The organism is bacterium, from assembly GCA_035307765.1.
In the GTDB taxonomy this organism is placed as follows: Bacteria; Sysuimicrobiota; Sysuimicrobiia; order Sysuimicrobiales; family Segetimicrobiaceae; genus Segetimicrobium.
Window position 1 is genome coordinate 1 of record DATGHU010000031.1, and the last position, 56271, is coordinate 56271.

58 protein-coding genes and 1 tRNA gene (1 of these 59 only partly in view) are annotated in these 56271 nt (G+C 67.6%); 32 read left to right on the top strand and 27 right to left on the bottom strand.

The window, feature by feature from the left end; translation table 11 throughout:
- From VKV57_09495 to VKV57_09510, 4 genes are all read right to left on the bottom strand, one after another.
- Positions 1–949, bottom strand: a 949-nt coding sequence (locus VKV57_09495) for an IS481 family transposase (GenBank protein ID HLW60137.1), incomplete at its 3' end; no start/stop codon positions are given.
- Positions 950–1038: 89 nt separating this feature from the next.
- Positions 1039–1395, bottom strand: coding sequence for a YciI family protein (locus VKV57_09500; GenBank protein ID HLW60138.1), 357 nt, complete (start codon positions 1393–1395; stop codon positions 1039–1041).
- Positions 1396–1435: 40 nt separating this feature from the next.
- Positions 1436–1807, bottom strand: coding sequence for a DoxX family protein (locus VKV57_09505; protein ID HLW60139.1), 372 nt, complete (start codon positions 1805–1807; stop codon positions 1436–1438).
- Positions 1808–1992: 185 nt separating this feature from the next.
- A complete protein-coding gene (locus VKV57_09510) occupies positions 1993–2448 on the bottom strand; it encodes a DoxX family protein (protein ID HLW60140.1) in 456 nt (151 codons plus the stop codon).
- Between the two features lie 228 nt (positions 2449–2676).
- Between VKV57_09510 and VKV57_09515 the strand changes: the two genes are divergently transcribed.
- The 5 genes from VKV57_09515 (at position 2677) to VKV57_09535 (ending at position 6781) form a co-directional block, all read left to right on the top strand.
- Positions 2677–3051, top strand: coding sequence for a YciI family protein (locus VKV57_09515; GenBank protein ID HLW60141.1), 375 nt, complete (start codon positions 2677–2679; stop codon positions 3049–3051).
- Complete coding sequence (locus VKV57_09520; GenBank protein HLW60142.1) at positions 3051–4304, top strand: RNA polymerase sigma factor; 1254 nt, start codon at positions 3051–3053, stop codon at positions 4302–4304. The genes VKV57_09515 and VKV57_09520 overlap by 1 nt, the downstream gene beginning before the upstream one ends.
- Before the next feature lie 576 nt (positions 4305–4880).
- Positions 4881–5039, top strand: a complete 159-nt coding sequence (locus VKV57_09525) for a VOC family protein (protein ID HLW60143.1) — start codon at positions 4881–4883, stop codon at positions 5037–5039.
- 333 nt (positions 5040–5372) lie between these two features.
- Positions 5373–6488 (top strand): exo-alpha-sialidase, encoded by a 1116-nt coding sequence (locus VKV57_09530; GenBank protein HLW60144.1) that lies wholly within the window; start codon positions 5373–5375, stop codon positions 6486–6488.
- A complete protein-coding gene (locus VKV57_09535; protein ID HLW60145.1) occupies positions 6485–6781 on the top strand; it encodes a MoaD/ThiS family protein in 297 nt (98 codons plus the stop codon). The genes VKV57_09530 and VKV57_09535 overlap by 4 nt, the downstream gene beginning before the upstream one ends.
- Before the next feature lie 105 nt (positions 6782–6886).
- Here VKV57_09535 and VKV57_09540 read toward each other — a convergent pair whose 3' ends face one another.
- Positions 6887–7390 carry a pyridoxamine 5'-phosphate oxidase family protein gene (locus tag VKV57_09540; protein HLW60146.1) on the bottom strand — a complete coding sequence of 168 codons (504 nt, stop codon included), beginning with the start codon at positions 7388–7390 and terminating at the stop codon, positions 6887–6889.
- Between the two features lie 140 nt (positions 7391–7530).
- On the opposite strand from VKV57_09540, the gene VKV57_09545 reads away from it, so the two are divergent.
- Positions 7531–8550 carry a hypothetical protein gene (locus VKV57_09545; protein ID HLW60147.1) on the top strand — a complete coding sequence of 340 codons (1020 nt, stop codon included), beginning with the start codon at positions 7531–7533 and terminating at the stop codon, positions 8548–8550.
- On the opposite strand, the gene solA is transcribed toward VKV57_09545, so the two are convergent.
- Positions 8489–9685 (bottom strand): N-methyl-L-tryptophan oxidase, encoded by a 1197-nt coding sequence (gene solA, locus VKV57_09550; GenBank protein HLW60148.1) that lies wholly within the window; start codon positions 9683–9685, stop codon positions 8489–8491. The two genes, VKV57_09545 and solA, sit on opposite strands and share 62 nt — an antisense overlap.
- A gap of 105 nt (positions 9686–9790) precedes the next feature.
- Here solA and VKV57_09555 point away from each other — a divergent pair.
- The 12 genes from VKV57_09555 to VKV57_09610 all read left to right on the top strand — a co-directional run bounded on the left by VKV57_09555 (position 9791) and on the right by VKV57_09610 (position 19831).
- A tRNA-Glu gene (locus tag VKV57_09555) sits at positions 9791–9866 on the top strand.
- A 310-nt stretch (positions 9867–10176) separates the two neighbouring features.
- Positions 10177–11160 carry a Gfo/Idh/MocA family oxidoreductase gene (locus VKV57_09560; GenBank protein HLW60149.1) on the top strand — a complete coding sequence of 328 codons (984 nt, stop codon included), beginning with the start codon at positions 10177–10179 and terminating at the stop codon, positions 11158–11160.
- A gap of 104 nt (positions 11161–11264) precedes the next feature.
- Positions 11265–12503: an extracellular solute-binding protein gene (locus tag VKV57_09565; GenBank protein HLW60150.1), complete on the top strand. Its 1239-nt coding sequence runs from the start codon at positions 11265–11267 to the stop codon at positions 12501–12503.
- A 25-nt stretch (positions 12504–12528) separates the two neighbouring features.
- A complete protein-coding gene (locus VKV57_09570; GenBank protein HLW60151.1) occupies positions 12529–13554 on the top strand; it encodes an ABC transporter ATP-binding protein in 1026 nt (341 codons plus the stop codon).
- Positions 13555–13556: 2 nt separating this feature from the next.
- Positions 13557–14462 (top strand): ABC transporter permease subunit, encoded by a 906-nt coding sequence (locus tag VKV57_09575; protein ID HLW60152.1) that lies wholly within the window; start codon positions 13557–13559, stop codon positions 14460–14462.
- Positions 14459–15304, top strand: coding sequence for an ABC transporter permease (locus VKV57_09580; protein HLW60153.1), 846 nt, complete (start codon positions 14459–14461; stop codon positions 15302–15304). The genes VKV57_09575 and VKV57_09580 overlap by 4 nt, the downstream gene beginning before the upstream one ends.
- 8 nt (positions 15305–15312) lie before the next feature.
- A complete protein-coding gene (locus tag VKV57_09585) occupies positions 15313–16077 on the top strand; it encodes a glycerophosphodiester phosphodiesterase family protein (protein HLW60154.1) in 765 nt (254 codons plus the stop codon).
- A gap of 38 nt (positions 16078–16115) precedes the next feature.
- The gene (locus VKV57_09590; GenBank protein HLW60155.1) at positions 16116–16892 is read left to right on the top strand and encodes an inositol monophosphatase family protein; all 777 of its coding nucleotides are present in this window, start codon (positions 16116–16118) and stop codon (positions 16890–16892) included.
- On the top strand, positions 16882–17580 hold the full coding sequence (locus VKV57_09595; GenBank protein ID HLW60156.1) for a hypothetical protein: 699 nt from the start codon (positions 16882–16884) through the stop codon (positions 17578–17580). The genes VKV57_09590 and VKV57_09595 overlap by 11 nt, the downstream gene beginning before the upstream one ends.
- Positions 17577–18446, top strand: coding sequence for a sugar phosphate isomerase/epimerase family protein (locus VKV57_09600; GenBank protein ID HLW60157.1), 870 nt, complete (start codon positions 17577–17579; stop codon positions 18444–18446). Before VKV57_09595 ends, VKV57_09600 begins: the two co-directional genes overlap by 4 nt.
- 200 nt (positions 18447–18646) lie before the next feature.
- A complete protein-coding gene (locus VKV57_09605; protein ID HLW60158.1) occupies positions 18647–18970 on the top strand; it encodes a cupin domain-containing protein in 324 nt (107 codons plus the stop codon).
- 138 nt (positions 18971–19108) lie between these two features.
- Entirely contained in the window at positions 19109–19831 is a 723-nt protein-coding gene (locus tag VKV57_09610; GenBank protein ID HLW60159.1) for a cyclase family protein, read from the top strand.
- Between the two features lie 96 nt (positions 19832–19927).
- Here VKV57_09610 and mscL read toward each other — a convergent pair whose 3' ends face one another.
- Both mscL and VKV57_09620 read right to left on the bottom strand, forming a co-directional pair.
- Entirely contained in the window at positions 19928–20362 is a 435-nt protein-coding gene (gene mscL / locus VKV57_09615) for a large conductance mechanosensitive channel protein MscL (GenBank protein ID HLW60160.1), read from the bottom strand.
- Between the two features lie 14 nt (positions 20363–20376).
- A complete protein-coding gene (locus VKV57_09620) occupies positions 20377–21258 on the bottom strand; it encodes an alpha/beta hydrolase (GenBank protein ID HLW60161.1) in 882 nt (293 codons plus the stop codon).
- 494 nt (positions 21259–21752) lie between these two features.
- Here VKV57_09620 and VKV57_09625 point away from each other — a divergent pair, with 494 nt between their 5' ends.
- Complete coding sequence (locus VKV57_09625) at positions 21753–22691, top strand: M23 family metallopeptidase (GenBank protein HLW60162.1); 939 nt, start codon at positions 21753–21755, stop codon at positions 22689–22691.
- A gap of 57 nt (positions 22692–22748) precedes the next feature.
- Here VKV57_09625 and VKV57_09630 read toward each other — a convergent pair whose 3' ends face one another.
- A complete protein-coding gene (locus tag VKV57_09630; GenBank protein HLW60163.1) occupies positions 22749–24389 on the bottom strand; it encodes a thiamine pyrophosphate-binding protein in 1641 nt (546 codons plus the stop codon).
- A 7-nt stretch (positions 24390–24396) separates the two neighbouring features.
- Complete coding sequence (locus VKV57_09635) at positions 24397–25089, bottom strand: RraA family protein (protein ID HLW60164.1); 693 nt, start codon at positions 25087–25089, stop codon at positions 24397–24399.
- A 96-nt stretch (positions 25090–25185) separates the two neighbouring features.
- On the opposite strand from VKV57_09635, the gene VKV57_09640 reads away from it, so the two are divergent.
- Positions 25186–26391, top strand: coding sequence for an MFS transporter (locus VKV57_09640; protein ID HLW60165.1), 1206 nt, complete (start codon positions 25186–25188; stop codon positions 26389–26391).
- Positions 26392–26407: 16 nt separating this feature from the next.
- Here VKV57_09640 and VKV57_09645 read toward each other — a convergent pair whose 3' ends face one another.
- The 8 genes from VKV57_09645 to VKV57_09680 all read right to left on the bottom strand — a co-directional run bounded on the left by VKV57_09645 (position 26408) and on the right by VKV57_09680 (position 36033).
- Positions 26408–27388, bottom strand: coding sequence for an alpha-ketoacid dehydrogenase subunit beta (locus tag VKV57_09645; protein ID HLW60166.1), 981 nt, complete (start codon positions 27386–27388; stop codon positions 26408–26410).
- Positions 27389–27425: 37 nt separating this feature from the next.
- On the bottom strand, positions 27426–28421 hold the full coding sequence (locus VKV57_09650) for a thiamine pyrophosphate-dependent enzyme (GenBank protein ID HLW60167.1): 996 nt from the start codon (positions 28419–28421) through the stop codon (positions 27426–27428).
- 126 nt (positions 28422–28547) lie between these two features.
- Positions 28548–30326, bottom strand: a complete 1779-nt coding sequence (locus VKV57_09655) for a M28 family peptidase (protein ID HLW60168.1) — start codon at positions 30324–30326, stop codon at positions 28548–28550.
- A gap of 31 nt (positions 30327–30357) precedes the next feature.
- Positions 30358–31395 carry an oligopeptide/dipeptide ABC transporter ATP-binding protein gene (locus VKV57_09660; GenBank protein HLW60169.1) on the bottom strand — a complete coding sequence of 346 codons (1038 nt, stop codon included), beginning with the start codon at positions 31393–31395 and terminating at the stop codon, positions 30358–30360.
- On the bottom strand, positions 31374–32387 hold the full coding sequence (locus VKV57_09665; protein ID HLW60170.1) for an ABC transporter ATP-binding protein: 1014 nt from the start codon (positions 32385–32387) through the stop codon (positions 31374–31376). Before VKV57_09665 ends, VKV57_09660 begins: the two co-directional genes overlap by 22 nt.
- Positions 32387–33307 (bottom strand): ABC transporter permease, encoded by a 921-nt coding sequence (locus tag VKV57_09670; protein HLW60171.1) that lies wholly within the window; start codon positions 33305–33307, stop codon positions 32387–32389. Before VKV57_09670 ends, VKV57_09665 begins: the two co-directional genes overlap by 1 nt.
- A complete protein-coding gene (locus tag VKV57_09675) occupies positions 33294–34283 on the bottom strand; it encodes an ABC transporter permease (protein ID HLW60172.1) in 990 nt (329 codons plus the stop codon). The genes VKV57_09670 and VKV57_09675 overlap by 14 nt, the downstream gene beginning before the upstream one ends.
- A gap of 67 nt (positions 34284–34350) precedes the next feature.
- Positions 34351–36033, bottom strand: coding sequence for an ABC transporter substrate-binding protein (locus VKV57_09680; GenBank protein ID HLW60173.1), 1683 nt, complete (start codon positions 36031–36033; stop codon positions 34351–34353).
- 199 nt (positions 36034–36232) lie between these two features.
- Between VKV57_09680 and VKV57_09685 the strand changes: the two genes are divergently transcribed.
- On the top strand, positions 36233–37165 hold the full coding sequence (locus VKV57_09685; protein HLW60174.1) for an ABC transporter permease: 933 nt from the start codon (positions 36233–36235) through the stop codon (positions 37163–37165).
- Positions 37131–38027, top strand: a complete 897-nt coding sequence (locus VKV57_09690) for an ABC transporter permease (protein ID HLW60175.1) — start codon at positions 37131–37133, stop codon at positions 38025–38027. The genes VKV57_09685 and VKV57_09690 overlap by 35 nt, the downstream gene beginning before the upstream one ends.
- 32 nt (positions 38028–38059) lie before the next feature.
- Here the strand turns inward: VKV57_09690 and VKV57_09695 are convergent, their stop codons facing one another.
- The gene (locus tag VKV57_09695) at positions 38060–38653 is read right to left on the bottom strand and encodes a GNAT family protein (GenBank protein ID HLW60176.1); all 594 of its coding nucleotides are present in this window, start codon (positions 38651–38653) and stop codon (positions 38060–38062) included.
- A 183-nt stretch (positions 38654–38836) separates the two neighbouring features.
- Between VKV57_09695 and dinB the strand changes: the two genes are divergently transcribed.
- Positions 38837–40045, top strand: coding sequence for a DNA polymerase IV (dinB, locus tag VKV57_09700; protein HLW60177.1), 1209 nt, complete (start codon positions 38837–38839; stop codon positions 40043–40045).
- 43 nt (positions 40046–40088) lie between these two features.
- Here the strand turns inward: dinB and hpt are convergent, their stop codons facing one another.
- Both hpt and VKV57_09710 read right to left on the bottom strand, forming a co-directional pair.
- Positions 40089–40646 carry a hypoxanthine phosphoribosyltransferase gene (gene hpt / locus VKV57_09705; GenBank protein HLW60178.1) on the bottom strand — a complete coding sequence of 186 codons (558 nt, stop codon included), beginning with the start codon at positions 40644–40646 and terminating at the stop codon, positions 40089–40091.
- Positions 40643–41005, bottom strand: coding sequence for a hypothetical protein (locus VKV57_09710; GenBank protein HLW60179.1), 363 nt, complete (start codon positions 41003–41005; stop codon positions 40643–40645). The genes hpt and VKV57_09710 overlap by 4 nt, the downstream gene beginning before the upstream one ends.
- A gap of 227 nt (positions 41006–41232) precedes the next feature.
- Between VKV57_09710 and VKV57_09715 the strand changes: the two genes are divergently transcribed.
- The 9 genes from VKV57_09715 (at position 41233) to VKV57_09755 (ending at position 50659) form a co-directional block, all read left to right on the top strand.
- Positions 41233–42408 carry a HEAT repeat domain-containing protein gene (locus tag VKV57_09715; GenBank protein HLW60180.1) on the top strand — a complete coding sequence of 392 codons (1176 nt, stop codon included), beginning with the start codon at positions 41233–41235 and terminating at the stop codon, positions 42406–42408.
- Positions 42409–42469: 61 nt separating this feature from the next.
- On the top strand, positions 42470–43042 hold the full coding sequence (locus VKV57_09720; GenBank protein ID HLW60181.1) for a macro domain-containing protein: 573 nt from the start codon (positions 42470–42472) through the stop codon (positions 43040–43042).
- Entirely contained in the window at positions 43042–43812 is a 771-nt protein-coding gene (surE, locus tag VKV57_09725; protein ID HLW60182.1) for a 5'/3'-nucleotidase SurE, read from the top strand. The genes VKV57_09720 and surE overlap by 1 nt, the downstream gene beginning before the upstream one ends.
- Before the next feature lie 56 nt (positions 43813–43868).
- A complete protein-coding gene (ftsE, locus tag VKV57_09730) occupies positions 43869–44555 on the top strand; it encodes a cell division ATP-binding protein FtsE (protein ID HLW60183.1) in 687 nt (228 codons plus the stop codon).
- Positions 44539–45489: a permease-like cell division protein FtsX gene (ftsX, locus tag VKV57_09735; protein ID HLW60184.1), complete on the top strand. Its 951-nt coding sequence runs from the start codon at positions 44539–44541 to the stop codon at positions 45487–45489. Before ftsE ends, ftsX begins: the two co-directional genes overlap by 17 nt.
- Before the next feature lie 123 nt (positions 45490–45612).
- Complete coding sequence (locus tag VKV57_09740; protein HLW60185.1) at positions 45613–46848, top strand: S41 family peptidase; 1236 nt, start codon at positions 45613–45615, stop codon at positions 46846–46848.
- Positions 46849–46864: 16 nt separating this feature from the next.
- Positions 46865–48139 carry a Glu/Leu/Phe/Val dehydrogenase gene (locus VKV57_09745; GenBank protein ID HLW60186.1) on the top strand — a complete coding sequence of 425 codons (1275 nt, stop codon included), beginning with the start codon at positions 46865–46867 and terminating at the stop codon, positions 48137–48139.
- Between the two features lie 114 nt (positions 48140–48253).
- Positions 48254–49102, top strand: a complete 849-nt coding sequence (locus VKV57_09750) for a proline dehydrogenase family protein (protein ID HLW60187.1) — start codon at positions 48254–48256, stop codon at positions 49100–49102.
- 282 nt (positions 49103–49384) lie between these two features.
- Positions 49385–50659: an ArgE/DapE family deacylase gene (locus VKV57_09755; GenBank protein ID HLW60188.1), complete on the top strand. Its 1275-nt coding sequence runs from the start codon at positions 49385–49387 to the stop codon at positions 50657–50659.
- Positions 50660–50692: 33 nt separating this feature from the next.
- Here VKV57_09755 and VKV57_09760 read toward each other — a convergent pair whose 3' ends face one another.
- The 6 genes in view from VKV57_09760 to VKV57_09785 are tightly spaced (at most 7 nt apart) and all read right to left on the bottom strand, a layout consistent with a single transcriptional unit that may run on beyond the window.
- A complete protein-coding gene (locus VKV57_09760) occupies positions 50693–51454 on the bottom strand; it encodes a CoA-transferase (protein ID HLW60189.1) in 762 nt (253 codons plus the stop codon).
- A gap of 1 nt (position 51455) precedes the next feature.
- Positions 51456–52427 (bottom strand): CoA-transferase, encoded by a 972-nt coding sequence (locus tag VKV57_09765; protein ID HLW60190.1) that lies wholly within the window; start codon positions 52425–52427, stop codon positions 51456–51458.
- The gene (locus VKV57_09770; protein HLW60191.1) at positions 52424–53398 is read right to left on the bottom strand and encodes a TIGR03619 family F420-dependent LLM class oxidoreductase; all 975 of its coding nucleotides are present in this window, start codon (positions 53396–53398) and stop codon (positions 52424–52426) included. Before VKV57_09770 ends, VKV57_09765 begins: the two co-directional genes overlap by 4 nt.
- A complete protein-coding gene (locus tag VKV57_09775; GenBank protein ID HLW60192.1) occupies positions 53398–55698 on the bottom strand; it encodes a xanthine dehydrogenase family protein molybdopterin-binding subunit in 2301 nt (766 codons plus the stop codon). Before VKV57_09775 ends, VKV57_09770 begins: the two co-directional genes overlap by 1 nt.
- Before the next feature lies 1 nt (position 55699).
- Positions 55700–56209, bottom strand: a complete 510-nt coding sequence (locus tag VKV57_09780; GenBank protein HLW60193.1) for a (2Fe-2S)-binding protein — start codon at positions 56207–56209, stop codon at positions 55700–55702.
- Positions 56210–56216: 7 nt separating this feature from the next.
- A protein-coding gene (locus VKV57_09785; GenBank protein ID HLW60194.1) for a xanthine dehydrogenase family protein subunit M crosses the window boundary here: on the bottom strand, positions 56217–56271 show its 3' portion. Its footprint extends 830 nt past the window's final position; only the last 55 of its 885 coding nucleotides appear in the window; its start codon lies beyond the right edge, outside the window; its stop codon occupies positions 56217–56219.

The window sequence follows — 56271 nt, forward strand, 5'->3', positions numbered from 1 at the left end:
TGTGGTTCCCACAGACGTTGTTGACACTTGCGCTGGCCGGGACGTGGCCTCCAAGCGCAGTGTGAGGACGATGATGATTGTAGTAGTGGAGCCACTTCGGAAAAGTGCGGCGCCGGTCCTGGTTGCTCAGGTAGAGTCGAGCGTAAGCCCATTCCCGCAGCAGGGTCTGGACGAACCGTTCCGCCTTTCCGTTCGTTTGCGGGCGATACGGCCGTGTGATCTTATGGCGGATCCGCAGGTGGCGCACCACCTGTTGAAAGGTCCGCGAAATGGTGTAGCTGTACCCGCGGTCGGTCATGACGCGCTCGATCCGGATCCCTTGTTCGGCGAAGAAGGCGACGGCCTCAAGCAGAAACCGCGCGGCGGTGGGGCCTCGTCCATCCGGCAGGATCTGCGCAAACGCCAGTCGGGACGCATCATCGATCGCCACATGCACCACCTCGTAGCCCGCGCCTCGATGCTTCGTGGCAGGGGACCGGCCCAAGATCCGATGCCCGCCCCCCTGCGGGACCCGTGCCAGCGGCTTCATATCGAGATGCAGCAACTCCCCAGGATGGTCTCGGACATAACGGATAGGGACGCCTGTCGAGCGATCCAGATCCCGAAGACGAGAGAGTCCGTGGCGCCGGAGGACGGCATAGATCGTCGACCGTGGGGAGCCGACCAACGGCGCCAGCCGATGCGGTCCCCATTTCAGGCGACGCCGCAAGCGCAGGATGCGCCGTTCGACGGACGCGGCGAGCCGGCGCGGCGAGCGATGGGGCCGACTCGATCGGTTGTCCAGTCCTCGGTGGCCTTCTTGGTGCCACCGTCGCAGCCATCTATGCGCCGTTTCTCGAGAGATGCCCAGCGAAGCCGCGGCTTGGCTCACCGGCCACCCCAATTCCGTGATGCGTTGAATGAGCAACAACCGGCCCACCGGCGTGAGCTTGCCCCGTGTATGACCCATGAACGCCTCCCAGCTTGGGGCTCACTGCTTCCGCCCCACACAAACGCTGGAAGGCGTTCCAGTGTCAACAACCTAAATGGGAACTGCACCTAGTGCGAAGGCAAGCCGGGGATCTCCATGATCGGCCGAATTTCCACGGTCCCCAAGCGTGCGCCCGGGAGCCGGCCCGCGAGGTCGATTGCCTCGTCGAGATCCCTAACGTCGACAATGAAGTAGCCACCGAGTTGTTCTCGCGTCTCCGCGAACGGTCCGTCAGTTACGAGCGATTTGCCGTCGCGCACGCGGACGCTCGTCGCCGTCGATACAGAGTGTAGCGGGGCGGCGGCGAGATACCGTCCGGTCGATCTGATTTGGTGGGCAAGCTGCGTGGATTCCTGATAACACCGCTCCTTCTCGGCCTCATCCGACGCCCGCTCATCACCGTACACCAACAGCATGTATTTCATCTTTTCGCCCCCTCTTCGTTGTCGGCGCCGACGCCGTATCTTAGCGTCGCAGCGGAAACAGTGTCCCCAGCTGGTGGTCACGCACGGTCAGCCCTCCCCAGACTAGCATGCCCACGTAGAACGGGAAAAGGGTCTCAGTGAAGAGTGGATGGCCGACGCGCAGCTGGGCGGCGAGTGCGCCTCCCAAATAGCCGGTCAGGACGACGGCGCCGAGAATCGAGGTGCGGGGGATCACATAAAGCACGACGCAAGCGAGCTCCACTACTCCGATACCGGGTGCGAGGCTTACAGGATACCCTAGTTGATCGAATGCTTCCACAACCGGCGTCGGCCTCAGCAGGTGGATGGTGCCATCGAAGAGGAGGAACAGCACGGCCAGCGCGCTGATGACTCCCCCGACCCTGATCCTCATCTTTGACGCCGAACCCGCTCGTGCATCTGATGGCATGGTCACGTCATCTCCCCTGGCTCTCTTCGAATTGCGCCCTCGGCTCCGGAGATTTCGCCGATGCATCGTGGGCGCCCGCACGGCACCCTGAGCATTCGATCCCCTGGCGAACCTCGATCATTGCGTGGTGCCGCCACCACAACGCCCGCTCAATCGACTCGCCTTTCGATTTTCCTTGATTCATCAAGAAGTTGCCAACGGCCGCAGGCGACGAACACTGCGAGGAGCCCCACCCCCAACGGGATCAGCGCAGGCCCCGCACCGGCAGTGGTCAACGTGTACACCGTCGCACCGACCATGACGATCGTCAGCCCGGCTCCCGCCAGCGGCGTCAGATCCGGCCGGATGTGCAGGATCCCGGGGAGGATTAGGCCGATCGCCCCAAGCACCTCGGCGACCCCGATAAACCGCACGAACGGACCCGGCAGCGCGATCTGGCCGGTCAGCGCCTGGAGCGGGAGGGCCAACTTCATGCCACCAGCGAACAGAAAGATCAGAGCGAGCAGCCCTTGGACGGTCCACAGTGCGCGGGTCAGCATCGACCTCCTCCGCGCGGGCGCCTGCCGGCAGCGGGCATCGAAGAACAGGTAAGGTTGAGCTTGCATCGTCATCCCTCCTCGCTGGTTTTGGGTTCGAGTTCGGGCTTCCGGAAGACCTCGACCTGAGGGTGAGTTCCGGTTGGCCCTGCCTTCGCTGCATAGTCGAACGGTCGGGGTTGAAATCGACACGACCGGCACACAAAATCTCGGGTGAGAGCCCCGCCACCTTCGATTTTTGATCTCTCCGTACGACTATTGCATGCGTCCAGCTTTTCCGTCACCATGGGAGGAGTAATGAAATACGTATGCTTGCTCTACAATGCGGAAGAAAAGTTGGGCACCATGGTCAAGGGCGACCGAGAGACCCTCGTGAGCGAGATCCTATCCTGTGTCGAGGAACTCAAGCAGCAGGGCCACTTTATAGCCTGCCAGGTCCTCCAAAGCGTTCGGTCGGCCACGAGCGTGCGGGTCAGGGGCGGCAGGGTGACCGCGACAGAGGGTCCCGTCATCGACGCCGACGAGCAGTTGGCCGGCTTCATTCTCATCGACGCTCGAGACCTGAACGAGGCGATCCAGGTGGCGTCAAGAATGCCAGTGGCGCGCTTGGGAAGCATCGAGGTGCGGCCGGTCAGGGAATCCGACCGGAACGAGCGGTGGGCCCTCCCCTGATGGGCGGCGACACAGCCGATCTGGCGCACCAGGCGATAGACGTCGTCTATCGGTCAGAATCGCGCCGCGTCCTGGCGACGCTGATCCGGTTGCTCGGCGACTTCGACCTCGCCGAGGAGGCACTTCACGATGCCTTTGTGGCGGCGACGGAACAATGGCCGCGGGACGGCGTACCCGCCAACCCGCGGGCATGGCTCGTGTCGACCGGGCGCTTCAAGGCCGTAGACGCGCTGCGCCGGCGAACTCGGTTCGATGCTTCCTTGCCGAAACTCGCCGAGCAACTGGACGCCGGCACCGGGGATGTTTCCGGATGGACCGGCGAGGATCTCGAAGACGACCGGTTGCGTCTTATCTTCACCTGCTGTCACCCTGCCTTGCCGCCAGAGGCGCGGATGGCGCTGACCCTGCGCGAGGTATGTGGACTTACGACCGAGGAGATTGGCCGTGCGTTCCTTACCGGCGCCGCCACGGTGGCCCAGCGCATTGTCCGCGCGAAGAGGAAGATCCGCGACGCGCGCATCCCCTATCGGATACCCTCACGAACGGATCTTCCCGGGCGGCTGGACAGCGTGCTCCGCGTCATCTATCTGGTGTTCACTGAGGGCTACGCCGCGTCATCGGGCGCCTCGCTGACGCGGCCCGACCTTTCGGGCGAAGCGATCCGCCTTGGACGGCTCCTCATGGAACTACTGCCGGAGCCGGAGGTGGTGGGACTTCTGGCGTTGATGGTGCTGCACGAATCGCGCCGGGAAGCGCGCACTTCACCGGAGGGCGAGTTGATTCTGCTGGACGCCCAGGACCGATCGCTCTGGAATCGGGATCAGATCGCGGAGGGGGTGGGACTCGTACAACGGGCGCTGGCGTCGCCCGGGTTCGGTCCCTACACACTCCAAGCGGCGATCGCGGCCGTGCATGCCGAGGCGGCCTCCACCGCAACAACGGACTGGGACCGAATCGTCGATCTGTACGATATCCTGGTAGGGGTAGATCCTTCCCCCGTGGTGGAACTGAACCGCGCCGTGGCGGTCGCGATGCGCGACGGCCCTTCGGCTGGGCTTGTGTTGATCGATGCCCTGCTGACGCGCGGTGATCTGGGCGACTACCATCTCGCGCACGCGGCACGGGCGGATTTGTGCCGGCGACTTGGGAGAACGGCGGAGGCCCGCGCCGCCTATGAACGCGCCCTCGGCTTCGCGCGGCAGGATCCGGAACGGCGGTTTCTCGAGCGGCGGCTTCTCGAGCTTCGGCACTGACTCGAAGGGCACCATCGTCGTCTTGTTCCGCCTTCGCCGGGCGCAGGACGAGTCCAGGCGGGTGACAGCGGGACTCGAAGTCGTGCCGCTCGTGTCGGCGGGAGATCCTCAGCGGGCCGAAGCCCTTCCGAGGATCCGGTGTGCGCCGCCGACCTACGCTGACGCCGAGTCGACAGAAGGGGCCCCCGGTAACGCCGCAGGCGCCTGCGGGGTGCGGTCCGCAGCCGGAGGACCCCTGTCCGTTTCGCCGAAGAGCTTGCGGGACCCCCGTAACCCACCGGAGCGGCCATGGCGTGACCGGGATTGGTGCTCGATCAGGTCGTTGGGGGGTGTTCGGTAGGGGTAGCGATTGCCCCGACGTCTTCCATACGGTCGACCGGGCTGTTGCGACGTTGAGGGCGTGACCGTCACCGCACCATTCTCTGGCGGGGGGATAAGTTGGGAAAGGATGCCCCACGGCAGAGACACCCTTTTCGCGGGGCCTGTCGATCTTGAGCCATCGTGTTCGACTATGTAGCGAAGGTGCCGTTCAATCCACGCTGTGCCCCCTTGAGGGGCAGGAAAGGGGTTCGGCTCGTGTATATCTCGGTGGTGACGCTATTCGTTAACGATGTCGATCGGGCGATTGATTTCTACACGAAGAAGCTCAATTGGGAAAAAACCATGGATGCCCCGATGGGCGATGGCACACATCAGCCAGGAGTTCGGCCAAGTGTATTGGGACATTCGGGTTGACCGCCGGCAACGCCCTGCGCTCTCCCCGGCCGTCCGGGACGTTGGGAGATCGAAGGACGTACCGACGGACTTCATCCGCCGGTCGCGATACTCTACCCGGGGAGAGGATGACTCGATGGCCGAGTGGAAAGTGCCCAGGGCAAGAAGATCGTCCCGCGCTGTCGATCCCGCACCTCGCCGAACGACGAAAGGGTAGGCGATGTACGAACCCTGTGTGCGCGCGCAACGCCGGCATCGGCGCTGGCTGGGGCACCCCGGCGGGGTAGGGAGAGCACCAGCGGATGTCGCGAAGGTGCCGCCGAAGTCATCGTGGACTACGGAAAGGAGTGACGCATGAGCAGGGTACGGGTACTGGTTGGCACGCGCAAAGGCGCTTTCGTTCTCACGTCCGATGGGAACCGCAAGACATGGGACATTACGGGCCCCCACTTTGCGGGCTGGGAGATCTATCACCTCAAGGGGTCTCCCGTCGACCCGAATCGGATCTATGCGTCGCAGTCCAGCGGCTGGTTCGGACAGTTGATTCAGCGCTCCAATGACGGTGGCAAAACGTGGGAGCCGGTGGGAAACCAGTTCGCGTACGACGGCATTCCCGGCACGCACCAATGGTACGATGGCACGCCGCATCCTTGGAAGTTCGCGCGAGTCTGGCATCTCGAGCCATCGCTGACCGATCCGGACACCATTTACGCCGGGGTTGAAGACGCCGCGCTGTTCCGCTCGACCGACGGCGGGCAAACGTGGCAGGAACTCTCCGGATTGCGCGGTCACGGCTCAGGGGCCTCCTGGGCACCAGGCGCCGGCGGGATGTGCCTGCACACGATTGTTCTGGATCCGACCAATCCCAGCCGAATGTTCATCGCCATCTCAGCGGCGGGGGCGTTCCGGACCGACGACGCGGGCAAGACGTGGCGGCCGGTGAACCGCGGCTTGCAATCCGTCGGCATCCCCGATCCAAAGGCTGAGGTCGGCCATTGTGTTCATCGCATCGCCATGCACCGGTCGCGCCCCGGCGTGCTGTTCATGCAGAAGCACTGGGACGTCATGCGCAGCGACGACGCCGCCGAGTCGTGGCAAGAGGTCAGCGGGAACCTGCCAACCGACTTCGGCTTTCCGATCGACGTGCACGCGCACGAGCCGAACACCATCTACGTGGTTCCGATCAAAAGCGACTCTGAGCATTTCCCCCCCGACGGGAAACTGCGTGTATACCGCAGCCGAACGGGCGGAAACGAGTGGGAGGCCCTGACGAAAGGTCTGCCGCAGCGCGACTGCTATGTCAACGTGCTGCGTGAGGCCATGTCTATTGACTCACTCGATTCGTGTGGGGTGTACTTCGGCACCAGCGGTGGGCAGGTGTACGCATCGGCCGACGCGGGGGACAGCTGGGCGCCAATCGTCCGAGATCTTCCGGCCGTGCTGTCCGTGGAAGTCCAAACGGTGCCATGATCCGAGTCGTGCTTCCCGCACATCTGCGGAAGCTCGCGAAAGTCGACGGGGAAGTGGCGCTCCACATCGAAGGTCAGGTGACCCAGCGCTCGGTGCTCGATGCGCTCGAGGCTCGCTATCCGATGTTGCGCGGGACGATCCGCGACCACGTCACGCACGAGCGCCGAGCGTTCCTGAGGTTCTTTGCCTGCGCACGGGATCTGTCGCATGAACTTCCTGACGCCCCGCTGCCCGATGCGGTGGCGATGGGGGTCGAGCCTTTTCTGGTCGTCGGAGCCATGGCAGGGGGCTAGAGATCGGCAGAACGATGGGTGCCACGCGGCTGCGTGTTGACCCGCCGACCCGCTTGTTTGTGAAAAAGTGCTCTCGGTCCGCCCGGCGTCCAATGGCGGGGGCGGTCACCGCGCCCGCCCCTCCACGGCACGGGACTGCCTGATCGTCTCCCAGTACCGCTCCCAGGCCCCGCCGACTTCCTCTTCGCTGAGGCCGGTGTCGTAAGCGGGCGAGACGAGCGGTGCGGCGCGTTCGACGGTCATCACGACAACCGACCTGATCCGCTTGCCCAGATCGTGTACTGTACCGCGACGGGTGTCTCCCGATTGGTACCCGCTGATGATCTGATCGAACACCGGTCCGTCGGTGAGCACCTGCGCCGTGCCCTTGAATCGGTATCCTTTGCGTATCACCGGGTCCACGACATTGATTTCCATGGCCGGGTTGGTCCTGAGATTGGCCAGCGTGCCCGGGGATCGGATCTCCGCGAAGACGAGATGGTTATCATCCCAAACCGCGGTCGTGCCCTTCGGTGAGAGGTTGGGGGTGCCGTCCGGGCAGACGGTGGCGACGAACCCCAACCGCTGCTCGCGGACGACCCGCTTCATGTCCTCGGTGAGGATTCCCATGGGCCCACCTCCTCGGTGCTGGTGTCCGTTCCTCATGATACTCCGATCACCTGTGGGAGCGCGAGGGCGGGGTGCGATAATAGGGGGAGACGACTTGGCCCATCGGCTGCGTGCGGCCGGGGGTCAGTGTGGAGGGGACAATGACCAAACTGTACATCGCTACCGGCGACGCGCTCGTCGTGGTGGCTCACCGAGGAGGGAAGTGGGAGGCGGAGCTTCAGATGGTGCGGTTGCCCACGCAGTGCGTCGCCGCGGACCCAGTGCGCGGGGAGAGAGTGTACTGCGGGACGTTCGGCCGGGGGTTGTGGGCGAGCTCCGATGGCGGAGGCTCCTGGCGGCCCGTCGGAGACGGGATCGCCCACGCGGAAGTCATGGCGGTCGCGGTCAGCTCCCTCGAACGTGCCGGGGGGGACGGCGTGGTCTGGGCGGGAACCGAGCCGAGCGCTCTGTTCCGGTCAGAAGATGGGGGGCGGGTGTGGCGGGAGCGCCCCAGCCTCCGGGCGTTGCCATCGGCGGCCACCTGGAGCTTTCCCCCGCGTCCATGGACGCACCACGTCCGCTGGATCTCCCCCGACCCGACGGTCGCGGGTCGGGTGTTTGTTGCGATCGAACTCGGGGGGGTGATGCGCAGCGTGGATAGCGGACTGACCTGGGAAGACCGGAAACCCGGTGCGCAACCCGACGCGCATACCCTCGCGACCCACCCCCGTGCCCCGGGGTTGATCTGTGAAGCCGCAGGCGGGGGGTACGCCGTGAGCCGGACGGGAGGAGCCGCGTGGGTCCCGGATGACGACGGGCTCGGATGCGGCTACCTCTGGGGGCTCGCCGTGGATTCCGGGAACCCGGATACGGCGGTGGTTTCCGCGGCGCCCGGCCCGCGCCAAGCCCACCACCCCGAACACGCTTACTCGACCGTCTATCGGAAGTCCGCCGGAGGGGCCTGGCAGGAGGTCTGCTTGGGGCTCCCCGAGCGGCGCGGCCGGCGGGTGGTGACCCTGGCCGCCCATGCCGCCGAGCCGGGGGTCTTCTATGCGGCGGTGCAGGAGGGCGCGCTCTACCGCTCGGAGGACGCGGGGGCGTCCTGGGGACGCCTCGACGTCACGTGGCCCGGCGATTATCGGTTCCACCAGGTACATGGCCTTGCCGTCGTGGCCGCGTGAGCTCGCCGGGCTCGCGGAAGCGACGGAGGGCGAAGAGTTCGATCGGCTGTGCCGTTGTGCCCAGAAGGGCGAGATCGGCCAGCACCTCTCCAACGACGCTGGCGAATTTAAATCCGTGTCCCGAGAACCCACAGGCGACGATGACGTTGTCGTGGGCCGGATGACGGTCGAGGATGAAGTGTAGGTCCGGCGTATTGGTGTACATGCAGGTGGCGGTCGCGAGCAGCGCGCCCGGGGCGTCCGGCATCACCTTCGCCACGTGCTCCCGCATCCGCGCTTTTTCGTCTTCGCCGACCTGGCGGCGGATCGTCTGCGGCGTCGTGACCTCGGCGAAGACGTGGTGAAACGCGACCTTGAGCCCCTGGCCATCGAGGTAGGGAAAGCCATAGGCGTAGTTCCCGTGGTCTTCCCACAGGTAGATCGGCAAACGCTTGAACTCCTCGACGTGCGCGCGGGGTTCAAACCAATATAGGACCGCGCGCGCTACCTCCAGCGGCACACCGAGATCTTTGATCGTTTGATCGGTCCAGGGCCCCGCGGTCATGACCAGGCGCCCGGCCTGGTACGTCCCCTGTGTGGTGCGAACGCTGACCCCGGTTGGACCGGCGCTCCAGGATAAGACGGTCTCGTCGAAATGCAGATCGGCCCCGCGGCGCTTGGCCAGGTCGACGTGCGTACGCACGACCTGCTCCGGGTTGAGGATCCCCGCCTCGTACTCGAGCAGCGCGACCTGGCCGGCCTCCGGCCGAAGCACCGGGTACCGAGCCCGGATCTCCTCGGCGGTTAGCATGGCGTGGGGAATGTTGTGCATTCGGGCGCTTCGGGCCGCGCCGACCACTCCCTCGGCGTCGGGCGCTCCGAGGTGAAGCGCCCCCGTCTTGGTGAGGAGGGTCGTCCCCGCCTCGCGCTCCAGCGCGTGCCAGAGGTCGTACGCACGGAACAGGAGCGGCACGTAGTCCGGGCTTTCGTAGTAAGCTTGGCGAATCACCCGGGTGCGCCCGTGTGATGAGCCACGATCATGGGCGATCCCGAACTGCTCGATGCCCAACACGCGAGCCCCGCGCCCGGCCAAGTGATACGCGGCGGCGCTCCCCATTCCGCCGACACCCATCACGATAACGTCGTAGACCGCCATGCTGCTCCTTTCGACCGACCCGCCCAGAGGATTCGCGGTCAGTCAGCGAACGGCCCGCAAAGTGGAAGACCCAGGCCGCCGTCTGGTATACTGCAGTGTGGGTGCGGCCCCATCGTCTAGAGGCCTAGGACGCGGCCCTCTCAAGGCCGAAACGGGGATTCGAATTCCCCTGGGGCCACCACTTGAGATTCTGCCATATTTTATGCGGTTTTCCAAGTATAGGTCCAAGACATCCCTCCTCAGTACCGGTGCTTCGGACCAGAGAGACGGTCACGGCCCGCCTGTCGGATCCGGACCCCGGTCACCTCTAATTTCTTGATCTTGGTCCTTCTTATTGGACCCACAGAGAGGGGTTTTTCACCTCTATCCAGTATTCGGAGACTCACTCAACCCCACGGGCATTCCCGTCATCGCCCGCGCGCAAGCAGTTCTGCAGTCTGATTGCATCCGGGGAGGGACTTCACGGTGCATCCTACTACGGGGAGCGCATAGTGTCCGTGAAGGTTGGGTTGATCGGCGCCGGGGGAATGGGGCGCCGGCACCTTGAGGTGCTCTCGCGCGATCCGCGGGTGGAGATTGTCGCGATCGCAGATGAGGATGAGTCGGCCGCGCGCTCGGCGGCGCGGGCCTTCGGTGGCCAACCCTGCCGGACCGCGACCGATTTGGCCGAACTGGGGGCCGACGCCGCCTACGTGACCCTCCCGAACAAATATCATGGTGCGGTGGTTCTGGAAGCGATCGATAGGGGATTGCACGTGTTCTGTGAGAAACCGATGGCCACGACCCTGGGCGAGGCGCGGCAGATTGCGGCTCGGGTGCGCGGCTCCGGGCGCATTTACCAGATGGGGTTCAACCGCCGCTTCGCACCAGCCTACCGCTACCTCAAGGAGCAGATCGACTTTGGGTTCGTCCCGTTCTCGGCGAACGTGAAGATCACCGATGGGGACATGCTCACCCCGTCCTGGTACATTGACACAGCGCTCACCGGTGGATTTTTATTCGACTGCGCCGTGCACATGATCGATCTCGTCGGCTGGCTCATCGGCCCGGTGCGTTCGGTGGCCGCGCTCGGCCGGCAAAGTTGCTATCCCGACTACGACGACATCGCGATGCTGCTGCGTTGCGAGGGCGACCGGCCAGTCGCACTGACCACCTGCGGGCACGCGTCGTGGGCCAGGCCGACGGAACGCATCGAGCTCTACGGGGACCACGCGCTTCTCGAATCCGAGGACCGGGACCGGGCGCGGCACGCGACGCGCGAAGCCCCCGAGGCGGAGTGGCGCGTTTTTACGTCGCCGGACGAGGTGACGGCACTCGGGTACGTCTCCGAGGATCGGGCTTTCATCGACGCCTGCCTGGGCGAGGGACCGCCCCCGGTCACCGTTGACGACGCGCTTCATAGCATCGCCGTCGTCTCCGCCGCGTACACCAGTTTGGGTGCGGGCGGCCGGCCGGAGCCGATCGCGGACCAATGAGTTTACATGGTAGGTCGACCGGAAGCTCCGAAGCGGGGTGTGCCGGAACAGCAGTCCATTAGGAGAGAACGATCTAGGCGTGAGAGAGCAGAGGAGGGGGGACGATGAGGAAATTGGTTGGGCTTGTAGCAGTGGTGGTGATTGGGCTTCTGGGTTCGGTGAACCCCTCAGCCTGGGCGGTCAACCCCGTAGGGGGTGGAAACTTCAACGTGCAGAGTCACGTCGACCTACGGACGCTGACCCGCGCCAACTTCAATCAGGTCCTCGCGCCGGTTGCCAAGGGACAGAGCGTCGTCTTCTATGACTTCGCCGACACGCTGTGCGAACTGCTGGCAAAAGAGGTGGGCGACTGGAGCCGCTCGAGCGGGGTCGGAGTCAAGCACGTCTGTGTGGACGGCGACGCGGCGACTCAGCAGTTGATCGCCGAACACCAGGCCGGCAAGCCACCTTCTGCCGATTTGTTCTTTTTGCCAAACAACAACGTCCGGCTTATGACCGGTGCTGGCCTGGTCGCCAACATCGCCCTCGTCGACCTGCTCCCAAATGCGCGCGACGTCGATTCGTCTGTCGCCCGCGAGTCGCGCGGCTACCTGCACGGCGGCACGGCGCTGCCCTTCCACCGGAATCAAACGGTCGTCGCCTACAACAGCCAGTTCGTATCCAAACCACCCGACACATTTGGCGCGCTGTACGATTTTGCCAAGAGCAACCCCGGGAAGGTTGCGATCACGACCCCCAATCGGGGTGGCAGCGGTTCGGGCTTCCTCGAATCCGCGCTGCTGGCGTTCGCGCCCCAGTGCAAGAAGGATCTATACTCCTACGACCTCAGCGACGCCCAGGCGCAGGCGATTGCCGTGAAGTGCATGGCGCCCGTCCTCGACTACTTCAAGAAGCTCAAGCCTTACGTCACGTTTACCAACGGCAATGAGGCGTCCGTGCAGGCTCTCGCCAACAACAGCGCGTACATCGCGACCGTGTGGGAGGACGATCTCTACACGCTAGCGTCGAAGGGGCTTGTTCCGCCATCCGTGCACCCGAATCTGCTCGCGAGCGGCGAGGTCGGTGACGGGGACGCGATGGTCGTCGTTGCGGGGACACAGAAGCTTGAGGCCGCGTTGCTGCTGGCCGATTTCCTAATGAGCGACAAGGTCCAGATCGACAAGCTCGAGCAGACTGGCAGCCGGACGGCGCGCGTTGCCCTCAAGACGCGCGGACAGATCCCGGCCAATATGGCGTCATTTCTCCTCCCGGACACGATGTACCACGAGCGGACGCGGACGAGGATTAACGGTGTCGTCTCCGACGCTGCCGTGAAGATCTTCATCCAACAGATCCTCCAGTAAGATGGCCCAGGTGGAGCTGCGCGGCGTGACCAAGGCCTATGGGGCCGCGGCCGCCGTGCAGGACGTGCACCTTGAGGCCCAGGATGGCGAGTTCCTGACGATCCTGGGGCCATCGGGGTGCGGCAAGACGACGACGCTCCGCATCATCGCTGGGCTGCTGGATCCCGACGCCGGGGAGGTGCTGATCGATGGCCGGCCGGTTCACCACCTCCCCGCGCACCGCCGGGAGACCGCGATGGTGTTTCAGTCCTACGCGCTGTTCCCGCACATGACTGTTGCCGAGAACGTCGCCTTCGGCCTCCGGATGCGGCGGGTGCCGGCAGAGGAGCAACGGCTGCGGGTCGACGAAGCGCTTCGGATGGTCGAGCTGAGCGGCCTTGGGGACCGGTATCCACGAGCTTTGTCGGGGGGGCAGCAGCAGCGCGTTGCCGTCGCGCGGGCGGTCGTGACGCGCCCCAAGGTGCTGTTGTTTGACGAGCCGCTCAGCAATCTGGACGCGAAACTGCGGGAACGCCTCCGCTTGGAACTTCGGACGCTTCAGCAGCGGCTCCGGGTAACAACGATCTATGTGACCCACGACCAAGCAGAGGCCCTCGTGCTTTCCGACCGAATCGTTGTGATGAACCGCGGACGGGTGGTCGAAGTGGGGGCGCCGCAGGAGGTCTACCGGCGGCCGCGGGCACGGATCACCGCGGAGTTCCTCGGTGTCGCCAACTTAATCGAGGCGACCGTGGCCGGAACCGAAGGCAACCGGTATATTGCCCAGACGGCGGTGGGTCGGTTGGAGGTGGTATGTACGGACCGGCTAGCGCGCGGCGATGCAGTCACGCTGTCGTTCCGGCCCGAGGACATCCGCGTCGGCCCGGGCCAGGTCAACTGCCTCTCCGGTGCGGTTCAGCAGGCCGCTTACCTCGGCTCGATCACCGACTATGTCATTCGCGTAAGTGACGTCCTGCTCCGCGTGCAAGAGCCAGGCGCGCCGGCCCATCGGGTCGGTGAGACCGTGAGCCTCGTGCTCCCGGAGGGCCCCGCGGTCATCCGGGAGCGGTAGACGTGATCCAGGCGCCCTCCGCAGTGCTCTCCCCCCTCGATCGGTCGCGCCGGGCGGCGCGGCGCCGGCGGGAGCAGTGGGTCAACCTGCTCCTGCTCCTTCCCGGCGTGGGATTTCTGGCGCTCTTTCTCGTGGTGCCGCTTGCCCAGGTTTTCCTGCGGAGCGTTGGCCTAGCGGCCGTCGGCCAGGCCGCCCGCTTCACCTGGGACTATTACCGCCAGTTCTGGACCGAGGCCCAGTACCGCGACGGCTTTTTCTTCAGCCTCTGGCTCGGCGTGGCATCGACCGTGATCAGCCTCGCAGCGGCGCTCGTGTTCAGCGCGCTGATGCAGGTGCGGTTCCCCGGGCGGCTCCTCGTGAGCGTGCTGTACAAGGTCCCACTTGTCGTTCCGAGCTTGGTCGCGGCGTTCCTGATCCTGAGCCTGATCGCCCCTGGCGGCATCCTCGCCCGCCTCGTCTTCCACTGGGGGTGGAACTGGCCGAAGTTCGTCTACGACCGGTGGGGTTGGGGGGTGATCCTCGTTCTCGTGTGGCACAATGTGCCATTCATGATGGTCATCATCTCGGCCGTCATGGCCGGGATCCCGCGGGACATCCTGGACGCCGCCAGCAACCTGGGCGCGTCGCCTTGGGCGGTGTTCCGTCACGTCACCGTTCCCCTGTCGCTGTCGGGGATCTCGGCCGCCGCGCTCCTGGTGTTCATCCAGGTATTCGGGGCGTTCGCGGTGCCGTCGCTCCTGGAGTCGGCGTACCCGCTCGCGCTACCGGTGATCATGCAGACAGAGATGATGGACCGCGCCAACTGGGCGCTCGCCTCCGCGCTCGGCTCGGTGCTCACGCTTGCCTCCGCGGTCATTTTGTTCCTGTATTATCGGCTGGTGCAGGGTCGCGGTGGGATCGTCCGATGACCCGGACGAGGGCTTTTCCCTCTCGGGCCTTCCCGTGGTTGTTGACCGGGCTGTTCTTCGGCTTGGCGCTGATCGGCCTGATCGTCCCGCTGATCGTCGGGGCCCTCTGGTCGCTCGTGAACCCACGCGCGGGATGGTTCCCGCCGAACCTGGTGCCACCCAGCCTCTCGCTCGCGAACTGGCGGGCGATGTTCTCCGTGCCGGAGATCGGGGACGCCGCCGTCGCGAGCTTCACGATCGCCCCGATCGTCACCGTTCTCTGTGCGGTGCTGGCCCTGCCGACCGGCTATGCGCTCGGCCGCCGGCCGGTTCCGTTCCGGCGGGCGATCGAGTTCCTGGTCCTCGCCCCGATTATCATGCCGGGGATCGTCATCGCGACCGGCTTGGGCTCGATGTTTATCCGTGTCGGCCTGGAGCACACCATGCTGGGGGTGATTCTGGTCCAGACCGTTGTCGTGCTGCCGTTCATGATCCGGATCGTGACGGCGACGTTCGAGGCCGTGCCTCAGGACCTGATCGATGCGGCGACGAACTTGGGCGCCGGGTCGTTCAGCGTAGCGTGGCGCGTGTTGATCCCCCTCGTGGTGCCCGGCCTCTTTGCCGGCGGCGTGTTCACGTTCATTGGGAGCATGGAGGAGTTCGTCCTGACCTTCATCGTCGGGAGCCCCTACATCCGCACACTTCCGGTGCTGCTGTTCGCTTACCTGGGCGGTCGGTCACAAATCTTCACCTATGCCGCGGTCGTCACGTTTGTGCTCCTCATTCCCACAATCCTCCTTTTGTTTCTCGCCGAGCGGGCGCTGAAGCAGGAATATCTGGCCGCCGGACTCGGAAAAATGTGAGGTGAGTGATGCCGCTTGAGCTCCTGCGCAGCGCCCGGGGTTCGCCGCACGTGTCGGGTCACCGCGGCGCCTCCGCCAAGGCTCCCGAGAACACCCTGGCCGCACTCGACGCTGCGTGGCGCGCGGGGGCGACCCTCGCGGAAATTGACGTTCAGTTGACCCGGGACGGCCATGTCGTGCTCTTGCACGACCGTACCGTGAACCGGACGACGACGGGTCACGGCTACGTGAAGGACCTAGCCCTGCGGGAACTTCAGGCCCTCGACGCCGGGAGTTGGTTCGGGCCGGAGTTCCGCGGCGAGCGCGTCCCGACGTTGCGCGAGACCCTCGAATGGACGAGGGGAAAGCTTGCACTGCTCGTGGAGCTCAAGAACTTCCCGTTCCGGGAATTGCCGCTTGTCGAGCGGACGATCGACCTCATCGATGAGCTGCAGGCGGCAGAGGACGTCGTCCTCGGTGGGTTCGATCACCCGGTGCTCCGCGACATCAATCAGCGGCGCTCGAAGTGGCCGCTTGAGATGATGTACAACGGCCGTTTGGCGGATCCGGTGGCGGCGGCCCACGCGGCGGGGGCATCGCTCGTGTCGCTCGAGCCCGAATTCGTACTGCCCGAGGATATACGTCTGCTGCACGAGGGGGGAGTCGCGGTCCTGACCACGCTCGAGCGTCCCGGGGATGCCTCGATGCTCCTGTCGTGGGGGATCGATGCCCTCGAGTCCGCGGACCCTGCCATGGTGGTCGCGGCGATCCGCCAATCGGGGGTGACCTCCTGACGCCGGGTCGGCGGGCGCGCCCGAACCACTTCCTCGACGTGGCGATCGCGGCCGCTCGGGCAGGAGGCGTGACTCTCCGCGAACGCTACGGCCGTCCGGGCCGCATCACGATGAAACCGGGAGGGATGGGCCCGGTCTCCGAAGCCGACCTGGCGAGCGAGGCGGCAATTCTGGCCCTTCTTCGAGAGACCGGGGTGCCCGTTCTGTCCGAAGAAGCCGGGGGCCCCGAGACGGGGCGACGATGGATTGTGGATCCGCTCGACGGCACGAGCAACTTCATCCGCCACCTGCCGTGGTTCGGCGTGGGCGTGGCGCTGGCAACGGACGATACCGTGGAGCTGGGTGTCGTGTTCGTGCCGATCACGGGCGAACTGTTCTCGGCAGCGCGCGGGGGCGGGGCGACGCTCAACGGGGAGCCGGTTCGGGTCTCCGAGACGGCGTCGCTGGCGGCAACTTGCATCGTGACCTCAATCGATCACGGCGTGTGTGCCGTGCCAACCCGCATCCGGCGTTTCGCTAGGGTCGCCGCCCAGGTCGCCGAAATGCGGAGCCCGAATGCGGCGCTGTTGGATCTTGCCTACGTCGCCGCCGGCCGGACGGACGGATTTTGGGAGGACGGTCTCAGTCCCTGGGATTTCGCGGCCGGCAGCCTCCTCGTGCAGGAAGCCGGCGGTGCGGTCTCCGGTTTGGACGGCGCACCGCTCAGGTTGGACCCCCAGGGGGTCGTGGCCACGAACGGCCGATTCCACGACGTGCTGGTCGCGGCGCTCAAGGGGGGACACGCCGGCACCGAGGGCGGGCCCGATGGCACTTGAATTCCCCTCTCGGTCCGTCTTTGAGCCGCCCAGTTACCCCAACGTGTGGTTCTACATGCATGAGGCGCTTGCCCCCTCGCAGGCGGGCGCTGTGTCGTTCGTGACCGGCTGGCTACACGAGCAGTGCGGCATTACAAACGACTTCGGCCACTACAAACCTCCTGAAGCATCGGATTCCCAAGCCCGTCTCCACAGCGTTCAGCCTTGGCGGGACGCGGCGGACCCGGCGCACAATCACGCGCACGACCTGCACATCCGCTACTATTACATCGCGCTCCGACAGACTGGCCAGGAGCGTGCGAGGTTTCCGGGTCGCCCAGACGGCGGGCGTCAGTACTTCCGGTTTGCCGGCAGTGTCCACTATGAAGTAGAAGACGAGCACCCGCTCCACCCTGACATGGATGAGTGTCCGTACTGCGGTCGGACGGGGATGTACGCGGATGCGGCCGACCTGTTTGCCGGGGTGCACGAGCCGCTGGGGTTGGAGTTGCTGCTGTACGGCACGATCCGGGGGGAGCGGATCGTGCGGGCCGACGGTCGCCCCGCGGTCGGCCTGGCCGCGCTTGATGAAAGTCACTCGGTCGAAATACATCGCCTGCGCCCGGTCCGGCCCGATATGAACATCGTCGACCTGGGAGTGGTGGTAATCGACCCGAAGCCGGTCACCCCGCAAGCATACCACGCATGATCCTTGGGGCCTGCGTGTGGGTCTACGGGGATGTCCCGCTCGCGGACGCATTGGCGCGGATCGCCGACGCCGGCTGCGACGGCGTCGAACTCCCCGGCGAGCCGGACCGGATGCGAGCATCAGAGGTACGACGCCTTCTGGCACGCCACCGTCTCACACCGGTGGCCTTGACGGCTTCGTGCAAAGTCCCCGAAACGCGCCGCGACCTAGGACATCCCGACCCCGCCGTGCGGTCGGCGGCGGTCGCCTACGTGGTGGAGTGTCTGCGGTTCGCCGCCGACGCCGGTGTCCCCCTGGTGCAAATGCTGCCGTCCGGAGAATCCCGCCTTGCGCCGATAGCGGACCGCGCGGACGAGTGGCGGTGGTCGGTGGAGGCCATGCGGCTGGCGGCCCGAGAAGCGGAGCGTCTGGGCGTGCGCGTCGCTGTGGAGCCGCTCAACCGGTACGAGGCGTACCTCGTGACGACGGTAGACGAGGGCCTAGCTTACCTCGACGCCGTTGCCTCTCCGTGGGTTGGCCTGACGCTCGATCTGTTCCACGCCAACATCGAGGAGCGCACGATCCCCGGCGCTATCGGGACCGCCGGGGCCCGACTCTTCCACGTGCACGTTGCCGATACGACGCGGGAGGGGTTGGGCCGCGGGCACCTCGATCTTGAGACGTGCATCGCTGGGCTGCACACTATCGGGTACGAGGGAGCCCTGGTGCTGGAGGTCGTGCCGCGCGGGCTACCCTTCACACAATCATCCGAGGATCGTCGTGGAGCGGCAACCCTTGACCGGGACCTTCGCGACTCAGTGACGCGGTTGCGAACCGCCCTGTCCCAGAAGCCGAGGGACGACGGATGTGTCGGGCGGAGTGTCTGAGAACGGGCCCCGCGAAGCGCAGGGCTGCCGTGGCGGAAGGGGGGTGGTCGAGATCCAACCGATCGTTCACCGCGGACATCGAGTGCGACGGTACAGGAGGCCGCGTCGAGCGGCCGACCCGCATGCGGAGGTGGTACATCGTGGATGTTCGGTCTATTGAGGGGGTCCCGGCCTCGCCGGAACACCGGGGAACTGTTCCAGTGTGGTGGCTTTTCAAGCCGAGGGAGTTAAAGGCGGCGACCGCCGGGGGGTACCTGGAACTCGTCAGCGAGTTTGAGGTCAAAGGGGGAGGCTCAGTGCACCCCCACCACCATCGCACGCACGAATTCTACTACGTCGTGAGCGGACGTGGGCGAATGACCGTCGCGGGTGAAACGCGGGAGATCGTTCAGGGCGATCTCGTGCACATTCCGCCCGACGTGGTCCACAGCCTAGCACCGATTAGCCCGCACGCGGCGATTAGATGTTTCTGCTTTGCCGTCGGCCTGCGCGATACCCCAGAGGTGAACTACTCGGCAGAGTAAGCCTCGAGGCTCGTGCGCGTACTGGCTCCGGCAGGTTGGGGATCTGCCACCTGCTATGATTGGACTGCCCATCGCCGGTAGCGGTGCAGAGATCGCGTCCCGGGGCACGCGACGGACCTGATTGACGGAGGGTGACGCATGAAACGTCGAACCTACGACCTCAGCATGCCCTTTACGCGGGATATGCCGACGTTCTTCTTTTGGAAGAACTGGCACCACCCACCACTCTTTGCGACCTTCTCGGACCTGGAGGAAACCAGTCTGGGCCCTGGGACTGGAGAAGGCTTCGTCACGCTGGTTTCCTTTCTCACTCATACCGGCACCCACATGGACTCCCCCCGGCACTTTCGCAGGGATCGCTGGTACCTTCACGAGATTCCTGTGGATCGGTTTCTGGGAGAAGGGGAGGTCTTGAACATCCCGAAAGGCCCGAACGCGGACGTCACCGTGGACGACCTCGAGCACGCGGGGCGGGATATCCGTCCGGACGATATCGTTGCGATCGATACTGGGTGGCACCGGACGTATCGGACGCCCGGACAGGATCCGGAGGGAGCACGCTACTACTTTACGCAGCATCCCGGGTTGTGTGGGGAATCCGCAGAATGGTTGGTCAACCGAGGCGTGCTGACGGTGCTCATCGATACCCCGGCGATTGACTCCGCCCCACACACCGTGTTCGGTGACAACACCTGGCAGACACACACCGTGTTGTTTGATCACAATATTCCGGTCGTCGAACACCTGGGAGGGGAAATCGACGAGGTCGCCGGCCGTCGCTGCCTGATTAGCTGCGCACCCGTCAAATATGTGAACGGTGACGCCTTTCCGCTCCGAGTCCTGGCGTCGCCGCTGGGGTAGCCTCCGCCTCGGCTTGGAGAGGTTTTTGCCAAAGGGCACACCCGGGCACAGTGTCGGGAGGCGTCGGTTCGAGGGAGGTCGTCCCGCCAGTAGAATCTACGCCGCTTTCACCTCTGAGGTACAGAACGGGCACCGCACCGCCTTGAGTGGGATGTCCGAGGTGCAGTACGGGCAGGGCTTCGTGGTCGCGGTGACTGGCTTAGGGCGCTGCATTTTGTTGACCTGCCGGATCAGCAGGAAGAGGACGAACGCCACGATGACGAAATCGATGATCGTGTTGATGAAGATCCCGTAGTTAATCGTCGGCGCCCCCGCCGCTTTGGCCGCCGCGACCGATGGGTACGGCCCTCCCTTCAGGGTGATGAACAGGCTCGAGAAATCGATCCCGCCGAGGGCGAGACCGATCGGCGGCATGATGATGTCGCTTACGAGCGACGTGATGATCCGGCCGAACGACGCGCCCAGGATTATTCCGACGGCGAAGTCCAGCAGATTGCCCCGCATCGCGAACTCCCTAAACTCACGCACCATGGTCGACCCCCCGATCACCGATTTTGATCATGCAGGAGCGCCGATGCACCGGACGGCCGGGTAGGGTGGGTGGGCCACCGGCTGTCGTCGACCGCGGTCACGAAATCGAGGAGCGCGCGGTTGAAGGCGTCCGGCTCTTCCAGGTTCATCGTGTGGCCGGTCGTGGGGCAGACGAACAACCCGGCGGTCGAGATCTGTTGCTTCATCAACAACCCTGGGGCCAGACACGGATCGTCCTCGTCGCCGTTGACGATCAGTGTGGGGACCTTGAGCGTCGCGAGGGAACCCTTGAGGTCGTAGACCGAGGCGCGGCCCCCTTGCACGCCGCGCATCGTGTTGGCGCTCCCGCGCGCCGAGTGTTTGGCGAGGGCGTCGGCGAATTCCTGCCAGCCGCGCGGATCCTTCCGCATGAACTGGACCCGGAAAGGCCCCCGGGCGTAGGCGGCGGCGACGGCCGCCATCCCTTCGTGCTCGATCCTGCGGGCCAACTCCTCGGCATCCCGGCGAAACTGGACCTGGTCATCGGACCCGTAGCCGCACCCCGCGACGACGAGTGACCGGGCGAGCGTCGGATACCGAAGCCCAAGGTGCAGGGTGGCGTAGCCGCCCATGGAGAGGCCGACGACGTGCGCCGGCGCGAGCTGGAGGTGCATGATCAGGCCGCGCAGGTCCTCGACCGCGTGATCCTGGGAGTAGGCCGCCGCGTCCTCGGGCACGTCGGAGGGAGGGTAGCCCCGGGCATTGTAGGTGACCACCCTGTATCTGCGGGCGAAGAACTTGACCTGAGGATCCCAGCTGCGTTGGTCCCCGGCAAACTCGTGCGCGAAGACGATGGGCACGCCCGTACCGTAGACTTCATAGTGCAGGCGTATCCCATTGATCAGCGCTGCTGGCATCTGAGGGCCTCCCGGCTTCCGCTGGACCGCTGCACGTGGGGGATTGGCCTCGGCGCGACGAAGCCCCTGCCTGTACCGCCCGCGGAAGCGCAAGTTCCCCGGGTGTGCGTGGACCTGTGATTCTGCATTGAGTATGCGAGGGGATCCCGGTCGGCTGCCCATCGACCCGTGGGGAGTTCGTTGCGAACCGCATGCGTCTTCGTTCTCTTTCACCCGAATCCATCGGTCGTGGAACGGCGCGGCTGCCGTCGCCACCGTGGATGCGGCCGTGACCGTCCGGTCGGTCGGACCCGCGTCGAGCGCATGTCAAAATGGGACCGCAGGAAATCATGTGTTTTGAAAGAAGCGGACCACTCCAAGATGGCTTGGAGGTATCGAAGTGTTCGATGTCATCCCGCAGCGGAGGCATCCAATGGCATTTCACCCTTCTTGCGGAAGAGCACGGGATGGTTCCGTGATCGGATGCGGCTGACGGGGCACACACGGGGGTTCGAATGCCAAAGCACGGCGGGGTAGCCGCGCGGTGCCCGCGGGGTCGAAGCGGGGCCGCCGCTCGACTCGTGACGATCGCGGGGCTCGTTGGCGTGTTGGGAGCCGGGGCCCCTCCGGCATGCTCCGCTCCTCTGGCGCAGCCCCCGGGGATCCTTCGGGTCACACCGGCCTCCCCGGTTCAGGGGGACACGGCGGTGGTCCTCGTCTCGGCGCCGGCGGGAGCCGAGGTGCGGGTGCGATGGGACGGTCGCGCGCTGTCGCTCTTCCGCCTCCCGGACGGATCACGGCGGGCGCTGATCGGAACGGACCCGGACGTCGCGCTCGGGGCGCACACGCTGTCGGCGACGGTGGCGGAGGCGACCGGCCCGACGGTTCGGCTCTCCCAGGTCGTCCGGATTCGTTCGGGGCGTTTTGGGATTCGCAACCTGACGCTTCCCCCGCACACCTTTGCGTTGATCACCGCGAAGAACCTCTCCACGGAGCAGCGGGCCCTAGGCCCGGTCCTCAGCCTGCGCACGCCGGTGGCGTTTTGGTCCGGCGCCTTCCAGGCACCCTCGTCGGGGGCGATGGACTCCCCGTACGGTGAGCAGGGAGTGTACAACGGCCACCGGGAGTGGTGGCACCAGGGGATCGACTTCTCCGCGGCCGAGGGGTCGCCGATCTTGGCGGCCAACGGCGGGATGGTGGTCCTGGCGGAGATGCTGCCGCTGGGGGGCAATACCGTGGTCATCGATCACGGGCAGGGTGTCCTGACCGAATATCTGCACCTTTCGGCGTTTGCGGTCCACAAGGGATCCCGGGTGGAGCGGGGGGTTCCGATCGGCCGGATCGGCGCGACCGGCCTGGTTACCGGCCCGAGCCTGCACTGGGGATTGTACGTCAACGGCATCCCCGTGAACCCGATGTTCTGGATGGTGCCGCGTCCGTGGCTGACGTCCTGAGCGGACGGCGAAATCGCCCGCCGGGCCGCGCGGGATTCCCCCGCATCGCGGTCCCGCCTACTGGATCACGACGTCGAAGAGGCGGGGCCCGTCGCTTCGACTGGCAAGCGCGTCGCGGAGTTCGTCCGGCCGCGTGATCACGGACGCCGGAACCCCGAACCCCTGGGCGACGCTGGGGATGTCGACGACCGGCGCGTCGAGATCCATGCCGATCAGTCGTTCCGCCGGGACGGCGCCGCCTTTGTAGGTCGCCATCCCATCCTTCAGCACCTGGTAGGCGCGGTTGTCCATCACCAACACCGTGACCGGCACCCGGTATCGGGCCGCGGTCCACAGCGCCTGTACCGTGTACATCAGCGACCCGTCCCCGATCGTGCAGATCACCCGACGGTCCGGCCACGCCATCTGGGCGCCCAGGCTGGCCGGAAGGCCGAGCCCCAGCGATCCGGCGGCGAGCCCCAGGTAGGCCTGCTCCGAGCGGAACGGCAGGTATCGGTCGATGATCCGGGCGGCGGTGATCGCTTCATCGACGATCGTCACGGAGTCGTCCATCGCCTCCCCGAGCGTCCGGTACACGAACTCCTGGGTCATCCGCGCCCCCGCCGCCGGAGGGGCGGCCGCCGCCAGCCATCCTTCCTCGCGCCGGTTTCGTTCCCGCCGGACCTGCGCCGTCCGCGCCGCGGCTTCCCGCCGGCCTTCCGCGGTCATGCGCTCCCCGAGTCTGGCGGCCACGCTCGGCAAGATCGCGGCCAAGTCCCCGACGACTCCGAGCGTGACCGGGAGGTTCTTGCCGATCTCCCAGGCGTCCGGATCAATGTGGATCACCGAGGTCTGCGGCGAAAGCCGCACGGGCGGTGTGTACAGGAGTCCTGCAAATTTGCGCGCCCCCGCGACGAGGACGACGTCGGCGTCACCCAGTTCCGCACGCAGTTGGGTGAGCGACAGCCCGATCATGCCCAGGTACTGCGGATGATCCGTCGGGAACACGGACCGGACGGGCAGCCGCTCGCCGTAGGCTCGGGCCCCGGTCAGCTCCGCGATCCGGACGAGCGCCGTTCGGGCCTCCGGGGTCGCCGCCGAGGCGCCGACGATGAGGACGGGCCGGTGCGCGCGCGCCAGCGAATCGGCGATCCGGTCGAGCACCGCAGGGGGCGGCGCGCTGCCTCCGGCCACCTCGATCCACGGCGCGGGATCGCCCGCCTCCTCGTCCAGGCAGTCCATCGGCAGCGACAGAAACACCGGGCCGGCGGGGGGCGCCGCGGCGGTCTTGAACGCTCTCGCCAGCGCGATCGGGATGTCCGCGCCGGTTCGAGCCTCGTACGACCATTTCGTGAAGCCCGAGGCCAGGCGCGCGAGGTCGCTCCACAGCGCGGGTTCCTGGAGCATCAGCCGGCGGTCCACCTGACCGGCGGTGACCACCATCGGGGTCTTGGCCCGGCAGGCGTTGAAGATGTTGCCGAGCCCGTTGGCCACCCCCGGGGTGATGTGGAGGTTGACGAACGCCGGCGCCCCGGTCGCCTGAGCGTAGCCGTAGGCCATGCCGACGGGGATCGCATCTTGGAGCGCCAGGACGTACGTGATGTCGGGGTAGTCGGCGAACATCTCCATGAAATTGAGCTCGGTCGTGCCGGGGTTGCCGAAGACGTAACGGATCCCGCGATCCCGGAGCATCTCGAACAGCGCGGTCTTCGCCTGCATCAGCCGCTCACCCCCGCAGCTTGTGGTACAGCTCCTCGAACCCCGGTCGAGAGAAGCCAGAGCCCTGGCAGTAGCCGATGAGCTGCCGCTCCACGCGGTCCACTTTTTCCACGCCCTCGGCGATCCGGCCCGCGATCTCCAGCGGGATCGAGATGATCCCGTGCTGGTCCCCGTGCAGCAGATCCCCCGTCCGGACGGTCAACCCCCCCACCTGCACCGGCCCCCCGATCTCCACGAGGTGCACGTAGGCGTGGGAGACGGAGACGCTTCCGGCGAAGAAGTGGAACCCGAGCGCGCGGACCTCGTCCAGATCGCGCACTGAGCCGTTGGTGATCGTGCCGACGCAGCCGAGAGCCCGGTGGATGTTGCTCTGCACATCGCCCCAAAACGCGCCGACTCCCGGCGGGTCATCGAGATCCTGAATGACCACGATGCGGGGCGCGGGGATCTCCTCCACCGCCCGCCAGGAGGCGGGGCGAAGGGCGGCCGCCTCGGGGGGCGCGGCCGCGCTCGCGCGGATCGTGGCCGTGAACGCGTACCCGACCATCGTCCCGAGCTCGGGGAAGAGACAGCGGATCTGGCTCGACATGAACCCGGCCGTTCGTGGGCGGACGTTGAAGGTTTCGATCGCGTTGGCGATCGTCGGGCTTGAGTACAGCCGGAGTTCGGCCAGGCGGTCGGGCGGGAGAGGATCGGCCATGAGCGCCTCCACTGCGCGTGTCGTGAGATGCCGCCGAGACATTCTCGCGGGGATTCGACGTCCCCTTCCCCCGCGGGCCGGGGCGAGGGCGGCGTGATGCCTCAATGGCAGCGGAACCTCTACGCGATCTGGTCGGCGCAGTTTTTGGCGATGGTCGGGCTCACCCTGATCGTCCCGTTTCTGCCCTTCTACATCCGCTCGCTTGGGGTCTCGACCGTGCAGGACGTGGAGCGGTGGAGCGGGTTTCTGTTTGCGGCCCCGTTCCTGGTCCAGACTCTGGCCGCGCCGCTGTGGGGGGTGCTCGGCGATCGCTACGGCCGGAAGATGATGGTGATGCGGGCGATGCTCGGAATCGGCGTGACCAATATGCTCTCGGCGCTGGTGCAGCGCCCGGGGCAGTTGGTGGCCCTCCGTGCCGTCCAGGGCGGCGTGTCCGGGTTCGTCGCGGCGGGCAACGCGCTGGTCACGGTGGCCATCCCACCGGACCGTATGGGCGCCGCGCTGGGAGTCCTTCAGACATCGTTGACGGCGGGGGGGATCATCGGGCCGCTGATCGGCGGCGCCCTCGCCGACGCCGTCGGCTACCGGAACGTGTTCGTCATCACCGGGGGGATGTGCTGGGTCGCCGCCGGGGTCGTCCTCCGCGGGGCCCACGAGGAGGCTCCGCCCGCCCACGCCCGGCGCGCCGGACCGGGCGTGGGGGCAAATCTGGCGCACTTCTTCCGCTCCCCGGCCCTGCGGACGACCGGGATGCTCCTCTGCACGAGCCAGATCGCGATCATGTGCGTCGAGCCGATCTTCGCGGTCTACGTGAGCACCCTCGGCGTGCCGCCGGAGCGGGCGGCGACCGTGGCCGGGGTGCTCTTTTCCGTCACCGGGTTCACCTCGATGCTCGGGGCCCCGCTGTGGGGGCGGATGGCCGACCGGGGCGGAGAGCGGCGGGTCCTGCTGCTGACATTGTGCGGATCGGCGCTGGCCTATGCCGCGCAGGCGTTCGCGCAGACCCCGGTTGAGCTCTTCGTCTTCCGGGCGGCCCTCGGGTTTTTCATGGGCGGCATGCTGCCGCCCCTGTACGCGATCGTGGTCCGATCGGCGCCGCCGGACCGGCTGGGCGGGATCATGGGGCTCACCAGCAGCTCGATCATGCTGGGAAGCGTGATCGGGCCGCTGGTGGGCGGGTTGCTATCCGCGGCCATCGGCATTCGCTGGATCTTTGCCGTCGCGGCGGTGGTGATGGGGATCTCCGCCCTGGGGTCTCGCGGACTGGGGCGGTCCTCCGACACCGAGCCCGCACCGCCGTGAGTCGGATTCCGCCTCGCTACCCCTGGCCGCAGAGGGCTTTCGCCAGGGCCGCGACCGCCTCCGGGGTGGGGACGGTCAGGTCCTCCAAGACGGGGGAGAACGGCACGGGGACGTTCATCGCCCCCAGCCGCTTGACCGGGGCGTCCAGGTAGTCGAACGCGCCGTCCGCGATCAACGAGGCGATTTCCGCCGTCACCCCGTACTGCTGGTATCCTTCATCGACCACGATCGCCCGCCCGGTCTTCCGCACCGAGGCGATGATCGTCTCGCCGTCGAGCGGCAGCAGGGTGCGGGGGTCGACGATTTCGGCGCTGATCCCATCTTCTTCGAGGAGCCGCGCGGCCTGGAGGGCGGTGTGCACCATGCTGCTGGTGGCGACGATCGTGACGTCGGTCCCCGGCCGCTTGATGTCGGCGACCCCGAATGGGACGGTGTGGTCGCCGTCCGGGACGGGTCCGCGGAGCGAGTACATCATCTTGTCCTCGAAGAAGACGACGGGATTGTCGTCGCGGATGGCGGTCTTGAGCAGGCCCTTGGCGTCCGCCGGAGTGGACGGCAGCGCCACCTTCAGCCCGGGGACGTGGGCGACCCACGCGTAGAGGCTCTGGCTGTGTTGCGCCGCGGACCGACGGGTCGCGCCCATCGTGGTGCGAACCACCAGCGGCGCGCGGAGTTTGCCGCCGGACATGTAGTGCACCTTCGCCGCCTGGTTGGCGATTTGGTCCATGGCCAGCGTCAAGAAGTCGCCGAACATGATGTCGATGACCGGCCGCATCCCGGTCATCGCCGCGCCGACCCCGATCCCGGTGATGCCCGCTTCCGAGATCGGCGAGTCGATCACCCGCTCCCGCCCGAACTCGTCCACGAGCCCGCTCAGCACCTTGAACACCGTTCCCGCCTCGGCGACGTCCTCGCCGACGATAAACACCCGCGGGTCGCGGCGCATCTCCTCCGCGAGTGCCTCCCGGATCGCCTGCCCAAAGGTAACCTCCCGCATCCCCGCCGGCCCGCCCCCGGCCGGGGCCTGCTCCTGTCTAAGCATAGACATCTTCGGTCACCTCGCTCGGGTCGGGGTAGGGGGCTTGGAGCGCGAAGGCCACCCCCGCCTCGATCTCGGTCCGGGCGCCGTCCTCGATCCGCTCCAGCGCGGCGGCGTCCGCCATCCGCTGCTGGATCAGCCACAGCCCCAGCAGCCGGACCGGATCTCGGTCGTGCGTCCAGGCCTGCTCCTCCTCGGCTGCGCGGTAGGAGGCCCGGTTGATGTCGCCGACGTGGTGACCGCGAAACCGGTAGGTGTGGCAGATCAGAAACGCCGGTCCCTCGCCCCGGCGCGCCCGCTCCACGGCGGGGAGCGCGGCCGCGTGGACGGCCCGCACGTCCTGGCCGTCGACCTCTTCGGTGCTCACCCCCCACGCCGCCGGACGCGCCTTGGGATCCCCCGCGGTGACCTCGGAGGCGGCGGTGTATTCCCCGAATCGGTTGTGCTCGCAGACGTAGATGACGGGGAGTTTCCACAGGGACGCCATGTTCATCGCTTCATACAGCAACCCCTGATTGAGGGCGCCGTCGCCGAAGAAACAGACCGCGACCTGGTCGGTCGCCCGCATCTTGGCGGAGAGGGCGGCCCCGGCGGCGATCCCGGTGCTGCCCCCCACAATGGCGTTCGCGCCGAGGTTACCGGTCTCCGGATCGGCGATATGCATCGAGCCGCCCTTGCCCCGGCAATACCCCGCCGCCTTTCCCAGCAGCTCGGCAAACATCCGGTCCGGCGCCGCGCCCTTGGCGAGGCAGTGCCCGTGGCCGCGGTGGGTGCTGGTGATGTAGTCGTCGCGCCGCAGGGCCTGGCAGATCCCCACCGCGACGGCCTCCTCGCCGATGTAGAGATGCGCGAGCCCGGGCATCTTCCCGCCCGTGTACAGTTCGTTGACCTGCTCCTCGAACAGCCGGATCCGCAGCATCTGCCGGTACATCTCGAGCCCTTGATCCCGGGTCACGCCCGGCGATGGGCGTCCGTGGACTCCGAGCTCCATCGTCCTCACCCCCACCGTATCGGGTCCTGCCGGGCCGCCCCAGGGGCGGGACGGCCCTCGACCGATCTCAACAGCGTTGCGAGTTTCGCGCGTCCGCCCGAGGGGGCGGCCCCCACCCCCGGTGCGCTAGCCGTATCCCGCGATCTCCGCGCCCGCGGCGTTCAACGCCGCCACGACGCGGTTCATCCCGCGCAGCAGCGTGGTCTGGATCACCCGCGCCTCGTGGGAACCGGTCGCGTACTGCGCGAGGTCGACCGCGGGGGCGAGATCGGGGAGCGGAGGGATCGGAACCGCAGGGTCGTGCCGGAACCGGGCGTCGCGGGTGAAGTTGAGCGGGATCAGGATGCGCGCCAGCCGGCGGATCACGGCGCAGGCGCGCTGGGCCCGCTCGTCTCGCACCGGGCGGTGGTGCAGCTCCTCGGTGCGCCGGTAAAACCCGTCGAGCTCACCCCAGAGGCGCTCCAGCGCGGCCCGTGCCGGGGCCAAATCGAACGCTCCCCCGGCCCGGCGCTGGTAATCTTCCAGCGTGCGGCCGAACTCCTCCGCCACCAGCCGGAAATCGAACGGATGCACCGGCGCGTTGAGGACGCGGAGGAGGGAGGTGACGTAGACGCGCAGGTCCTTCATCAAAATCTCCGTATCGAGGAGATCCAACGTGTCGTCTTCGGTGTGCCACTGGATGTTGGCGCCGCATCCACCGACCGCGTAGTATCCCTTCTCCTTGCGCAGCGCTTCGGGCATCGTCGAGAGCAGCATGTAGAAGCTCGTGATGCCGATGTTGTTGAACGAATAATCCCCCGCCTGGTGCGGTCGTTCCCCCTCCGCCGCTTGGCCCACCGCGTCGTGGATCGCCGCCCTGCACAGCGGGGCGGCCTCGTTCATCCAGGAGATCCCCGTGTACTCGGTCGCCCACCGGCAGCCCGGGGAGTCGATGTTGATCTGGGCCAGGCAGCGCTCGTCGAGTTCGTGCGCGAAGGTGTCCGCGTACCAGGTCGACCCCGCATACCGCCCGGTGGAGTGCCCGGGCCACCACGCCACGCGGACGGTGCGCCGGAGGTGCTGGCGGTGCTTCCAGAACACCCGCGCCAGCTCCATCAGCGTGGCGTCGCCGGTGGCGTTGTCGCCGATCCCGACGTGCCAGGAATCGATGTGTCCGTGCACCAGCGCGAAGTGCTTGGGATCCTCGGTCCCCGGGATCTCGGCGACCAGCACGGGGCACCGCTTCCACCCTTCGTCCAGCTTGGTCTTGACCGCGACCTCGACCGGGCCCGCCTCCACCTGCGCCTTGAGCGCCAGCCCGTCGGCATGGTTGATCGCCACCACCGGGATCGCGGGTTTTCGCCCGATCGAATCGAGGTCGGGTGCGCCCCAGATGGTCGTGCAGATGCCCTCGTGGATCGCCTGCCCGGGGTTGATGAAGACGAGCGCCTTGGCCCCCAGCGCCGCCAGGTCGGCAACTTTCTTGGGCATGGGCATCCCTTCCGTGAGGACGATCTTCCCTTCGATCTCCTTCCGGCCGGCCCGGACGTTTGAGTCAAACAGGCTCTCGGTGTCCGCCGCATAGCCGGTGGAGACGTACACGACCCGCCCACGGACCGATTTGCGCCCGGTGGACGCGGAGAAGGCGGGCGTCTTGGCGCGCAGGCTCCGCGGCGCCGGGGTGCGGACCTCGAGCGTCGCCGACTTGGGAACGCTCAGGAACAGCTCGGGCTCGTGGAGGGTATGCGGGACCCCCCAGGCCTTCAGGCGCCCGGCGATGTACCGCGCGGCCGTCCATTCATCGCGGCTCCCCGACTCGCGGACCAGGGTGCTGAAGCGGTCGATCAGCGCCCGCGGGCCGTCGAGCGAGAGCGACTGCATCACCTGCTGCTCGACTTCGGAATCTCCTGCCACCGCCATTGTCATCGTCCGTCCTCCTTCGTCGCTCCGGTGTCGTTCAGTGCGCCGGTCCGTAGAGGTGGCACGCCGCCCGCTGCTTCGGCCCCACGACGGTCAGCGGCGGGGTCGTCGTCCGGCAGATCGGCATGACGTGAGGGCATCGGTCCGTGAACGGGCAGCCGACCGCCGGGCCGATGGGGGTCGGGACGTGTTCGGGGGCGGCGATGTCCGGGGTGGGGCGGGTGGGATCAGGCACCGGCGCGGCGGCGAGCAGGAGTTGTGTGTACGGATGCTTGGGCCGGGTGAGGACCGCGTCGGTGGGGCCAACCTCCGCCACGCTGCCCAGATACATGATCATGGTGGTGTCGCAGACGTACCGGACGAGGGAGAGGTCGTGAGAGATGTACACCGTCGTCAGGCGGCGCGCGCGGCTGATCGTCCGCATCAGGTTGAGCACGCCCGCACGCACCGAGACATCGAGCATCGAGACGGGCTCGTCCGCCACCAAGAAGATCGGGTCGACCATCAGCGCCCGGGCCAGGCCGACCCGTTGCAGCTGCCCCCCGGAGAGCTGGTGGGGGAACTTGTCCAGGAATGCCTCCGGCGGGTGCAGGTGCACTTGGCCGAGGGCGGCGACGACGCGGTCGAGTCGGTCCGCTCGTGTGCCGATGCCGTGGATGATCAAGGGTTCCATCAGCGCCCGCCCGATCGTGAAGCGTGGGTTGACCGCCTCGTAGGGATTCTGCAGCATCAGCTGTGCCTGACGCCGGAAGGCGAGGAGCGCGGGGCCGGCGAGCGTGCTGAGATCCACGTCATCGAACAGGATCCGCCCGGCCGTCGGGGTGAGCAGCCGCAACAGGAGCCGGGCCAGGGTGGTTTTGCCGCACCCGCTCTCGCCGGCGATCCCGAGCGACGATCCCCGGGGGATCGCCACCGACACGCCGTCCACGCCGCGAAGGTACTCGCCGGGCGCCCGCCGGCCGAAGAGCCCTCGGCGGAGCGGGAAGTATTTCTGGACCGCCTCGGTGACCACGAGCGGCCCGGCGGCGCCCGCGGGTGCCGCTCCGGGCGCCTCTAGAGTGCTGGGACGCGCCATCGCTGGGCCTCCTGAGCCTGTCCTCGCAGCGTCTCCGCCTCTTCGGCGCGGTGGCAGGCCGCCCAGCGGCCGGGTTCGAGCTCCCGCAGCGGCGGGGACTCCACCAGACACGGTTCGACGGCGAACGGACACCGTGGGGCGAAGCGGCATCCCGGGGGCGGGTTCAGGAGGTCGGGGGGGACTCCCTCGACGGGGATCAGGGTCTCTTGGGGGTGCACCAGGTTGGGGAACGAGTTCTGCAGCCCCATCATGTACGGGTGGCGCGCCCGCGCGAACACGTCGCGCGTGGGGCCGACCTCGACGATCTTCCCCGCGTACATCACGGCCATCCGGTCGCAGGTCTGGGCGATGACCGAGATGTCGTGGGTGATGAGGAGCACGCTCAGCGAGAGCGTTTCCTTGAGATCGCGGAGTCGACGCAGGATGTGGTGCTGGACGACCACGTCGAGCGCCGTGACGGGCTCATCCGCCACCAGCAGGCGGGGTTTGAGCGCCAGGGCCAGCGCGATCGCGGCGCGTTGCTTCATGCCCCCGGAGAGCTCGTGCGGGTAGCCGGCCAGCCGGTGCCGGTCCAGCCCCACCAGATCGCACAGGTCTCCGGCCCGGGCGCGTGCCGCCGCGCGGGTCAGGCCGCCCGTGATCGTGAGCACCTCGGCAAACTGATCGCCGAGCCGGTACACCGGGTCGAGCGAGTCCATCGCCGCCTGCGGGACCATGGCGATCTCGCGCCAGCGGTAGGGGCGCATCTCGACCTCGGAGAGCGCGGCGAGATCGACCCCGCCGAAGACCATCCGGCCGCCGGCGATCCGCCCGTTCCGCGGCAGGACCCGGATGATCGCGCGGCCGAGCGTGGTCTTCCCGCAGCCGCTCTCCCCGACCAGGCCGAGCACCTCGCCCTCCTGGATCTCCAGCGTGACTCCGTCCACCGCGGCGCTCACGCCTCGCGCGGTGCGGTATTCAACCCGGAGGTCCTCGAGCGTGAGGAGCCCCACTACTGGCGCCTCAAGCGGGGGAAGAGCAGTTCCTCGTATCCGCGGCTGATGAAGTAGCCCGCCATCACCACGAGCATGATGCAGATGCCGGGCGGGACGAACCAGTTGTACTGGCCGCTGCTCAGCGCTTGGGAGATGTAGGCGTCTTGCAGCATGTATCCCCACGAGATGCGCATGGGATCCCCGAACCCCAGGAAGCTCACCGCCGCCTCGGTGAGGATTGCCCACCCCACGGCGAGCGAGCCGTAGAGCAGGGCGATCGGCAGGACGTTCGGCGCAATGTGGACCAGCATCAGCCGGCGCGGGGAGCTCCCCAGCACCCGCGCCGCCTCGACGAACCCGCGCTCGCGGAGGGTCAGGACCTGGGCGCGCACCACGCGCGCGGTGTCCTTCCAGAGCAGCAGCGCCATCGTCAACACGATGTTCCACAGGCTCGGCCCCAGGAACGCCACGAGGACGATCACCAGCGGGAGGAACGGGATGCCGAAGGCGACATCCGCCAGCCGCATCAGGACCGCGTCGACCCATCCCCCGTAGAAGCCCGCCACGATGCCCACGACCGTGCCGATCAGCGCGACGAAGAACGCCGCGACGAAGCCGACGGTGAGGGCCGGCCGCGCCCCGTAGACGAGCTGGGTGAAGATGTCGCGGCCGACATTGGTGGTGCCGAGGAGAAACGTCCCGCCGGGGGGTTGGTTCGACATCAGCTGGTCGCCCTGCATGATGGTCTGCTGGGGGTCGAACGATGAGAGCAGCGGCGCCGCCATCGCAACCGCGATGAACAAGGCGTACAGGCAGACGCCGGCGAGGGCGAACCGGTCGTGCTGCAGCACCCCCCACGTGTTCCCCATCGCGCGCCGCCAGCCGGCGAGCCGGGGGACGAGGGGCCGGGGGAGCGCCTGAGCGCTACCGCTTCGCATAGGAGACCCGAGGGTCGAGCCACGTGTAGACGAGATCGGCCGCCAGGTTCATCAAAATTGCCACCGCGGCGATGAGGAGAAACGCGCCCTGCGCCAGGGGGTAATCCTTGGCCGCGACCGCCTTGACGAGGAGCCGTCCCAGCCCCGGCCAGCTGAACACGTTCTCCACCACGACATCCCCCCCCAAGCTGTAGCCGACGACCAGCGCGAACGCGGTCACGACCGGCAACAGCGCGTTGCGCGCCGCGTGGCGCAGGAGGATCCGTCGCTCCGGCAGCCCCTTCATCCGGGCCATGACGACGAATTCCTCCTCCATCACATCCAGCATGTTGCTGCGCATCAGGAGGAGGGGAAGCCCCTGGAGGTATACCACGAGGGTCACCAGGGGGAGCGTGAGGTGGCGCAGGAAGGCGGGGCTGGTGAGCTGCTGCCACAGCGAGGTGTAGGCCGCCCCCGCGTCCGCGGTGCCGGACGACGGGAACCAGGAAAAGGTAAACGAGAAGACCGCCAGCAGGATCATGCCCACCCAGAACTCCGGCGCCGCCCGCAGGGCGAGGGCCACGGGGATGCCCACCGATTCCACAGCGGTCGCCCGCTTCCAGGCGAGGAAGGCTCCCGAGATCGTGCCGAGCACGAACGCGATGATGACCGCCCCAAGCGTGAGGATCAGCGTGTTCGGCAGCATCTGCCAGACGAGTTGGGAGACCGAGGTCCGGTAGAAGAACGACACGCCCAGATCCCCCGTGGCGGAGGCCTTCAGGAAGATCAGGTATTGCTGCCACAGCGGCAGGTCCAGGCCGAACTCGTGGATGAGCGCCCGCTGCTGCTCCATCGTGAAAGTCGGATCGATGTAGGCGACCAGCGGGTTCCCCGGCATCAGGCGAAAGATCAAGAAGAGGATCGTCGCGATCACCCAGAGCACGAGCAGCATCTGGGCCAGGCGTTGGGCGATCCAGCGGGTCGAGGAGCGCTTCATGCGCGTAGTCCCCACGCCCGGCGGCACCACGGCCGCCGGGCGTGGGAGTGGCTACCGGGTGACGTTGTTACCGGGCGACGTCCAGCGTCTCGGACTTGTTCGCCGGGTAGAGTAGGTGTCCCTGAGCGTCCCATTCGTACCCGGCCTTCTTCAGCAGGTCCCTGGCGGCCTGGATGTTGTGCGGGTACTGGGGTAGACCGGGTGCGTGCCAGTACTCCAGGGCCTTGCTGACCGGGGAGTCGGCCAACTCGCCGTAGCCCTTGAAGGCCACCAGGCGGATCATCGTCCGATCGATGGCCATGGTGAGGGCTTGGCGGAAGGTCACGTCATTGAACGGCGGGCGCCGCTCGTTGTAACCGATGAACTGGAAGCCGATGTCCGTCGACGCCACCACGGTGATCTTGGGGTCCTGGCGGCTCAACCGGCTGAGGACCATCGGATCTCCCAGGTAGTCGGAGAGGAAGTTGATCTCGCCGTTTCGGAGGCCGCCCAGCGAGGCCTCCACGTTCGAGACGGTGCGGAGGATCCACCGGTGCATCTTCGGCGCCGCCCAATGGTCGGGGTTGGCCTCCAGCACCACTTCCTGATTCTTCGTCCAGGACACGAACTTGAACGGGCCCGAGCCGATCGGTGTCTTCTCCTGGAGGAACTCGGCGTTGTCTTTCTTCCCCTCCAGGCTCTGCAGCATCGGGGCCCAGACGTGCTGCGGGATCAGGTTCACCTTCCCGAGGGTGGAGGTGACGAAGGACGCCGCGGGTTTCTCCAAGGTGAACCGGAGCGTCGTGGGGTTGACCTTCTTGATGTCGGCGATGTTGGCGACGAACGGCTTGTACATCGGGACCTTATCGCCCTTCGGCGCGATGAAGGAGAAGATGACGTCATCGGCCGTCACCGGCGCCCCGTCGTGCCACTTCATCCCCGGCCGCAGCGTGACATCGATCGTGGTCGGGCTGACCCACTTGAAGGCGCTGGCGGCCCAAGGCCGGGGCAGTCCGTCCGGCCCGATCCGCACCAGGCGGTCCCAGATCAGCTCGGTGATCCACGAATCCACCTTGCCGCTGATGTACAGTGGGTTGATGGCCTTGACTGGATCTTGGGCGTTGAGGACCATGTCCTTCTGGGTGCCCTTGGGCGTGGCCTGGTCGAACGTCCAGAAGTTCTTGATCCCGATCCCTTTCTGATCGACGATCGTTTTCGGATCCCACACCTGATTGTTGTAGGCGTAGAGGGACTTCGGGTTCACCAGGAGCGTGTACGGCTGTTCCTCGGCCAGCTTCTGCTGGGCCTTGTCGATGAGCGTGCGGCGCGCTTTGGTGTCGGTCGCCACGCGCTGCTCCTGCGCCAGCGAATCGTACTGGGGATCGGTAAACCCGACGAAGTTGTACCCGTCCTTGGCGGTGCTTGACGAGAACAGGTTGAACAGGACCTCATCCGGATCGGAACGTTCCGGGCGGCCGACCATCTGCCAGGTGGTCATGTCCCACTTCTCGCGGCTGTACCAGACGTAGTCGGACAGCTGCTCCCACGGCATGGGCCGCACCGTGACCTTGAGCCCGAGTTGGCGCATCCCCTCGGCGGCGATCCGGGCGGACTCGTACTGCTGGGGGTCCTGCGCCTGGGGCCAGGTGACCAGCACCAGTTCACGGATCTGACGGTTGGCCTGCGCGTTCGTGGGGGACACCGCCATGCCCCCGAGAAGCGCTCCGATGACAAAGAGCACGAGGCCTTGCATGAACCTGTGGTTACCCATGACGCCCTCCTCTAAGTTGTCCGAGAACCGTGGGGTAGAACAACCGGGTACGACGGTACACGATTTACACATCGTCCCCGCTGGATCCTGCGCCGCTCCCGGGCGGGGGGGAGGGGTCCCCCGCGGCGGGGGCCGGCGGCCCTCCCCGGGGAGGGAGGAGCCTGGCGGCCGGCGGCATATTCTGAGGGTGGAACATTCCATGGTCAGCGGATTCTTCGGGTTTGCGGCGCGCCGGGTGGTGTCGGCGATTCCCACGCTCTTTGGGGTGACCGTGATCGTGTTCTTCATGGTGCGCGCCCTCCCCGGCGATCCGGCGCGGCTGCTGGCCGGGGTGCTGGCGACCGACGACGAAGTTCGCCATCTCCGGATACAGTTGGGTTTGACCCGCCCGGTGGTCGTGCAGTACGAACTGTTCTTGGACCACGTGGTGCACGGCGACCTCGGCAAGTCCATTAGGACCCAGGCTCCGGTCGTCGACGAGATCGCGAGCCGGCTGCCGCAAACGGCGATCCTCGCCGCCACGGCGACGGTGGTGGCCGGCGTGCTGGGGGTGGCGTCCGGGATCCTCGTCAGCACGCGGAAGTACACATCGCTCGACTATCTGGTGACGGTCCTGGCGCTCGCGGGCGTGAGTATCCCGGTCTATTGGTTGGGATTGATGCTGATGCTCGTCTTTGCGGTGTTCCTGCACCTGGTGCCGGCGGGCGGAGCGAACGGGCCGCTGAGCCTCATCCTGCCGTCGATCACCCTCGCCGCGTTCAGCATCGCGATCATCGAGCGGATGACGCGGAGCAGCATGCTCGAAACCCTCCAGCAGGACTTTGTGCGCACGGCCCGGGCGAAGGGGCTGCGGAACCGTGTCGTCGTCTACCGCCACGCCCTCCGCAACGCCTTGATCCCGGTGGTCACGGTGCTGGGACTCCAATTCGGCGCGCTGCTCGGCGGAGCGATTCTCACCGAGACCACGTTCGCCTGGCCCGGGATCGGCCGGCTGCTCGTGGACGCCATCGCCGCCCGAGATTACCCGATCATTCAGGGCGTGGTCCTGCTGTTTGCCGTCACGTTCATGGTGGTGAATCTCTTGGTGGACATCCTCTATGGCTACATCGATCCCCGCATCAAGTACGGCTAGGGCCGCGCGGGACCGGTCGTTCAGCCACCCGCTCGAGGTCATCGGGCGGCTGGGGCGAAATCGGATTGCCCTCGCCGGCCTCGTGATCCTCGTCGTCATGCTGGGGGCCTCCGCCCTTGCGGGTGTGATCCTTCCCTACGGCCCCGACACCGCGGACCTGACGGCGACGTTGCACCCCCCCACCTGGGCCCATCCCTTCGGCACCGACCAGCTGGGGCGGGACATCATGACCCGGGTCGTCTACGGGGGACGGATCTCGCTGGTGATCGGGGTTCTCGCCGTCGCGCTGAGCGCGGCGATCGGCGTGCCGCTGGGCATCCTCTCGGGGTTTTACGCCGGCGCGATCGACACCGTGATCCAGCGGATCGTCGATGTGATGCTGGCGTTTCCGGGGTTCCTGCTCGCCTTGACGTTGATCAGCGTGCTGGGGGTCGGGCTGATCAACGTGGTCATCAGCGTCGGCATCGCCTCGGTGCCGATCTACGTCCGGCTGGTCCGCGGGGTGGCGCTGACCATCCGCGAGATGACGTACGTGGAGTCGGCGAGGGCGCTCGGCCAGCGCGACCGCCTGATCATGTTCCGCCACGTGCTCCCGAACGCCGCCCCTCCGATCGTGGTGCAGTCCTCGTTGCAGCTGGGGGCCGCGATCCTCACCGCCGCCGGGCTCGGCTTTCTCGGGCTGGGGGTCAAGCCGCCCACCCCAGAGTGGGGTACGATGCTGGGCGAGGCGCAGACCTATCTGCTCTCATCGTGGTTCATCGCCCCCTTCCCCGGGCTGGCGATCTTCCTCGCGGTGATGGCCTTCAATCTGCTCGGCGACGGGCTGCGCGACGCGCTCGATCCGCGGATGAAGGTGCTCTGATCTCCGCACGGTGGTCGTCGGGCGGAGACCGCCTACCCGCCGCGGCCGCCCAGCGATCCTTCCAGGCGGGACTTGGCGCGCGGCCACTCCTCGCGCAGGATGCTGAAGTACACCGAGTCCCGCAGGTGCCCATCGGGCATGATCCGATGGTGCCGCAGGACGCCCTCGCGCACGCCGCCGATTCGTTCGATCGCCTGTTGGGAGCGGACGTTGCGGAGATCGGTCTTCAGTTGGACCCGGATCGCCTCGAGGGTTTCGAAGCAGTGCTGGAGCAGCAGGTATTTGCACTCGGTGTTGATGGACGTGCGCCACACGTCCGGCGATAACCACGTCCATCCGATTTCGATCCCTCGGTGCGCCGGCGTGATCTCCAAGAAGCGGGTGCTGCCGACGACCCGGGCCGCCGGCCGATCGACGATCACGAAGGGCAGTTCGCTCCCACCCTCACGGGCGTGCAGCGCCTCGCGCACCAGCCGGCGCATGTCGTCGATCGTCCGGATCCGCATCGGCATGTAAGTCCAGATCTCATCGCTCCGCCCGGCGTCGAAGAGCGGCTCCGCGTGCGCAGGCTCCATGGGGATGAGCGTGACCCGGGTTCCGGTCAGGGTGACGGGGTGGACGTCCAAGACGGTTTCCCTCGCTTCGGGGTTCGCCGATGCCGGTGATACTCTTCTGCGTCCGTCTCCTTCCGCCCCCTCCTCGGGAGATCGGCCGCGCCGCGGCGCATTGACACGCCGATGTCCCGCGTGCCAATATGGGACCGGCAATCGAACAGAGGTTCGGTATCAAGAGAATCCAGAGGGCTCCTGATGCCTTCGCCTGAACGCCTCATCGTTCACGTGGACATGGACGCGTTCTATGCCTCGATCGAGGTGCGGGACAACCCGCACTATCGGGGCCTCCCCGTGGTGGTGGGCGGGGCCCCGGGCGGGCGCGGGGTCGTTGCCGCCGCCTCCTACGAAGCCCGCCGGTACGGGATTAAATCGGCCATGCCGTCGCGCGAGGCGTTTGCGCGCTGCCCGCAGGCCCTGTTCCTTTCCATGGATATGGCCAAGTACCGAGCGGTTTCCGACCAGCTCTTCGAAATTCTCGACACCTTCACCCCCCGGGTCGAACGGATGTCGATCGATGAGGCGTTCCTTGATCTGACAGGATGTCCGGCGCTGCGTGAGGGCGAGGCGGACCCCCGCGGCGCGCCCCTGGCGACCGCGCGGACGATCAAAGCCCGGATCGGCGAGGCGCTGCGCCTCCCCGTCTCCGTCGGCGCGGCGCCCAATAAATTTCTGGCCAAGCTAGCCGCCGAACTCGCCAAGCCCGACGGCGCTCGGGCGATTCGGGCGGAGGAGGCGGAGGGGGTGCTCGCGCCGTTGCCGGTCACCGTGCTGTTGGGCGTTGGCGCGCAGACCCGTCAGCGGCTGGGGGCCATCGGGATTCACACCGTCGGCGACCTCCAACGAACCCCCACCTCGGTTCTGCGCGCGTCCATCGGGGTGTCGGCCGAATACCTGGCTCAGCTGAGCCGCGGGGTCGATGACCGCCGGGTCGAGGTCTCGCGGGAGACCAAGTCCGTGGGGCGGGAGACCACCTTCGAGGAGGACACCGCCAGCCGAGAGGTGCTCGATCGCACCCTCGGGATGCTCGCGGAGGACGTGGGGCGGGCCCTCCGCGGCGAGGGGCTCGGGGGGCGAACCGTCACGCTGAAGGTGCGCTACGACAACTTCCGCACGCTGACGCGGAACCTGACGCTGCCGGCGCAGACCCAGTCCGGCGCGGTGGTGTATCGCGCCGCCGTGGGCCTGCTCGACCGCCTGGGGCCGCTTCCCCGGGCGGTGCGGCTCATCGGGGTCACCGTGTCCTCGTTGGCCCGGGCCGACCTCGCGCAGGTATCGCTGTTCGGCGAGGACGACCACCAGGCGCAGATCGACGAGGTCGTGGACGCGATCAACGAGCGGTTCGGCGAGGGAACCGTGCGTCAGGCGAGGGCGTTCGACGCCGAGGACGAGGGGCCCGCGGGGTAGCGCCGGCGGCCGACGAGACGGTAGGGAGGGGTGACCTCCCCCGCTAGTCGCTCGCCTGGAGGGCCGATTCCTTCAAGACGCCGATGAACGGGAGATGACGGTATCGCTCCCGGTAGTCCAGGCCGTACCCCACGAGGAAGCGATCCGGGACCTCGAAACCGCGATACGCGATCGGCAGCTCCTCGAGGATACGCCGGCGCGGCCGGTCCAGCAGCGTGCAGATCTGCAGACTCGCCGGCGACCGTGCCTGCAGGAGGCGCAGCAGGTAGCCGGCGGTGAGGCCCGTGTCGATGATGTCCTCGACGAGCACGACGTGGCGGCCGGTGATCTCAACGTCGAGGTCCTTGATCAGCCGCACGACCCCGCTCTGGGCCGGCGCGCTCCCGTAGCTTGTGACCGCCATGAAGTCCACCTCGATCGGGATCTCGATGGCGCGGCTGAGGTCCGTGAGGAAGTAGACCGCGCCTTTCAGAACCGAGATCAGGAGGGGAGGGTGGGGGGCGTAGTCCCGGGAGATATCGCGAGCGAGTTCAACGACCCGGGCGGCGATCTGCTCCCTGGTGAAGAGGGTCTCTTCGATGTCCTGTGCGGTACCCGTCACCCCGCGGCGGCCGTGGAGCGGAGTCCGTACTTGAGCAGGAGCTGCCGGTAGTCCTTATTGTAGAAGATCTTCAGGTGAACATGGGGGTACAACTCGCGCAGCCGACGGATCTTGCGGTTCTTTTTGGTCACCAGGCTCTGCTTGAGCGTGGTCAGCTCAATGTAGAGGTCGTGGTCGGGAAGGTAGAAGTCCGGGTTGAAGCTCTCGATCACGCGGCCGCGGGCGTCCCAGGCGAGGGGGAAGCTTTGGGGTTCGTATCGCCAACGGATCCCGTAAAAATCGAGGATCTTCGCGAACTCCGCTTCGCTCGCGTGAGCGAAGCGCACGCCGTCAGCCGCGCTGCTCTTGGAGGACTTCACCGATACAGCCAGTTCCTCTCGCCTCGCCGCACTGAACCCACCGTCCGCGCCTAGTATAGCCGCGGACGCAGAAATAATCAAGAAACGGGACGGGATCCCCCTCGCTTCATCGCGGAAACGCAGGTGGGACGGGGCATCGCCGCGTGTGAGGGACGCGGTCGCCCGTCCCAAGGAAAGCATCGCCAGGGCGCCGAACGCATGCTACTATTACGGGAGGAGCTCGTGTGATGACAACCCCGAATGCGGGATCCCAGGTGGATCCGCAGGCCTCAGATCAGGAGCTTGAGCGTCTCCTCCAACAGCTCAAGAGCGCCGATGTCACGCTGCGCAGCGACGCGGCCCACGCGCTCGGGAAACTGGCGGATGAGCGTTCGGCGACTGCTCTCGCCGAGGCGCTACGCGATTCGGACGAGTACGTCCGGAAAAGCGCGGTGATGGCGTTGCGCCGGATTGGCGGCCCGAAGGCGATGGAGGCCATGCGCATCGCGCTCGCCGATCGATCCGAGCAGGTGTGCCTGCAGGCGGTCAAGGGGCTGGGGGAGCTTCGGGACGCCGGCGCCGTCGAGTTGCTGATCAAGGTGCTCGCCAGACGGGAGCGCTCGCTGGTCGCCGCGTCCACCGAGGCGCTGTCGCGCATCGGCCCCGAAGCGGTGCCGCACCTGATGGAGGCCTTCAAAGACCGCTACCTCCGCCGGCGGATCGGTCCGCAGATTTGGCGCATTTTGGCGGAGATGGGACCGCGAGTGATCGACCCCCTGATCGACGCGCTCGCCGACGACAACTACTACGTCCGGCTGACGGCGCTGACCATCTTGGGGAGGATCGGCGACAAGCGGGTCGCCGAGCCGATTCTTCGGGTGTTCCTGAGTGACCCCCGGCTGCAGGAGACCGTCGTGGGGACGATCGGCCGGCTGGAGGATCGCGGAGCCCTGGTGCTGCCCCCCGGCGACCGCGAGGTGGTGCTGCCCGTCGAGGTGGTCCAAGCCTTCGCCCAGGAAGATCGGGAGTCGGTCATCGCCGTGTTGACCACCGCGATGGAGAACCCCAGCGTGAAGGTTCGTCGGTTCTCGCTGCGGGTCTTGTATGGTCTCCTCGAGGACGCTACCTTTGAGCACCTTCTGCGGTACCTGGCGGACGACGATCCCGACGTCAAGCGGCTGGTCATTCGCCTCCTGAGCAAACTGCGAGACAAGCGCGTGATCGACCCATTGATCGACCTCCTCCTGAAGGACGGCGCGCAGGTCGAGGAGGCGATTTGGGAGGCGCTGAAGGTGCTGACCAACCTGCACGAATACGAAGAACTGCGAAAGCGCGTGGCCCACGAGAAGGCCGGTACGCGTCCTGTGGTCAAGACCTATAAGAAGAAGGACGTGTCCCCGGACTGGTGGCGCGATCAAGACTGAGATCGCCCCGGGCGGACGGACCGCGGCGTTGCCGCCCGGCCCTCCGTCCTCCACGGTCCGCATGAGCGCAACGCCCCCCCGCAGCGAGTACGTTGTCGCGGGCGCCACGATTCGGATCCTCGCCGGCGATATCACCACGCTCGCCTGCGACGCGATCGTGAACGCGGCGAACGACCGGCTGTGGATGGGCGGCGGTGTCGCCGGCGCAATCAAGCGGCGCGGGGGTGTGGAGATCGAGCAGGAGGCGGTCCGCCAGGGGCCCGTGTCCATCGGCGAGGCCGTGGCCTCCGGGGCGGGGCGGCTGCCGGCGCGTTACGTGATCCACGCGGTGACGATGGGCCAGGATCTCGTCACGAGCGGGCGGGGGATTCGTGCCGCAACCCGGAGCGCCCTTCGGTTGGCCGAACAGCTGAGTCTGCAGTCCGTGGCCCTGCCCGCGCTCGGCACCGGCGTGGGAGGGTTTCCGTTCGACCGGGCGGCGGCGGCGATGCTGGACGAGATCGTCGCGCATCTCTCGGCAGGCAGCCGGCTGCTGGAGGTGGTGCTCGTTCTGTACGATCCCCACGCGCATACCGCATTTGTCCAGACCTTGGATCGGCTGGCCCGCGGCGGCGGGACGACGCGGCCCGCCTGATGCGCGTGCTTCTGACCAACGACGACGGCCTCCACTCGCCGGGACTGCTCGCGCTCGCCCGGGCGATGCCCGCGGCGGCGGACACCTTCGTGGTCGCCCCCGAGCACGAACGCAGCGCGGCGAGCCACGCGATCACCCTCCACAAGCCCCTGCGCGCCGTGCGGACCGTGTTCGGCGAGACCGGGCTGGCGGCGTGGGCGACGAATGGGACCCCGGCGGACTGCGTCGTGTTGGCGGTGCTCGACCTGCTCGGCGCCCCCCCCGATGTCGTTGTCTCGGGGATCAATGCGGGCGCCAACCTGGGCATGGATCTCATCTACTCCGGGACGGTCTCGGGGGCCGTGGAGGCGACGCTGTTCGGGATCGCCGCCATCGCCGTCTCCGTCGCCTCGTTTAAGGAGATCCACTGGGAGCCGGCGGCGGCGTACGCCGCGCACCTGGCCCAAGAGGTCGCGCGGAGGGGGCTGCCCCGGGACACCTTTTTGAACGTCAACGTCCCCAACCTCCCCGCCGATCAGATCCGAGGCGTCGAGATCACCCGGCAGAGTTCGCGGCGATACGTGAGTCGGCTGGAGAAGCGAGCGGATCCACGCGGCCGCGACTACTACTGGCTGACCGGAACCGCGGAGGCGGGGACCAACGAGCCCGGGACCGACGCCTGGGCGGTGGCGGAAGGGCGGATTTCGGTGACCCCGCTGCGGTTGGACATGACCCACGAGGAAATGCGCCCGATGTTCCGGCCGTGGAATCTCAAGGGGCCATTTCCGTGATCCGCGGGCACCGCGACGGTTCCGCGAACGGCGTCGCCGCCCCGCCGCCGGTGCCGATGGTGGAATTTGTCGCGGTCAGCAAGGTGTACCCGACCGGGGTGAGGGCCCTCCACGACATCACGCTCAGCATCGGGGTCGAAGAGTTCGTGTTCATCGTCGGCCCGACCGGGACGGGGAAATCGACCCTCATGAAGATGATCTATCGGGAGGAACTGCCGTCGACCGGTCGGGTTGTCGTGGCCGGCCGCGACGTGACGCGAATGCCGGCCCGGCAGGTGCCGTTCCTCCGCCGCAGGGTCGGGGTCGTGTTCCAGGATTTCAAGCTCCTGCCTCGGAAGACCGCCTGGGAGAACGTGGCATTTGCGCTGGAGGTGACGGGAACCCCGTCCGCCGAGGTCGACGACCTGGTCGCCGAGGTGTTGGGGGTGGTGGGCCTCGCCGCGCGGGCGGGCGCGGTCCCCGGCGAGTTGTCGGCCGGCGAGCAGCAGCGGGTGAGCATCGCCCGCGCGCTCGTCCACCGGCCGCCGCTCCTGCTCGCCGACGAACCCACCGGCAACCTCGACCCGGACACTTCGTGGGAGATCGTCCAGCTCCTGTCCCGGATCCACCTGCGGGGAACCACGGTGATCGTCACCACCCATGACAAGACGATCGTCGACATCCTTCGGAAACGGGTGATCGCGCTCGACGGGGGCACGGTGGTGCGGGATCAGGCGCGGGGCCTGTATGCGGGCGACCGCTAAGCCCGGGGGCCCCCCGTCGCCGCCCGTTCGCCCGAGCCCCCGCGCGACGCGTCCCGCGCGGGGCGCTTCCTATTTCCTGCGGGAGGGGATGCAGGGATTTCGCCGGAACGGGCTGATGAGCCTTGCCGCGGCGATCATCACGATGGTCACCCTGGTGGCCCTGGGGATGGCGCTGGTGATCGCGAGTACGCTCGACCACATCGCCCGCAGCGTGGAGCGCCGGGTGGAGGTCGTGGTCTACCTGCACGACGGCCTGCATGCCCGCGCCGTGGACGACCTCCGCGCCAGACTCCTCGAGCTCCCCGGGGTGACGGGGGCGACGTACGTGTCCAAGTCGGAAGCGCTGGCGGAGTTCCAGCAGGCGTTCAAGGGGGCGGTGGACCTTCAGGGACTGCTCTCGCACAATCCGCTCCCCGCGTCCTTCGTGGCGGCGGTTGACCAGCCCGCCCGGCTCCAGGCGGTCGCTCGGGCCGCCTCCGCCTTCCCGCAGGTTGAGCGGGCCAGTTACGGCACCGAGGCGGTGGACCGGCTGCTGGGGGTGACCAGGGTGGTCCGGGTGGGGGGAGCGATCGTGGCCGGGCTGCTGGCGCTCGTGGCGATGATCATCATTGTGAGCACGGTTCGGTTGACGGTGTTCGCGCGGCGGACGGAGATCGAGGTGATGCGGCTCGTCGGTGCGACCGCCTGGTTCATTCGCTGGCCGCTGGTGGTCGAGGGAGCGTTGACGGGTGCGGTGGGAGCGTTCGCGGCGGTGCTGTTGGTCGCGGGCATGTACGCCTGGCTGGTGGTGGGCGCGGGGGCGTCGCTGCCGTTTCTCCCGCTCCCGTCGGCCGTGCAGGTTGCCCTTACCCTCACCTGGAAACTCTTGCTCTGGGGCGTGTTCATCGGGACGGGCGGCAGCCTGCTCGCCGTTCGGCGGTACCTCTCCTTGTAGATCAGCGGGGGATGTCTCCGCGCCGGACCGAGCAGGTCCTCCGACGCGCCGGGGGCGGGATGCCCCTACGGCGGCACCGCGACGCGCGCGCGTCGCATGCGAAACGCTCCACGGGAGGTTGCATTGAGAACGCGGGTCGTCGCGGCGATCGTCGGCACCGTGCTCCTCGTGGCCGTCGCTTTCGGCACCGGCTACCGGGCCGGGGGGCGTCAATACCTCGGCACGGCCGGCCAGTTCGGCGTGCTCCGGGAGATCGATCGCCTCGTACAGACCCGGTACATCGACCGGCGCGTGACCGAGTCCCAGCTGGCCGATGGCGCCGCCCGTGGGTTGCTCGGAGCGGTGGGGGACCCCTACACGCGGTTTATGGACCCCGCGGCGTTCAAGGAGTTCCAGACGTCGAGCTTCGACGGACGATTTTCCGGAATCGGGATCATCATGGACCTCAAGGACGGGCAGGTCATCGTGGTGTCCCCAATCCCGGGCACCCCGGCGGCCCGTGCTGGCCTCCTGGCCGGGGACCGGATCGTCAAGATCGATGGGCACGCCACCCGCGACATGGCGCTGCAGCGGGCGGTTGGCCTGATCCGCGGGCCCAGCGGCACCGTCGTGCATCTGTCGGTGGCCCGCGGCAAGGGGACCCGGGACGTGGCCATCACCCGCGGCGTCATCCAGGCACCGAGCGTCACCGGCGATGAAGTGCTGGATGCCCCCACCCGGACCCGACTGCGGGCCTTGGGCGTCGCCTACTTCCGGGTGGTGACCTTCACGGAGACGACGGGCGATGAGTTCGTCCACGCGGTCAACACCGCGCTGGCGCGGTCCCCACGCGGCGTGCTGCTCGATCTCCGGAGCAACGGCGGCGGCCTCGTCGATTCGGCGATCCGCGTCGCGGACGAGTTCGTCAGCCACGGACCGATCGTCTCGACCGTGGACCGCGACGGCCGGCGCACCGACGAGAACGCCAACGGGACCGCTCGCCTCCACCTGCCCGCGGTCGTCCTCGTCAACGAGTTCACGGCGAGCGCCTCGGAGATCGTGGCCGGAGCGCTGCAGGATGATCACCTGGCGATGCTCGTGGGGACCCAGACGTTCGGGAAGGGGATCGTGCAGACCGTGTTTCCGCTGTCCGACGGCTCCGGCGTCGCGATCACGACCTACAAGTACCTCACCCCTTCCGGCCGTTCCATCCACCACATCGGGCTGACTCCCGATGTCAAGGTGGGGAGCCGGCTCGAGGGGAAGACCCCGGACGAGATCCGACGCATCGAAGCCCAGCAACTGACGAAGGCGATTGAAGTGCTCCGCAGCCGTATGACTGGGACCCCGATTCCGCCCGGTCCCGGATCTCACTCGTAGACGGAGGCGAATCCCGATGGCGAAGAAGGACGCCGTGGTCACGGTCGCTCGAACCGATCCCTGGGAGGTCGCGCTGGAACAGTTTGCCGGCGCGGCGGACCTGCTCTCCCTGAAGCGGGGGGTGCGCGATCTGTTGAGCCACCCCAAGCGGGAGCTGACGGTACACTTTCCGGTGCAGCTGGAGGACGGGTCGGTTCGCGTGTTCACCGGGTACCGGATCCACCACAGCACGGTCCTCGGGCCGACGAAGGGCGGGATTCGGTATCACCCCGATGTCACCCTCAACGAGATCCGCGCGCTGGCGATGCTGATGACGTGGAAATGCGCGGTGGTCGGGCTTCCGTACGGTGGGGCGAAGGGCGGGGTCGTGGTCAACCCCAAGGAGTTGTCCCAGGAAGAGCTGGAGCACCTCACCCGCCGCTACGCGACGGAGATCTCGATGTTCATCAGCCCGGAGAGCGACATCCCCGCGCCCGACGTCGGCACCACCCCCCAGGTGATGGCTTGGATCATGGACACCTACAGCATGCACCGCGGGTACTCGGTGCCTGCGGTCGTGACCGGGAAGCCGATCTCGATCGGCGGTTCGCAGGGCCGGATCGAGGCCACCGGCCGCGGGGTGATGATTGTCGCGCGCGAGGCGGCTCGGCACCTGGGGATGCCGGTCCCCGGGGCGCGGGTGGCCGTGCAGGGGTTCGGGAACGTCGGCAGCGTCGCCGCCTCGGTCCTGGCGGGGCAGGGGTGCCGGATCGTGGCGGCGAGCGACAGCCGGGGCGGGGTCCACAACGAGAAGGGCCTGGACCCGACCGATCTCCAGCGGCACAAAGAGCAGACCGGGACGGTGGCGGGCTACCGCGGAGGGGACGCGCTGACGAACGAGGAACTGCTCGAGGTCCCCTGCGAGATCCTCATCCCGAGCGCGTTGGAGGGGCAGATCACCGCACACAACGCGGCCCGGGTGAAGGCGCGGATCGTCGTGGAGGGCGCCAACGGTCCGACCACCCCGGACGCCGACGCCATTCTCAAAGAACACAAGGTGCTGGTCGTTCCCGACATCCTGGCCAACGCCGGCGGCGTGACGGTCTCCTACTTTGAGTGGGTGCAGGATCTGCAGTCGTTCTTCTGGACCGAAGAGGAGATCAACGAGCGGCTCGAGCGGATCATGGTCCGCAGTTTTCGCGAGGTGCTGGCGATGTCCCAGGAGCGGAAGGTGGACCTCCGCACCGCCGCGCTGGTGCGGGCGGTGCAGCGGGTCGCCGATGCGCTGATGACGCGCGGCATCTACCCGTAGCGCCTTCGGCCGGGCTCGATGCTGCGGCCGATTTTCCTAGCGCTTTCGAAAAGGCCGGGGCTGGCGCGGCGCACCCTCCGCCATCCCGCCCTCCAAAGGGCGGCGCGCCGCTTCGTGGCCGGCGAGCAGCTCGACGATGCGGTGGCGGCGGTTCGCGCGCTGAACTCGGCCGACCTCGCCGCGACGCTCGACTTCCTCGGCGAGAACACATCGACCCAAGCCGCGGCGGAGGGGAGCGCGTCGGCCTACCTCGACATCCTCGATACGCTGCGCCGCACCGGGGTCGACAGCACCCTGTCCCTGAAGCTGACCCAGCTCGGCCTGGATGTCGACGACGCCGGGTGCGAAGCGCGGCTGGCGCGGCTCTTGGATCGCGCCGGCGAAACCTTTGTCCGCATCGACATGGAGGGGTCGGCCTACACCGAGCGGACCCTCCGGTTGTTCGAGCGGCTGTGGGCGGCGGGCCGCCGCAACGTGGGGGTCGTGATCCAGTCCTATCTCCGGCGCAGCGACGCGGACGTCGCCCGGCTGATCGAGTTGGGCGCACGGGTCCGGCTGGTGAAGGGGGCGTACGCGGAGCCGCCGGCGATCGCGTTCCCCCACAAGCGCGACGTCGACGCCGCGTACGCGCGGTTGGCGGAGCGGCTGCTGCGCGATGGGGTGGATCCCGCGATCGCCACCCACGACGAACGCCTCATCGAGGGGGTCCGCCAATTCGCGACCGCCCGGGGGATCGCTCCCAATCGATTCGAATTTCAAATGCTCTACGGCATCCGGCGGGACCTTCAGCTGCGACTCCGCGGCCAGGGATACCGGGTTCGGGTGTACGTCCCGTTTGGGGGGGAGTGGTTTCCGTATTTCATGCGCCGGCTCGCGGAACGTCCGGCGAATGTGATGTTCGTCGCGGCGAGCCTGCTGCGCGACCGTGGCGGACGCCAACCCGCAGCGGGGCGGGTGCGCTGAGCGCCGGAGAAGCCGCAGGGCTTGGCGAGGACGATGCGGAACCCTTTCCGCGCGGCCCGATCCAGCCCCCGCGGAACCGCCCGCACGGGTGTCTTCGGAGGGATCCGGCGGCCGGACCGTGCGAGTGTTCGCACGCCCCCGACTCCCCACATCTTCCGGAGATGCGTCCGCACCCGGCGCGATCCTGGCGGGCCGCTCGAGCGGTCGTTGACCGGGGTGGAGCGGCACCGCTCCCCCGAACCCTGCACGGCCCGGGGGAGCCCGGCGAGGAGGAGACCGCAGATGACACCCAAGACCCACAGCCAGATCATCGCCGCCGTGGAGGAGCGGCGGGACGAGGTGGTGGCCTTCCTGCAGCGCCTGGTCCAATACGACAGCGTCACCGGTAACGAAGCCGCAATTCAAAACTTCGTCGCGGAGCACCTCCGGGGGCTGGCCCTGACGGTGGACCAGTTCGACACGGACCCGGAGGCCCTCCGGCAGTACCCCGGGTTTCTCGAGCCGGAAAAGTCCTTTGCCGGCCGCCCCAACGTGGTGGGCGTGTGGCCGGGCGCCGGCGGCGGTCGGTCCCTCCTGCTCAACGGTCACGTCGACACCGTGCCGTTGGAGCCGGTCGCCGAATGGGTGCACGGCCCGCTGTCGGGATCCGTGGTCGATGGTCAGGTGTGGGGCCGGGGCGCCTCCGACATGAAGGGGGGGGTGGCGGCGATGACCATGGCCGTCGCCATCTTGAAGGAGATGGGGGTGCGGCTCGGCGGCGACGTTACCCTCGAGTACGTCGTGGATGAGGAACGGACCGGGCTCGGGACGCTGGCGTGCGTGCACCGCGGGTATCGGGCGGATGCCGGCATCTGTTGCGAGACCAGCGATCTTGAGGTCATGCCCGCGTGCATCGGCCGGATGTGGTTCACCGTGCACGTGCGGGGCAAGCCCACCGGCATCTCGACGCGATGGGAGGGCGTGAGCGCCATCGACAAGGCGATGAAAGTGGTCGAGGCGGTGGAATCGCTGGAGGCGATGCGCATCCAGGATCTGCACCACCCCCTCTATCCCGACAACCGGGGCGCGCTCCCCTGCGCGGTGACGATGTTTCAGGCGGGGACGTTCCCGAGCATCACGCCGGAAGACGCGACGCTGCGCGGCAGCCTGGGGTTGATGCCCTACGAAGATCCCGTGCAGGTGGAGGCCCAACTGAAAGAACAGATCCTGCGCGTCTGCGCCGCGGATCCCTGGCTGCGGCACAACCCCGTGGAGGTGACGACGACGGGGGGGTACGTGGCGGCCGGGGCGGAGATCCCCGTCGAGCATCCCATCGTTCAGACGGTCAACCGGTCCTTCCAGCGGGTCGCGGGCCATGCCCCGGTGCTGGGCGCGCGGATGGGAGCCTCCGACACCCGCTTCCTGATCACGCTGGGGCACACGCCGACCGTGATCTTCGGCCCCGGACCGACCAGCCAGATGCACGCGATGAACGAGTCCGTTCCCGTCGAAAATGTGATCATCGCGACCAAGGTGTTGGCGCTGGCCGTCCACGACTGGTGCGGGGAGCCGGGATAGGTCCGATCGGGGAGGTCGGCGGTCGCCGCGCCGTCAGCCCAGGAACAGTCGATCCGGGTCGAGCGTCCGGAGGACGCGCAGTTCTTCGTCGGTCGGAGCCTGGAGCCGGATCAGCTCCGGAGCGGCCGGCAGATCGAACCCCGTCCGCTCCCGCACCTGGTCGACCGTCACGCCCGCCTGGAGCCCGTCGAGCCGCATCTGCTTGGTCTGCGGGTCGAAGCGCATCAGGGCAAGGTCGGTGACGACCGTGCTGATGGTTCCGAACAGCAGCCCCGCTCGGCGGCGGGCGTCTCCGCCCTCGAGGTAGCCGGGGCTGGTGACGAAATCGACCCGCTCGACGAACCGCCGCCGCTCGTGCATGGTGACGATGAAGATCTCCCGGCAGTGCGTGATGATATCGCAGGCCCCCCCGCTGCCCGGCAGGCGGACCCGCGGACGCTCGGGCGGTCCGATCACGCTGGTGTTGATGTTGCCGTGCCGATCGACCTGGGCGCCGCCGAGGAAGCCGTAGTCGAAGAACCCGCGCTGGGCGTAGAGGAACGTTTGGGTGATCGACAGCAGCATCATCGCCCGGTTGCCGGCGCGCATCTCGTTCGTGGAGATCGGCAGCCGCCCGGGGACGGCCTCCAGCCCGACGACGCCGCCTTCCACGACGATCGTCAGGTCCGGCGCGTGGGTCGACTTCGCCAGCACGGACGCCAGCAGCGGGGTGCCGACGCCGGCAAACACGATCTTGTGGTCGGTGAGCAGCCGGCTGGCGGTTGCGGCGAGGAGTTCCGGTGCGCTGTAGGCCATGCTAGCGTGTGAGCTCCCGCGCGGCCCGTTGCTGGCGGTGCAGCCGATCGGCCCCGAAGCGCTCGAGGTAGGCGTCGAACGTGTCGGGTCCGTAGACGTACTCGTCCAGGTACGTGCGCGCCGCGTCGACGCCCCCGGCGTTCACCCCGCGGGCGTACGTGCCGATGTGATCGAGGTCCGCCTCGTAGAGACCGTAGCACTCGTGCGGGTAGGCGCCGAAGGGGGCCTCCACCACCGCATCCACGGCGAAGAACGGGATCGCCGTGCGGTCGGCGGTCTGTCGGATCTCATCGGTGGAGACGATCTGCTCGGCGCTGAGGATCACGGTCGACGCGGCCGCGGCCAGGTCCGCATCCATGTGCGGGTATCCATCGATCTGGGCGTTGCCGAAGCAGTCGGCCCGGTGGACGTGGATGATCGCCACGTCCGGGAAGAGCGCGGGAACCAGGCACAGCGTCTCCCCCGTGAACGGGCAGGTCATCGTCCGCGCGCCCGCCGGGGTGAGCAGGTCCGAGCCGAGCATCGACAGCGTGGGGAGGAACGGCACGCCCATCGCCGCGGCCCGGTACCGCAGGCCGAGGGCGAGATGGCTCCACTCCTCGAAGCGGGCCCGACCGTTTTCGACATACTCCCTCGTGATCCGCGACAAGCCCCACGGCAGGCCGATCCCGATCCAGGACGTGACCAGTGTGCGGGTCGCTCCCGCCACCAGGAAGAGCTCTCCCTCGTAGCACATCAGGTTGCGCGACAGGGTGAGGTTGACGCGCCGCGCCCGTAGGATCTCGCGCAGGATGACGAGGGGCGTCCGTGAGTACAGACAGCCTCCGATGGCGACGTGGTGCCCATCCCGCACCAGCTGGGCGGCGTCGTGTGCCGGCATGCGCTTATCGCGGAGCGAGCGGTCCTTCGCCTCCAGGTGCCGCCGGGCTTCGACGAACGTCATCGCGCGGTCCCGGGGCCCCGCGGCGGTCACGCCGGCGCTCCGGCGATCCTCCCGCGGAGGCGCGGCAGGATCTCGCGGCTGATCACGTCGAGCTGGTCCAGCCGGTAGTCGTAAGGGACCAGGACGATGTGCTCGACGCCGGCGGCGATGTGTGCGGCGAGCTGCTCGGCGCACTGGTCCGGGGTGCCGCGGATCGAGCTGTCGGGGGTGGACTCGCTCCAGGGGGCCACGTCGAAGTACCGCGCCAGGAAGTCCCGCACGCCCCGGTCCGCCTCCTCAAATGAGGGCGCCACGTAGATCGGGAGCTGGCTGACGTTTTGGAGCTCGGCCGGATCGCGTCCGACCTCTTCGGTGAGCGATCGGATCTTGGCCCAGGTTTTGCGGAAGCTCTCCGGCGTGTAGAAGTAGGTCAACCATCCGTCGCCGTGGCGGGCCAGCCGGCGGAGCACCACGTCCACGTAGCCTCCGAAGAGGATGGGCGGTCGCGGCCGCTGGAAGGGTTTGGGCAGCATCACCGACCGGTTGAAGACGTAGCCGTCCGCCGTCCCGGTCACCTGATCCTCGCTCCAGAACCGCTTGAGGATCTCGAGGTTCCGGACGAAGATTTTCCCCCGCTCCTTGAAGGGCACCCCACAGGCCTCAAACTCCCGCTCGTACCAACCGCCGGCGACCCCAAAGATCAGCCGCCCTTTGGAGATGTGGTCGAGGCTGGTCAGCACCTTGGCCAAGACGACGGGGTTGCGCAGAGGCAGCACGAAGACTCCCGTGCCCAGCTGCAGCCGCTCGGTTTTCATGGCGAGCGCGGTGAGGGTGGTGAGCGACTCGAGGTAGGGGAAGGGCCGCTTCGAACCCAGCAGGATGTGATCCCAGACCCACGCCGATTCGAAGCCCAGGGACTCCGCCCGCGCCGCGAACGCCACGATCTCGTCGATGCTGGGTTCCTCAGGGTAGGGGGTGAAGTTCTTGAGCGCGACCCCGAATCGAACCTCCCGTCCCGTCATCAGGTCACCTCCGGAGTGGTGCCCCCGGCCCCGCGGCCCCGTGCCTCGAGGGCCGTAAACACCCCCTCCGGGGCGATCGGGAGGTCCAGCGGGCGGACGCCCACCGCATCATACACCGCGCTGGCGATCGCCGGGGGGGGCGGCCCGGTGGGCGGCTCCCCGATCCCCCGTGCGTGAAACGGGCCCTTGCCTTCGCCGGACTCCACCGCGATCGGCTGGACGTCCGGGACGTCGAGGGCAGTCGGGATGAGATAGTTGGCGAACAGGGTGGTGAGGTTATTGCCCTCCTCGAGCGTGATCTCCTCCAGCAGCGCCTGACCGATTCCCATCACGGCGCCCCCTTGGATCTGGCCGGCGACGCTTTGGGGGTTGATCGCGCGTCCCACGTCGTGGCACGCCGCGTGTTTGAGCAGGGTGACGGTTCCCGTTTCCGTATCGACCTCGACCTCGACGGCGTGGCAGCCGAAGGTGTAGTCGGGAAAGGTCTTCCCCTGTCCCGTCTCCAAATCCACCGGCGGGGCCTGTTCTCCGCGGAACACCGACAACTGCGCGGTGGACACGCCGCGGCGGCCGCACTCCGCAATGACCCGGGCCAGGGCGATCCTCCGGTCCGGACTTCCCGCGACCCGCACCTGGTCATCGGCGAACTGCAGATCCGTCTCCGCGGCCTCGAGCAACCCCGCCGCGACCGGGGCGACGGCCGCGCGCAGCTCGCGCGCCGCCTGCCACACCGCGTTCCCCGACATGTAGAGCTGTCTCGTGGCGAACGTGCCGCCGGTCAACGGGGTGCGGGCGCTGTCGCCGATGTGCACGGCAACGCGGTCCAGCGACACGCCGAGCTCCTCCGAGGCGATCTGCGCCAGCACCGCCGCCTGGCCCCCGCCGAGGTCGGTCACCCCCGCGCGGATGACGAGCGACCCGTCCGCCTCGAACCCGATCCACGCGCCGGCCTGATCCCGGAACCAGACGGTGCGCCCGTACGGCTGGATGTTGCAGGCGAAGCCGCGCCCCACCCTCGCCGACGTCCGGGAAGGGCGGCTGCGCTCGCCCAGCGCCTCCACCGCGGCGCGGCAGACCTCGGGCAGCGCCACGTGCGTCTCCAGCGCCTCGCCGGTGGGCAGGCGGTCTCCTTTCCTGAGGAAATTGCGCGCACGGAACTCGAGCGGGGGAATCCCCAGCCGCTCCGCCAGGAGGTCCATCTGCGACTCATAGGCGAAGGTCACCTGCATCGCCCCGAACCCGCGCATCGCGCTGGTCGGTACGTTGTTGGTGAACACCGCCTTGGCGTCGATGCTGACGTGGGGCACGCGGTACGGTCCGACGCCCACCACCAGCGCGGCGAACAGCACGCGCGGGCTGAGGAGCGGGAAGGGCCCGGCGTCCCCGAGCAGCGTCATCTCCTGCGCCACCAGTTCTCCGTTCCGGGTTGCCCCCGTCCGGCAGCGCATCAGGAGCGGGTGGCGCTTGGGTCGCGCCAGGAGCGATTCCTGCCGGCTCCAGACCATGCGCACCGGCTGCCGCGTCTTCCACGCCAGCAGGGCCACGTACGGTTCGACCGTCATGTCTTCCTTGCCGCCGAACCCCCCGCCGAGGAACGGCGCGATCACGCGCACCCGGTTGTGCGGGAGCCCGAGGATCTCCGCGATCTCGCGGAAGTGCTCGATCACCTGCGTCGCCGCGCGGACGGTGACGATGCCGTTGTCGTCCACCCAGGCCACGCCCGCCTCCGGTTCCAGGTAGGCGTGGTCCACTCGCTGGGTGCGGTACGTTCGCTCGACCACGGCATCGGCCCGCCGGAACCCCTCGTCCAGGTCCCCCTGCCGCAACCGCCAGTGGATGAGCACGTTGTCCCGATCCGGATGCACCCGGAGCGCGTCGGGGGCGAGCGCCGCTTCGATGTCGAACACGCCGGGCAGCGGCTCGTAGTCGACGTCGATCGCCTCGACCGCCGCGCGGGCCTGCACGTCGGAAGCCGCCGCCACCAGCGCGAGCGGCTGTCCTTGGTAGCAGACCCGGTCCGCGGCCAGGACCGGGGTGGCAAACGGGGCCCGGTTCGTCCCGGTGGCGTCTTCGTGGGTGGCGTTACAGGGGACGTCCTCCGCGGTGAGCACGGCGGCGACCCCCGGCAGGCCGCGCGCCCGAGTGGCATCGATCCGTCTGATCCGGGCAACCGGGTAGATGGAGCGGAGGATGCGGCCGGCCAGCATCCCGGGAAGGCTCCAGTCGGCCGCGTAGAGGGTGGCCCCCTCGACCTTGTCGGCCACGTCGAAGCGCGGCAGCGCCTTGCCGACGATCCTCATCCTACGGGTCGTCCCGCTCCGAACGGGCTGGCACAGCCGCGCACGATTCCACCGCGTCCACGATGCGCGTGTACCCCGTGCAGCGACAGAGGTTGCCCGCCAGGGCCGTCCGGATCTGTGCGCGGGTCGGGGCCGGATGCTCTCGGAGGAAGGCGTACGCCACGAGCAGCATTCCGGGGGTGCAGAACCCGCACTGCGCCGCCTCGCGCTCGAGGAAGGCGCGCTGGAGGGGGTGGAGGCCTTCGGCGCTGCGCAACCCCCGTACCGTCGTGACCGACCGGCCGTGCGCCTGGAGGGCGAGCAGCAGGCATGCGTTGACGGGGGCGTCGTCGAGGAGAATCGTGCAGGTCCCGCACACGCCTTCGCCGCAGCCGTACTTCACCTCCGTGGCGCCAAGGGTGTCGCGCAGGACCGCGAGCAGGGTTTCGTGGGGCGATGCCCAGACCTCGACCGGATGTCCGTTCAGAGAGAACGCTAAGGGGCGTCGGCCCTCGGTCTCGGGGGCGTGCATCGCCGCGTCAGCCTCCCCCCGTCAGGTGCGTGGCGGCGCGCGCCGCCGCGGTGGCCATCGCG

Coding starts and splice junctions, on each gene's coding strand:
- VKV57_09500 (HLW60138.1), bottom strand. CDS start 1,395: ATGAAATACATGCTGTTGGTGTACGGTGATGAGCGGGCGTCGGATGAG.
- VKV57_09505 (HLW60139.1), bottom strand. CDS start 1,807: ATGAGGATCAGGGTCGGGGGAGTCATCAGCGCGCTGGCCGTGCTGTTC.
- VKV57_09510 (HLW60140.1), bottom strand. CDS start 2,448: ATGCAAGCTCAACCTTACCTGTTCTTCGATGCCCGCTGCCGGCAGGCG.
- VKV57_09515 (HLW60141.1), top strand. CDS start 2,677: ATGAAATACGTATGCTTGCTCTACAATGCGGAAGAAAAGTTGGGCACC.
- VKV57_09520 (HLW60142.1), top strand. CDS start 3,051: ATGGGCGGCGACACAGCCGATCTGGCGCACCAGGCGATAGACGTCGTC.
- VKV57_09530 (HLW60144.1), top strand. CDS start 5,373: ATGAGCAGGGTACGGGTACTGGTTGGCACGCGCAAAGGCGCTTTCGTT.
- VKV57_09535 (HLW60145.1), top strand. CDS start 6,485: ATGATCCGAGTCGTGCTTCCCGCACATCTGCGGAAGCTCGCGAAAGTC.
- VKV57_09540 (HLW60146.1), bottom strand. CDS start 7,390: ATGGGAATCCTCACCGAGGACATGAAGCGGGTCGTCCGCGAGCAGCGG.
- VKV57_09545 (HLW60147.1), top strand. CDS start 7,531: ATGACCAAACTGTACATCGCTACCGGCGACGCGCTCGTCGTGGTGGCT.
- solA (HLW60148.1), bottom strand. CDS start 9,685: ATGGCGGTCTACGACGTTATCGTGATGGGTGTCGGCGGAATGGGGAGC.
- VKV57_09565 (HLW60150.1), top strand. CDS start 11,265: ATGAGGAAATTGGTTGGGCTTGTAGCAGTGGTGGTGATTGGGCTTCTG.
- VKV57_09580 (HLW60153.1), top strand. CDS start 14,459: ATGACCCGGACGAGGGCTTTTCCCTCTCGGGCCTTCCCGTGGTTGTTG.
- VKV57_09585 (HLW60154.1), top strand. CDS start 15,313: ATGCCGCTTGAGCTCCTGCGCAGCGCCCGGGGTTCGCCGCACGTGTCG.
- VKV57_09595 (HLW60156.1), top strand. CDS start 16,882: ATGGCACTTGAATTCCCCTCTCGGTCCGTCTTTGAGCCGCCCAGTTAC.
- VKV57_09600 (HLW60157.1), top strand. CDS start 17,577: ATGATCCTTGGGGCCTGCGTGTGGGTCTACGGGGATGTCCCGCTCGCG.
- VKV57_09610 (HLW60159.1), top strand. CDS start 19,109: ATGAAACGTCGAACCTACGACCTCAGCATGCCCTTTACGCGGGATATG.
- mscL (HLW60160.1), bottom strand. CDS start 20,362: ATGGTGCGTGAGTTTAGGGAGTTCGCGATGCGGGGCAATCTGCTGGAC.
- VKV57_09620 (HLW60161.1), bottom strand. CDS start 21,258: ATGCCAGCAGCGCTGATCAATGGGATACGCCTGCACTATGAAGTCTAC.
- VKV57_09625 (HLW60162.1), top strand. CDS start 21,753: ATGCCAAAGCACGGCGGGGTAGCCGCGCGGTGCCCGCGGGGTCGAAGC.
- VKV57_09630 (HLW60163.1), bottom strand. CDS start 24,389: ATGCAGGCGAAGACCGCGCTGTTCGAGATGCTCCGGGATCGCGGGATC.
- VKV57_09635 (HLW60164.1), bottom strand. CDS start 25,089: ATGGCCGATCCTCTCCCGCCCGACCGCCTGGCCGAACTCCGGCTGTAC.
- VKV57_09640 (HLW60165.1), top strand. CDS start 25,186: ATGCCTCAATGGCAGCGGAACCTCTACGCGATCTGGTCGGCGCAGTTT.
- VKV57_09645 (HLW60166.1), bottom strand. CDS start 27,388: ATGCGGGAGGTTACCTTTGGGCAGGCGATCCGGGAGGCACTCGCGGAG.
- VKV57_09650 (HLW60167.1), bottom strand. CDS start 28,421: ATGGAGCTCGGAGTCCACGGACGCCCATCGCCGGGCGTGACCCGGGAT.
- VKV57_09655 (HLW60168.1), bottom strand. CDS start 30,326: ATGACAATGGCGGTGGCAGGAGATTCCGAAGTCGAGCAGCAGGTGATG.
- VKV57_09660 (HLW60169.1), bottom strand. CDS start 31,395: ATGGCGCGTCCCAGCACTCTAGAGGCGCCCGGAGCGGCACCCGCGGGC.
- VKV57_09670 (HLW60171.1), bottom strand. CDS start 33,307: ATGCGAAGCGGTAGCGCTCAGGCGCTCCCCCGGCCCCTCGTCCCCCGG.
- VKV57_09675 (HLW60172.1), bottom strand. CDS start 34,283: ATGAAGCGCTCCTCGACCCGCTGGATCGCCCAACGCCTGGCCCAGATG.
- VKV57_09680 (HLW60173.1), bottom strand. CDS start 36,033: ATGGGTAACCACAGGTTCATGCAAGGCCTCGTGCTCTTTGTCATCGGA.
- VKV57_09685 (HLW60174.1), top strand. CDS start 36,233: ATGGTCAGCGGATTCTTCGGGTTTGCGGCGCGCCGGGTGGTGTCGGCG.
- VKV57_09690 (HLW60175.1), top strand. CDS start 37,131: ATGGCTACATCGATCCCCGCATCAAGTACGGCTAGGGCCGCGCGGGAC.
- dinB (HLW60177.1), top strand. CDS start 38,837: ATGCCTTCGCCTGAACGCCTCATCGTTCACGTGGACATGGACGCGTTC.
- VKV57_09715 (HLW60180.1), top strand. CDS start 41,233: ATGACAACCCCGAATGCGGGATCCCAGGTGGATCCGCAGGCCTCAGAT.
- VKV57_09720 (HLW60181.1), top strand. CDS start 42,470: ATGAGCGCAACGCCCCCCCGCAGCGAGTACGTTGTCGCGGGCGCCACG.
- surE (HLW60182.1), top strand. CDS start 43,042: ATGCGCGTGCTTCTGACCAACGACGACGGCCTCCACTCGCCGGGACTG.
- ftsE (HLW60183.1), top strand. CDS start 43,869: ATGGTGGAATTTGTCGCGGTCAGCAAGGTGTACCCGACCGGGGTGAGG.
- ftsX (HLW60184.1), top strand. CDS start 44,539: ATGCGGGCGACCGCTAAGCCCGGGGGCCCCCCGTCGCCGCCCGTTCGC.
- VKV57_09745 (HLW60186.1), top strand. CDS start 46,865: ATGGCGAAGAAGGACGCCGTGGTCACGGTCGCTCGAACCGATCCCTGG.
- VKV57_09755 (HLW60188.1), top strand. CDS start 49,385: ATGACACCCAAGACCCACAGCCAGATCATCGCCGCCGTGGAGGAGCGG.
- VKV57_09760 (HLW60189.1), bottom strand. CDS start 51,454: ATGGCCTACAGCGCACCGGAACTCCTCGCCGCAACCGCCAGCCGGCTG.
- VKV57_09770 (HLW60191.1), bottom strand. CDS start 53,398: ATGACGGGACGGGAGGTTCGATTCGGGGTCGCGCTCAAGAACTTCACC.
- VKV57_09775 (HLW60192.1), bottom strand. CDS start 55,698: ATGAGGATCGTCGGCAAGGCGCTGCCGCGCTTCGACGTGGCCGACAAG.
- VKV57_09780 (HLW60193.1), bottom strand. CDS start 56,209: ATGCACGCCCCCGAGACCGAGGGCCGACGCCCCTTAGCGTTCTCTCTG.